Below are 53,415 nucleotides of genomic sequence, written 5' to 3'. Positions count from 1 at the left end.
AGAAAAAGGCAGCGGCAGACACGGCGCACTGACGATTGCGCGCTGACACCGGCGGCCGCCCGGGCCTACGGTTTTCAGGGTTTAGCCAAACGTTATCGAAGTTTTCAAGACAGAGCCATGGGGACAGTTCGCCCCGCACCGGAAATAAATGAAACTCTTTCCAATCCATAACGCCCTGTGCTTCGAATCACCAAGTGGACGCACCCAACGATGGACCGTCCACCCTTGTATCAGGAGGATTCTCATGCAAAAGAAATATGCTTTGCTGATTGCGCCGGTGCTCGCGCTGGCCGCATTGTCCATGTCCGGAGGGGCCGCCATGGCCGCCGACGGAGACACCACCACTTTCGAGGCGAATTTGGGGGCCATCAACGGCAGCAACGCCACGGGTTCCGTGTGGATTTCGCTCAGCGGTGACCAGGCCAAAGTGACCGAGAACGTCAGTGGCTTGGCCGCCACCTTCGACGGCAAACCCTACCCGCACGTGCAGCACATACACATCGAGGGTGCAGGCGTTTGCCCGACCCCCGCAGCCGACACCAATGGTGACGGTGTCATCAGCACCACTGAGGGCGGCCCGTCCTACGGCAAGATCGGCACCACCCTTTCCACCAGCGGTGACACAAGTGACAAGGCCGCGCTGGATTTGGCTGTTGCAGGGATGGGGGCCAGCTACTCGTATGAGCGGACCTTCACCATGAACGCGGCGACAGTTGCCTCGTTGAAGGCCGGAAAGGCCGTTGTTGTTGTCCATGGTTTGGATCCGGCAACATTGTCCGCCGCAGGCCAGGCGGCCAAGAGCGAATTGGTCCCGTCCTTGCCGTTGGCTGCAACGTCACCGGCCCTGTGCGGGACGTTGGCACTCTCCCAAATGGCTGCCATGCCAGGTGGCGCCCCCGGAACCGGCGTGACAACACAAGTGGCATCGAGCAACGCCTCGACCTCACCGGAGGTTGCCTGGTTTGCCGGCGGCGGAGCGCTGGTGCTCGCAGCCGGTGCAGTCCTGGCCGTCAACCGTCAAAAGACAGTCACAGCAAAGTAGCGGCGGTCGATTCCCCATGGTAGCCACCAGCAGCCGTCGCGGACGCCTCATGGCGTCCGCGACGGCGGCGGTGCTCCTGACATCCCTCACCTTTGGTGTTGCCGGATGCGGGTCGGCAACCGCCCCCAGTACCCCCAGCACGACGCCGGGCGCCCAGTCTGCGGGCAGCACTCAAGCTGCGCCTTCCGCACCAGCAAAAGCTGCGCCGTCGTCCGTTCCGGCACCCTCCCAGAGTGCTCCTCCGCCAGTCCAAGGCGAAATTCTTCCGGCATCGGCACCCGTGTCCTTGTCCGTCCCCGACATTGGCCTCACCACGAACTTGATCACCCTGGGCAGGGATAACAAGGGTGAAGCCGAGGTGCCTCCCGGCGAAGCGGGCTCCCCCGCCGGCTGGTACAAGTTCTCCCCAACCCCCGGAGAACTGGGCCCGTCGGTCATTTTGGGCCATGTAAACACCACCACCATTGCCGAAGGAGTGTTCTTTCGACTTCATGAGCTCAAGAAGGGCGAACAGTTTTCAGTCACCCGGGCCGATGGAACAGTAGCCAACTTTGCTGTGGACAGAAGCGAAGTTTTCAAAAAGAACGCATTTCCCACACTGGCCGTATATGGCAACACTCAACGCGCCGAGATTCGCCTCATCACCTGTGGCGGCTATGAACCGAGCACGGGTGAATTCACCGAAAATACCGTGGTCTATGGGCACCTTGTGTCCAGCCACGCCGGCTAGCGACCCGCAATGGCGCCCCAAAGCCCTGGATTGGACCACGATGAATAAGATTTTCAGCCTCACCGGAGCCCTGGCGGTCGCCGCCACACTCACGTTGTCCGGGTGCGGCATCGGGCCAGAAACCGGACCCCCTTCCAGCGCAGGATCCGTACCCTCGACGGCGTCGGGCATGGCGATGCCCGACGCCGGGTCCATGGAGTTGATGATTCACATTAAAGGCGGAAAATTCATCGATCCCAAGCCCTTGTCTGCCGGGGCCACAGTTACTGTCATGAACATGGAAGGCGCTGCCCAGACGGTCGTCTCGGATGATTCCACCAGCTTCAATGTCAGTATTCCCGCCGGCGGCATCGCGAACTTTGTGGCACCCAAAAAGCCAGGCAGCTATCCATTCCATAGCGAAACAGCGGACATGCATGGTGTTTTGACAGTGCTTTCAACACAGCCTTCACAGGCGGCCACCATGGTGTGTGCCGACGAAGCCAAAAAAAACGTCAAAGAGATCCTGGCTCTTCCCGACCTTCCCCGGACCACTGATAATTGGGACGGGACTACGTTTTCATGCACGTACCCGCTCAGCATTGGCGACTTCAGAATGACCGTGACGGAGGCGGGCAGCGAAGCCGACGCGGCGGCCCTGGCGAAGCAACTCGCCGTCACCCTCCAGGCCCACCCCATTGAGGGACTGTCCAACCTGGGCCTGCCAGGGTATGAATCTGGTGACGGTACCGTCATTTTCGTCAAGGACAACATGATGCTCCATGTTGATGCCACGGCATTCCCTGCCACCGTCGGACCCCACAAGGTCACCGCCAGCAACTTCGCCTACGAAGTGGCCACCACGATTTTAGGCTGCTGGACAGAGCACCATGGTTGATTCGCAGGGGTCCCTGGTCCCTGACCTGCCGGACATCGGCGCCGGTGAAACGGGCAGGATCCGCACCATCACCACCATCACCACCATCAAGGAGGAAGCCTAAACCTCGGTCCAGGCTAAGGCGCCCAGTCGTCGTCGTATTTTCCCTGGAAGCGTTCGCGCAGGTACTCCCCCACGACCGCTCCACCGAGATCCTCTGCGTCGGGGGCGACGACGCGACCTCCGATGCGCCTGGCGATGCCGTTGACGAAGCGCTCAAGCCCGGGGTCATCGCCCAGGCGGAAGAACGTCACCTGCGTGCCCGTCCGGCCAAGTCGGTCAAGTTCGGCGACAGTGAGGCGGATGGTTTCGGTATCTGGCGGCCAGGAGAACGACGACTCGCCGTCGGCCATCAGGTGCGCGGTTGGTTCGCCGTCGGTCACGATGAGCAGGATGTGCGCCATGGAAGGGTGTTGGCGAAAGAATCTGCCGGCTAGCAGCAGGCCATGGTGGAGGTTGGTGCCCTGTTCGTGCAGCGACGGCAACGCCGTGAGTTCGCCGATGTCCATGGTCTGCGCATAACGGCCGAACGTGACGAGTGCCAGCTGGTCGCCGCGAAAGCGGGTGGAGACCAGGTGGTGCAGGGCCAGGGCCGTGCGTTTCATCGGGACCCAGCGCCCCTCGGAGGCCATGGAGAAGGACACATCGACGAGGAGGGCGACAGCGGCCTGCGTGCGGGCCTCCGTTTCGGTGACCTCAATGTCCGCCACGGTCAGGTGCAGGCCGCTGCCGGGATCACCGCCGTCGGCCATGGTGCGGTGGATGGCGTTCGTCAGTGTCCGGGTGACGTCCCACGGCTCGGCGTCGCCAAACTGCCAGTCACGGCTGGAACCTGTCTGCTCACCGGCCGCGCCTGCGACGCGCGTGTCCCTGCCGCCCTGCCGGCCAGAGAGTTGTTTGGCGGCGTCCCTCAGCAGCGACTTGCCGAGCCGCCGCACAGCCTGTGGCGACAATCGGAGTTCCCCGTCGGAAGTGCGCCGCAGGTAGCCGCCGTCGTGCATGGCACGCTCAATTTCTGCCAAGGTACGCGCGGAGGCGGCAGCTTTCTCGCCGAGTTGGCGTGCCAGGGCGGCCAGATCCACATCGTCAAGATGCGCACCGTTGTGCAATTGGGAGAGTTGTTCGGCCAGCTCGTCGAGTTCACCGAGGTCCTGTAGGACGCCCGTGCCGTCACCAAGCCCAAGGCCCTCCTGGCCTCCGAATTTCTCCGAGCCCCTCCAGTCCTCAGCCGGACGAAGGGCCTGCAGGCTTGCGTCCAGCTGGTTGAGCTGGTCCATGAGTTCCGGCGAGCCGAAGGCCTGCGCGGACAGGCGCATCAGTTCCTCGCGCTGTTCCGCGGACATCGACTGGAACATCCGCTGGGCGGCGGCGGCGCGCCGGGCAAGGACGTCGATGAGTTCCTCCACCGATTCGGGGTTTTCGGGGAAGTATTGACCGTGCCGGGCCATGAACTGCGCAAAGTCCGCCTCGGTGTCCTCCCCGCGCCTGTGGTGCTCGAGCAGTTCGTTCAGGTCACGGAGCATTTCACCCACTGCGGCGCGGTCCTCCTCGGTTGCCCCTTCAAGCGCCTCCTTCATCCCCGCGAACCGCTGGTCAAGGACCTCGCGACCGAGCAGGTCCTTGATCCGTTCGTAGGCCTCCTTCGCCGTGCTTGATTGCCAGTCATAGGAGGCCAGCTCGTTGACGGCCGCCGCCGTGGAGGCGGGCAGGTTGTCCATCTGCATTTCCCTGAGCGCGCGCTCGTCGTTGTCCATCGTGGCGTCGCGGGCGAGCTGCTTGCGCTCCTCAAGGACTGCCGTGTCCAACAGCTTCTTCACTTCCTGGAGCGTCCCGTCGAGCCGGTGGCGCCCCAGCAGCTCACGACGGCGCTGCTGGACGCGGCCAGCCAGATCGTCAAGACCCAGCCGTTTGCCGCTGCCCCGGCGCAGGAACTCTTGCAGGGCCCGGCGGGGCGAGTAGCCGCCCATGACATCTTCGGCGATCGCGTCAAGCGCCTCGGCAAGATCGACCGGCGGGGCGAGGGGATCCGGTCCCCCGGCGTACCTGCCATAGCGCGAAGACCTGTTGTTGACACCCATGATGCCGCCTCTAGCCGTACATGATTTCCCCGGCGTCGGACTCCTTGGAGATCCGGCGGGCCAGGAAGAGGCCCTCGAGGGCAAGTTCGATGGCCGAGGCCCGTTGCCCATCGTTGCGTGCGTCAAGGCGGGCGCCGATTTTCTCGTAGAGATCGCTCCCGTCCAGTGCGGGGAGGTTCCGCAGAAATTCCTGGGCCGTGACCTCATCCCCGGTGGACACCGTCACGTGGCCGTCAAGCGCGGCCACGAGCGGGGCGAAATCCAGGCCGCGGTAGTGCACCCGCACGGCGTCGGCCATGGCCATGCGCAGCAGGTGGTCAAGGACTGCCTGCTCACGCCCCTCCTCCCCCGATTCGAATTCAAGCTTGCCGGAGAGCACCTCCATGGCCGCCGCCAGATCGACAACGCGGGCGACGGCGTCTGCCTCACCCCGCACAGTGGAGCGGCGCAGCGCGGCCGCGGCGACGGTTTCGGCGCCGGCGATGGCGAATCGGGCCGAAACCCCTGAGCCCTGGTTGATGGAGGGGGACTCCCGCAGCGACCTCGTGTAACGGGCAAGGATTTCGACGATGACGGGCGGGACATCGGCGGCAAGACGCCCTTCCTGCGCGATGATGGCGACCTCGTCGTCGAGTTCCAGGGGGTAGTGTGTACGGATCTCGGCGCCGAAACGGTCCTTCAGCGGCGTGATGATCCGGCCGCGGTTAGTGTAATCCTCGGGGTTTGCCGAGGCGACGACGAGCACGTCAAGGGGCAGCCTGAGCACGTAGCCGCGGATCTGGATGTCGCGCTCCTCCATGACATTGAGCATGGACACCTGGATCCGCTCGGCCAGGTCAGGCAGTTCGTTGATGGCCACGATGCCGCGGTTTGAGCGCGGGACCAGGCCGTAATGGATGGTTTCGGGGTCCCCAAGCCGGCGCCCCTCGGCAACCCGCATCGGGTCGACGTCGCCAATCAAGTCCGCGACGGAGGTGTCGGGTGTTGCGAGCTTCTCCACATAGCGTTCGGCACGGTGCCGCCAAACAACGGGCAGGCCGTCGGCTTCGGCCAGCACCCGCGCCCTTGACCTGTCGGTGATGGGTTCGTAGGGGTGTTCGTTCAGTTCGGACCCCTCGATTGCCGGCGTCCACTCGTCAAGCAGCCCGGCCAGGGTGCGCAGGAGTCGGGTCTTGCCCTGTCCCTGCTCACCCAGCAGCACAATGTCGTGGCCAGCAATCAAGGCACGTTCGAGTTGCGGAAGGACGGTCCGCCCGAAGCCGTAGATCCCGGGCCAAGGGTTACGGCCCGCCGCCAGCGCGGCGAGCAGGTTCTCGCGGATCTCCCGGCGCAAGTCTTTGTAGACATGGCCGCTGGCACGCAATTCACCAAGGGTTGGGATTTTGGGTCGATCGCTCACCCCTCAACCGTAAACCCGCAGACTGCCCGAATCCAGAGAGATCATCGTCCCCAACCCCTACCCGACGCCGCATAGTCGCGAATTTTCCTTACAGATCCTTCACCGGCCCCGTAGTGCTGAACTGATATTCCGGCCGCGTGTGGGCAGAAATATTGACCGTTGACATACTAAGGCCAGCCGCCGCATGCTGTGGGTGTGTATATCAGGCCAGAGCAATGGGGTTCCTTTTCCTCCGCCGTCGCGGATGTTCTGTTTCATCCCGTGAGATTGCGAGATTCTCTGTTGCGGCCCCTGAGGCGGAAAGAACGGAGATAGTTATGACCGACTCACAGAAGAAGACGCCGGATAGTGTTCAGCTGCCTGGCAGCGAACGGGCCCGGGCCCGGGCCGCCGAGGGAACTGGCGAACCCGCAGACGCCGATCAGATCATTGAGGTGACACTGATCTTGCGCCGACAGGAGCCAATTCCGGCGGAGTCGCTGGTTCGGCCTATGGCGCACGAGGACTTCGCCGCTCGGCACGGGGCGTCCTCGTCGGATTTGGACTTGGTGACGGGCACCTTGACCGATCTAGGTGCCCGGATCATCGAGTCGGATGCCGCGTCGCGGCGGGTCCGGATCTCGGGGACCGTTGATCTGCTGAGCAGGCTATTTGGGACATCCCTTGAAAACGTGACGAGTCGGGCCCCCGACGGTAATGCGACAGTCCACCGTCAACGTACCGGTTTCCTGACCGTGCCCGCTGCCCTGGACGGGGTGGTCACCGCCGTGCTGGGTCTGGATGACCGTCCCCAGGCCCGCGCGCAGTTCAAACCGGCAGCGGCCGCCCCGGTCAGCTACACGCCTCCTGAACTCGGAAAGGTCTACGGATTCCCCCCACAGACTGACGGAAGCGGGCACATTATCTCCATCCTTGAGCTCGGCGGCGGATACATAGACGCAGATCTGGCCACGTATTTTCAAGGGCTGGGCATTCCTGCTCCCTCGGTCTCAGCGGTGGGAGTGGACGGCGGCACCAACCAGCCGATCAATGATCCGAACAGCGCCGACGGAGAAGTGATGCTGGACATCGAAGTTGCGGGTGCGCTGGCGCCGAAAGCGGAAATCATCGTCTATTTCGCACCCAACACCGACGCCGGCTTCGTCGATGCCCTCAGCGCTGCCGCGCACGCCAGCCCCGCCCCGACGGCCATCAGCATCAGCTGGGGCCAGAGCGAAGACGATTGGACCCAACAGGCACTCACCGCCTTCGACCAGGCCCTGGCCGACGCCGCGGCTCTCGGGGTAACGGTCACAGCCGCCGCGGGCGACAACGGCAGCCCCGACGGCGCCACCGACGGTAAGGATCATGCGGACTTCCCGGCCTCCAGCCCCCATGCGCTGGCCTGTGGAGGGACCCGCCTCGAAGCCGATCCGGCAACCGGGACGATCACCTCAGAGACCGTCTGGAACGAGAACCCCCACTCAGCCACCGGCGGTGGCTACAGCGATAAGTTCCCGGTCCCACCGTGGCAGTCTGGCGTCGTCTCCGCCGGGAAGAACGGAAAGAAGCATCCCAAGAAGCGCGGGCGGGGCGTCCCCGATGTCAGCGGTGTCGCCGATCCACAGACCGGTTACAAGGTCCGCGTCGACGGGCAGGACCTCGTCTTCGGGGGGACCAGCGCGGTCGCCCCGCTCTGGGCCGCCCTGACGGTGAGGCTGGCACAGGCCGCGGGGCACCGTTTCGGCCTCCTGCAGCCGGCCCTTTACAACACCACAGGACCGGGAAAACCGGCGGCCGGCTTCCGCGACATCACGAACGGGAACAACGGGACTTTCCGAGCATCTGCGGGCTGGGATCCCTGCACAGGACTGGGCAGCCCCGACGGCACCGCCCTGCTCAAGCTCATCCGAGGCAGCGGCTGACACCCGAGGCCATCGGAAGCTACCTCCACGGCTCGTGGACAGGAATCCCTGAGACGCACAACTCCGAGCGAGATTACCCTGTGGCCGTCCTCGCCGGCGGCAGTCTACGACCCGGATTCGACAGCTAGTGGAAGCCGGTCGGGACCACCTATGAACACTGGTCAGGTTGCATCACCCGTCCACGGGAAAAGTCCTGCCTGGGCGGGCAATTATCCGCGCGAGGCACGGTTCAGGGCGAGGGCTTTGATGCCCGGCTCACTGGCCTTGCCGTGGATGCCCTCTATTCCCCCCCCCTCTTGGGGCGGACCCGCGAAACTGCGGAGCCGGCGGCAGTCGCCACCGGGCCAAGGGCGACGTAAAGCGGGATGCCGAGGAGAGTCCGTTGTCCAATTTCGAGCAAGGGTTGTTCCGGCGGGAACGCGCCCCTGGGTGTCGGTTCACTGCAGCGGTTCGTCGAGTGCGATGGGCGAGAGCACTATTTCACGCTGTATGCGGACAGACCCGAGATGCACCCTGCGCTGGCTCGGATCGCGCTCTTTGACTGCATCGCCCACACCACGGATCGCAAGAGCGGCCACGTAATCTTTGGCACCGGCGGCCTTGTGTGGGGAATCGCCCACGGGACGCGCTTTTCGTCCATCTCCACGCTTAGCATTGCCTTCGGTCCTGGCTCCATGCTGGAAACCGTGATCAGGACCCAATAATAACAGCGCCTGGCCCGCCTTCAGGGGCAGCGGCCGCAAGTTCCGCTGGTGGGGGTGCAGGCTCCAACCACGTCTTGATGATTGTCCACCCGACAGCGGTCAGCGGAACGGCCAGCAAGGCCCCCACCAGCCCGGCGAGGGTGGAACCGGCGGCCAAGGCGAGCAGGATGACAAGGCCGTGGATGCTCAGGACTTTGCCCATCAAGAAGGGCTGGAGCAGGTGGTGCTCGAGTTGGTTGACGCCGATGACGATCACGAGGACAACCGCTGCCGCGACTGGGCCGTTGAAGATCAGGGCAACGAGAACCGCCAAGGAACCGGCAACAGTGGCGCCGATAATGGGGATGAAACCCCCAATGAACACGAACACTCCCAGTGGCACAGCCAGGGGAATCTGCATGATGGCCAAGGCGATGCCCACGATGAGGCCGTCAATGAGCGCGATGAGGGACGTTCCCCTCAGGTATCCGCCCAGTACCACGGTGCTGCGTTCCGCGGCCGTCTCGGCCTTCTTGCCCTGGACCACGGGGAGGAAACCGAACAGGAATCCACGGATTTTTTCTCCGTCCTTGAGAAAGAAGAACAAGATGACGGCCATCAGGACGGCTCCGACCCCAATTTCACCGGCAACACGAAGTCCCACGAGTGCTTCGGTGCCGAAGGCGCTGCTCGTGATGAACTTTTGCGCCGATTCCCGGATGGAGTTGATCTGCGCGTCGGAGACCGGATACGGGCCTTTGTTCAGGAAGTTGTGGAGCTGGTCGATTCCATCGTCGGCCCGGGTGACCAGGTCCTTTGACTGGGAACGGATGAGGAAGACAACGCCCGTGACGACACCGCCGAAAACGGCCAGGATCCCGACAAACGAGGAAAGCACCGCCAGCGCCCGCGGCCAATGTTTACCTGTAAGCCAGTGGACAAGCGGGCTGATCGCCGCGGCGAGGATCAGCGCGATCATCAGGGGGATGATGACGACGGGAATCCTCGTCGCTGCCCAGACGATGACCGAGGCGAAGGCAAGGACGAGCAGTGCCTGCGCCGAGCGGATTGCGGAGCGTCCGAATCCGCCAGCCCAGATCGCTGGCAGATCGCGCATTTTTGATGTGGCACCAGCCTGGTCCGGTGTACTTCCCATGGTTCACTCTCCTTGGCGTTGTGCCTGACTTCGGAGCTTACGCTCATCATCTCAGTTCGTTGAATTCAGGACACCATGCGGGAAGTTTAACGTGTCAACGCCCTCTCGCACAGTGAAACCTGAAGGAATACCGATTGTCGGCGTTTTTGCCCACCTCTCTTGGTTCCTTTGGCCTGCCTTGCGGGGTGAACACGGCCGACGGCGTTGAACCTGCTGCGGAGGGAGCACAACCAGGGGCTGCTCTTGGTTGCCCGGAGCCACCACCCATCGTGCGCGCCTGGAAGTGAAGGATACCGCCCACGGCACGTCAGGTGGACGTTGAATCACACAGGCTCAAGACCCAACACATCATTACCGCCAGCCGATGCTGAGTTGCAGCTGACCTGCGGTGAAGGCATCCCTGCGCGCGGTGGCCTCTTCTCAATTCTCAAAAGTTCCAGCTCCAGCAGGTGGACAACCATGTGGCACGGTGGTACGGCGTCGGGGCGTAGTCAAGGCCGACGTCGAGCGCCGCCGCGGCGTGGAGCGCAAAGTTCGGGTCGCGCAAAAACGCCCGCCCCGCCATGACCACGTCGGCCAGTCCAGTGCCTATGATCTGCTCCGCTTGGTGCGGCTCATCGATCAGACCAACCGTGACAACGGGCACCCCTGCCGCAGCGCGAACAGCCGTGGCAAACGGAACCTGGTAGCCGGGACCGGCAGGAATGGAGGGTGCCGGAACGGTGCCGCGGGAAGAGAGGTCGATCAGGTCGATCCCGTGATCGGCGGCCCAGCGTGCCACAGTTTGTGTCTCCGCAAGGCTCCATCCGCCGACCACCCAGTCAGTTGGGGAAAACCGCACGACAAGGGGTACCGTATCGCCCACCGCAGCACGGACGGCGTCGATGGTTTCCAGAAGATCACGCGCACGGTCTTCCAATGTTCCCCCATAGGCGGCGCTGCGGTTGTTGCTCAGCGGTGAGAGCAATTGGTGGAAGAGGTAGCCGTGGGCGGCATGGAGTTTGATGATGTCAAAGCCGGCGGCAACCGCCCGTCGCGCGGCATCGGCGAACGCCCGGGTGATTTGCGTGATCTCATCAGTTGTAAGTGCTGTGGGGGTTTCTTAGCCGGGAAAGGCAAAGGGCGCTGGGGGCCAAGGTGGCCCAGCCGCCCTCAGCAGCGGGCACCCTGCGAATGGATAAAGTAACGACCCGTGTGAAGGACCCCAGGTGAACCAAGTGCCAGTCGTTGGGCATCCTGTCCTGCGGGTCGGCGGAATATTGGCACATGGGACTCACCGACAGCCGGTTGCGAACAATCACCCCGCGCAGGGTGATCGGTTCAAAGAGCTTGGAAACCATGGGTTGGGACTTCCTTTTTGACTGGAAGTGCTTCGCCGAGCAGTTTTCCGGGCAACGCAACTGTTGCGCAGAACATTCCCAGGTGGCTGCCATTGCGGCCGGACGGGTGCCACCGGCCTTCAAACCTCGGGCCTGCGGAACATGAGGTCAGGTTGGCGGCGGTGAAGATGGCTCCCCCGTCCACCTGACTTGTCGATACAAGAGTATGAAAATACGAATTTACCTAAAATATCCAACTACATCTATCATTCGGGCAAAAGAGTCATTATGGTTGCACAAAGTGCAGCATGGTCGCCGGGAGCACTCGCAAACTGGGGCATTTGCTGGACTTCTGTAGGCGCGTTGGGCACCTGCAGAAACAAGCCAAGGAGGCACTCACATGAGCGAGAACCCATCACCGACCCAGGATTTCAGGACAGTGCCCGTGAGTGACTGGTCCGATCTGGGTCAGCAGCTCTGGTCGTACCTAACGGGTCGCGGAGCCGTGGTGAACTACAGCTTCATGGACATGACGGTGGAGGTCCCGCGCGACATCGGCCCCGATGCCCCGCGTGCCACCTGGAAGTTCAACGGAACGCTGCGGGTGACCACCAGTGACAATGAAAGCGCCCCCGGCTCCGCTCCGAAGCCGTAAGCGTACTGCCATGCGCTTCGACATTGATCTTGAGTTTTCCGCTCATTTGCCGGCAGAGGAGGGCAAAGAGAGCGCAACCGTCAACGGCAGCATCAAGGCGGCCGGTTCGGAGATTCACATCCACACGGACAACGCCGCCCTGTTCAGGCTCGGAGCCCGAAGGAACCTGTCAGCGATCAGGGAACTGGCGGCCTCGTTGGCCAGCAGAGGCATCGTGGTGACTGTCACAGTTCCAGAAGGCACCATAGTCAGTGTGGGGGCGGTGGAAGTCTCCGCGTTCCAACGTCTGATCACCACGTCGCCCCATATCAAACCGGGCAAGTCGAACACATGGGCAACGGTGGTCAAGGCGCAGGCTTCGAGCAACTTCAAGGGACGCCTGATGCCGCCCCCCACCCCGTTCCCGCTCTCCCCGACCTTCCAGCGCATTTATCGGAGAAAACCAACCACCACGCACTATTCGCGTGGCGGTGGGCGGCCCAGGCTCATCTTTGTCCGGGACAGCGAGACCTGGGATGGCAAACCCCCCAGTGAGTACAACCTCACAGAGGAAACCACCGTCATCGGCAGCGGGCCCGAAGTCAACTTCCGGTTGCCGGAGTTGGCCGAAACCCACGGGAGGATCCTCCATAACGGGGAAGATGAGTATGTTTACCAGGCTGGTGATTCCTCAGAGCCGGGCGGGCACGCGCAGATCCTGCGGACCGGGGCACGGTTGTTGCTCGGTCCTTGGCGGGTGGTCTTCTTCCGGGAGGAATATGCAGACCATGGCCGACCGTATGGCGGTAGGTCTGCCGGGGAATTCGCCCGACTCCAGCGTCCGCAGTTTGACCCGCGCACAGGCCAGGTTGAATACGATGCCGTCGTGGGCTTGGGCGACCCGCGCCAACCAAAAAAATAGCACCCCCGCCCATGCAGCCCCTGGAAGCTACAGCTTCCGGGGGCTGATCTTATTGGGCCGAAAGGGCGCCCAGCGACGCCTGCTCATCCCCGATCAGTCCCCCACAACAGAGAGCGCACCCTCAATCACCGTGACGACGGACCCCTTCGGAAGTATCGCTCTGGAGGCGTAAATCTTCGACGGGGTGGCTAATCCGTCCTTGGAACCGGAAATTGAGCGCACTTCTGCCCGGAGCCGGCTCATGTCAGTGGCGGGGTAGGAAGCGTAGCGCAGCGGGCCTACCACCAGGTTGCTGCACGTTCCAGCGAAGGATTGTGCATCGCAGGCCGCGACGGTGCCAGCCTAGGAAAGCAACAACCAGCAAGACCAAATATGCCGGTTGTCCGAGCTGCGGCCCGGGGCCGGTTCACGTTCCGGATTGGTCATTTTATGATCCACTAAATTTGTCTCCAGTTTGGCGGAACAATGATGGTATTTCCACGGCTGGACCCTGGTCCAATGCCTCCCCAGGCCTGGGAACCGGGAACAACTGGACCGATCAGTGGAACGCGGTGGAGGGGAGATCGGCTTCCTCGGCGATTATGGCCTTCACTATCCTCTCCGCCACCACTACTGGATCCAGGCCGCGGCCCAGACGCGGCGGTACACCTGAGATGGGGCGCGTATGGAGGCCTGTCTCCGTGTGGGGAGGGCGTACATCGAGAACGTGAATTTGCTGCCGGCGCAATTCCGATGCCATGGCGGCGCCAAAACTCGTCAAGGCTGATTTCGTGGCCGAGTAAACCGCCATGCCCTTCATTGGCTTCTCTGCAACGATGGCGCTGAGGTGGACCACGGTGGACCCAGGTTTGAGCTGCGGAAGCAGACTCTTGAACAGCTGCACGGGAACAACAAAATTCAGTAACAACATCTTTTCGAAGGCGTCCTCGTCCAATTCCCCCAACGGCCCAAATGCAACCACACCGGCCGCATAGATCACCCCGTCAAGGCCGCCTTCCCGCGCTGTGGCAGCAGCCACAGCAGCAACTGCGCCCGGCAAGGCCAGGTCGGCAGACACCGTGCCAACCACCGAATCTCCCAGTTCGTGCGCCAGGGCGTCCAGCTTCTCCTCCTTGCGCCCGGCAAGTGTCAAGCGTGCACCTTCGAGAGACAGCCGGCGGCAGATGGCAGAGCCAAGGCCGCCGGTGGCGCCAACAACTAACAGGTGGGAATCGCGCAACTGTGTCATGGGCGATGATAACAATTCCGGCACACACCCGCAATGAAAAATACCAGGTTGGCGTCCTGGGGGTTAAACCTTCACGCGTGCACGAATCCTCGCGTGCGCGTCGCGCTGGCGCAGGGTGCGCCCCAGTTCCTGCAGGGCCGCCCGCCGCTCGTCGGGAAGTTTCATCATGGAACCGAGTGCACTCTTGATGTCTGACACCGTTGCTGTGTTCGGGGCCAGTGCTGCGCCGAAGCCGGATGCTTCCAGAGCCGCTGCTCCGGCAAACTGGTCGGTGGAAAACGGCAGGACGACTAGGGGCACACCAAATGTCATGGACTCGGTGACACTGTTGTTGCCGCCGTGGGTCACGGCGGCTGCCGCCGATGCCAGCAACGTGACCTGCGGCAGGAATTCACCCACCAGCCAATGTCCGGGGATTTCCCCGAGTTCGGAAGCCTCAGCAGATCCGTAGGCGATGGCCGCTCGGACCCCGGATTCTCGAAGCGCAGCCACGACCTTCCCGAGGACGTCGTCGCGCACCGAAAGGAAGCTGCCAAAACTGACATAGACAAAGGGTTCATTGTTTGATGCGAGCCACTGCTCCACGTGCGGTTCTACAGATTCGGCCCGCACGGAGGACCCCATGAAGACATGATCAGGTAGTAGCTCCGTGCGTTCAGCTGACATCAGCTCTGCCGGATAGTTGAAGACCAGCAGGTCCCCATGCTCGGCAAATGCATCAGGTGAAGGCGGGAGTTCTGGCGCCAGTTCAGCCAGCGCCAGATTCCACTCTGCCGTGAACGAGGCGCCGACCGATCCGCACAGGCTCTTCAAATCCTCCAGCTCCACCTCCCCAGGGGAGAAGGCCGTGGGCCACGCCGGGGGGAACCCGTAGATTTCCCCGGCAACAGGGAGTGGCAGCGCCGTGGGGTGGCCCAGGACTACGTCGATGTGGTGCACCCCTGCAGCCACCATGGCAAGCCGGGCGCTGAAGGCCAGGTGGTCAACAATGATGGTCTCGGGGTTCAGCTCCGCAATGATGGCTTGAACAGCCCGAGCGGTCGTGACCGGCTCCCACATGAGGTCATTGAGGCGCGCTTCTGCCTGGAAGGCGAGTGTTTCAACCATTCCCCTGCGCGTGGCCGAGAAAAATCCCCGCAAGGCATCATCTTCACCGTCGGGTTGCTCTTCGGCGCGGATCACGCCCGGGTTGGATCCCCGACTCAATTGCAGTGGGACATGTTCAAAGCCAAAAGACTCCACGATTGAGGCCGTGGCCTGCCCGGTGGCGACAACCACCCTTTCGCCGGCTTGCTGCCATGTGGTACCCATGGCGGCAAGGGGGTAGAGGTGTGAAGCGTAGTCCGGACTGATGATCAAAAGTGTCATGGGGAGACAATCAATTCTTCTCGAAGTTCAACATCGTCTTGGTGCACTTGTGAATACACACTTGTCAGGGTGTGGGCCATCGCTTCGATGGTGAAGCGGTCCCTGACAACACTGCGGGCGTAGGCGGCCCTCTCCTGAGTTCCGGCATCGGCCGCCCGCCTCAGAGCATCCTCGATGGCACCGCCCAGCAGCGCGGTGTCCCAGGTGGTTGTGAGGAATCCAGTGTGTCCCTGTTCCACATACGTCGCCGGACCTCCCCCGTTGGGTCCAACCACCACCAGGCCCGAAGCCATCGCCTCAAGCAGTGCAATGCCGAATTCTTCCTTCAGACTGCCGCAAACGTACACGCCGTTGGGAGCAGCCAGGCCAGGCAGTCCGGTGTGCGTGGCAGCGACCCAGCGGGCCACCGTGTCGTTTGGCCGGTGCCCGGGCATCAGCAGGCCGCTGCCGAGTTGTTCCGTCGGGGCCAAGATGCCGTCGATGAGGGCGAGCTGCTCCCTCTCATCAGCGGACGGGTTTTGGAGGTTGCCGCCGATCAACAGCAGATTGGTGCGCTCATGCAGATCGGAGCCCGCCCACGCTTCGACAATGGTGGCCATTCCCTTCACCCGGTGGAACCGTCCCACGCTCGTCAGCAGGGGCAGGCCGCGGCGTTCCTCTGGTAGCTTGCCCAAGAGTTCGCGAAGCTCCAGCACGGCCGCGGTCGCCGGTTCGCCCAAGGCGGCAGACTGCGCCTCAAGCGCTGCCCGGTCGATCACCCCCAGGTCGATTCCCTCAGGAACAATGCTGTGGCGCTCGGGCGCCTTCGCCATATCTATGCCGACCAGGTCAATGATGTCTTGGCGAAGCTGCGGCCGAGGGAAGAACACCGTGTGGGCCGAGTTGGCGGCCAGCCGCTGGACGAGCCGGACGCGGAACCAAAAATGTTCCACCTCATCGACGCTGCCGAAGTTTTCCCGGGTGAGGGTGCCGGCAAGATCCATCGAGTTGATGACTGAGTGGGGGTCCGGTGCCACGGTGAAAACCACCGGTATGTCCAGGGCCCGGGCCACGTCGAACGCAGCCAGGCTTCCCACGTCCGCCATCCGCAGGTGGATGGCCTGGACACTTCCAGCCGCCCGCAGGATCCTGTTGATGCCGCGCCGGGCGGCAACCAGCAGGGGCCAGGCGCTTGCTGAGGGCCTTGGCCCCTGCAACAAAGGAATGTGGCCGTACAGGTGGCCTTTCTCGGCGCTCCCCAGTGTCGCCACGCTCTTTGCCGCTTGATCAACGCTGCCTCGGGACAAGGTCAGGACCCTGTCAACCTGCTTTGGAAGCCCTGAAGCCTGGGCGTCGTCACTCTTTTGCTGGTTGGGGTCTGCCACGAGAGCATCACCGAGACGCACCAGCAAAGTGGCGATTCCGCCATTGTCTCCGCTGCCGGAGTGGCTTAGGGCGGCATCGATGTCGGCATGCAGGAATAGCTGGGCTACCGTCAGACCCTCGCGGTTGCGGGTGATTTCCTGCTCGCTCGGGCAGAAGTCATCCATGCCAAGGTCCACTAGGGAAAGCCGGGCCACCTCGGCAAGCTCACTGCCCCCGTCCGCCAACACTTCCAGAAAGTCGACCACTTTGGGCGTCCCCTTGCGCTGTCCCAACGCTGCGATGGCGGCAATGCGAACCAGGGAATCCTCGGTTTCGTCAAGCGCCAGGCGTAGCAGTGGTTCGGTGGCGCTGGCATGCGGGACCAGTCCCAGCGTCTCCACCAGCCTGTAGCGGCTTCCTGCTTCGATGACACCAAGCAGTGCGCTCTCCAACCCAATGGTGACGAATTCAGGGGCAGTGCCAGCCCATGCTTCCAGCGTTCGCTGGGCCAGCATGGCGGCAAATCCGCCGGCCGCAATCAGGCCAATAAGCCGCGCCATGGATTCCGAGCGTGGAACACGGGACCTGTGCGCCCAGGCTGCGTGTTCACGAATGAAGCCACGCCCACTCGACAAGAGCTCCGCGAGGACGAGGTCCACCTCCTCATCCACTATTTGTGCAAGCGCATGAGTCGCTGCAATGGCCACGATCTGGTCTTTCGAGCCAATGGCGCTGCGGAGAATGCGAATATTTCGCACACCGCCATTGCGGCTGGCTTGGACCGCCAGCTCTTCTGCGAGCCGGAGCGCCTCAACCAGGCGATCGGCGTTCTTCAAAGCGTCGAGACAATTCTGTACCCTCATGCAAATACCTCTTCGGGAGTTAGCTCGCGTCAGCCGGGGCAAATATATAGACAAATCCGATCCTAGCCACCCCGGACCCGCGGCTGCCAAACATGCCCACAATATTTCCTCTGCGCGAAACGACTGCCATTGCCAAAATGCCAAATTCAAGATCGGGATCTCCTGACTGTTGCCACGGCTCCCAGCGGTTGTATTGCCATGAGCGGTGCAAGGAACAAGGTAAATAGTTGAAGCACGATCAAGAGACCGAGCATCAACGTACCGAGAATCCATGAAGGCCGACGCACGAGCCCCAGGAGCTGGCCGATATGGAGGCCTTTCCCGGGATCTGTTCAGCCGGTCCCACTAGAGCCACATGAATACCAAGAGCCTGCATCGTCAATCCTGTCCTTCGCGGCCCCCGCAAGGCCCTGCATTTCTCGCAGGACCCCGGCATTTACGAGCGTCACAGGAAATTGCGTCGGCGGGCGAGTCCGAGGCGGATCTGGAATCCGACTGGTGCAGGGACGACATGGTCAAGATGTCGCCTCGGACCAACGCACGCGCCCCGATGTGCAACGTCAATGGCGGCTTCATCAGGATCATCGCGCGCAAGGGGTCCGAAATGGTTCTTGGCGGTGTGGTCGTCGGTGCGGAGCCTGCGAGCGGACCTTTCTGTTCACCCTTGTCGTGACGCAGAAACTGCACATGGACGACGTCGCCAGCACCTTTACGGTTTACCTGGCACTCTCCGGATTCATCGCTGAGGCCTCCGCCACGTTTACGTCCATACGGAGGGGCCGCATGCGGCTAATTTCCTTGGGGTGTTAGTTCGTGCGGGCTACGCGGCAGCCGGATGCAAAAGCAGGCGCCGTCGTTGTCGGGGGCTGCCGGCTCCACCGTGAGCCGCAGTCCCAGCCGCTGCGCCAATCGGGCGGCGATGGAGAGCCCTAACCCGCTGCCCACCGGTCGCTGGCCGGCATAGCGGCGGAACAGCACCCCCCGTTCGAACGCGACGGCGGCGTCCTGAGCGGTCAGTCCGGGACCGTTATCCCGCACCTCAACCGCGACGACGTCGGGGCGTCCGGTCGGGGATGCCGCCGAATTTTCCAGCCTCGCCTCGATCACCAGGGGTTTTCCTGCCGGCGTCACCCGCAACGCATTGCCCACCAGGGCATCGATGATCTGCCGCAATCTCTGCCCGTCCGTGGTGACGGCAAAGGTGTCACCGTCTGCCAGCAGGCGGAGCTGAAGTGGCACGCGGGCCTGCTCGGCGGCACCGTTCCAGGCTTCCCGCACCTGTTTCAGGACCACCGCAACATCAACGGGTCCAATCTCCAACGCGAAATCCTCCGCTTCCAGGCGCGCCAGTGCCAGAAGTTCACGGACAAACCCGTCCAACCGGTCCGTCTCCGCGGCCAGGACCTGCCCCACGCGGGCCACATCTTCCGGCGGGACCAGCCCGTCCACCATCGCCTCGGCATAGCCCCGCACCGCCGTCAGTGGCGTCCGGATCTCGTGGGAGATGGACAGCAGGAATTCGTGCTGGCGGTCCTCACTGGCCATCAGGGCCTCATCCAAGGTGTTGATGGCCTCGCCCATCTCCCGCACCTCCGTCATGCCGGAAGGCGCCAGCTCCACTGTGCGCTGACCGGCGGCGATCCGCCGCGCGGCAGCCGCAGTCCGCACCAGTGGCTGGGAGAGCCTCCGGGCCAGCAGGGTGCCCGCCAGGACGGCAATCAGCAGCCCGATGGCGAGGGCCAGCAGCGTGCGGGCCAGCAACTGGGCTGATTCTGCATCGACGTCTTGAAGGGAACGGGTCAACACAATGCCACCGCCGTGTTTAAGCGCACGGGCTTCCACCAGCAACTGCCCGCGGCTGGTGGACAAGGTCCGGGATACGTTTTGCCCGGCAAGCACCTGCCCGATCTCCGCCGGCCCCAGGACCTGGCCCGCGATTCCTTTGACGGTTCCGGAAACGGTGATGGTGGAGACCTTGTACGTGTCCGGCCCCAACAGCGCGCGCTCCCGTACGTCAAGTGCTCGCGAGGCTGCGGGTGCCGCAGCATAGGCGTCCGCCTGCCGGGCAAGCTGCTGACGTGCCGAGTCCACGGTGGCGGAACGGATAAGCGGAAAGGCCACCAGACCGGTGACCAGCACTGCCAGGATGGCCACGGCGGCCGTCACCAGCGTTATGCCGCCGGCTACTGAATGGAACCACGTTCTCGGGCTGGCGGGGCGGCCTGGAGGCATGCGGGCTGGGCGTTCAGGGTCCTTATGTTTCATAACTGCCGTCCGTGACCGTCAGGGGCGTGCAGGCTGCGGGCTGTGTAGCCAACGCCACGCAGTGTGTGGATGGGGCTGGCGGGTCCAAGTTTGGACCGGAGAGCGGCGATCTGGACATCGACGGTCCGCCCGGGCGTGTAGCTGGCCTGCCCCCAGACGGCTGAGAGAAGCTGTTCGCGGCTGAAGACGCGGCCGGGGTAGGCCAGCAGATAGGCCAGGACATCGAATTCCCGGGCTGTCAGTTCCACTGGCCGCCCGTCCGCGTCCACGGTGCGATTCTCTGTGTCCAGTGACACGGACCCCACCCGAAGCACCCCGCTGCTCCGGTGTGCCGGACCGCGTCGGAGCACCGTCTTGACCCGGGTGACGAGCTCACGGGGGGAAAACGGCTTGGTCATGTAGTCATCGGCGCCCAACTCCAAGCCCAGGATTTTATCCACTTCCTCGTCCCGGGCGGTAACAAAGATGATGGGGGTCCAGTCGTCCTGGGCGCGCAGTCGGCGGCAGAATTCGATCCCGTCCATGCCCGGCAGGCCAACATCGAGCACGATGGCCACCGGCCTCAGGCTGCGTATCATTGCCAGCCCGCTCTCTCCGCTTGCCTCAACATGGACGCCAAAGCCAGCCCGGCGCAGGTACATGCGCTGGACGTCCGCGATCGCGCCGTCGTCCTCCACTATCAAGACCAGGCCGCGGGTCTGCGCCGGCGCCAGGTCAGTGCCTTGTTCCATGGTTCCATTGAACCCCCTACACACTGACGTGGGAGGTGCGCCGCGCATTCTTTACCTGGTCCTTACATTCCCCAAACCTGGGATGCATGTCCGTCCGCCAAAATAGGATCACCAACCACCGGGAACACACGGCGGACCCCAGACCCGCAAGGAGCAATCATGAACATCGACCACACCACCCCACCCCCAGCTACGGCGCCCAGCAGGCGGTGGCGTAAGCGAGCGGTGGCAGCAACCACCGGTGTCGTGCTCATTGGATCCGGAATTTTCGGCGCGACTGCGGCCTTCGCGGCCGGAACCTCGCCAGCACCGACGGACAGCACGTCCGCGGCAGCCCCCGGCGCGCAGGTCACAGCTGGCGCGCCGGGGTTAAAGACCGCCGCCAAGCATCCCGCCAAGCGGCCGGAGGCGCGTCTGCTACGCCAGGAACTGCGTATCGATATCCAGGCGAAGGCAGGGTTTGGCGACAGAGCCCATGTCGTGGCGTTTACCCTCATCCATCACCCGGCCGCGTTCGCCAAGCTGCCCGAGCAACTAAAGACAGATCTGTCCTCGCTTGAGGCGGCTGGGGCCGGAGCACGCGACGCGGACGCGGCCCTGATCAAGACCACAGCGCTCAGCGGTGGCTACGGCGCGGCAATCCAAAACGAAGCCAAGGCCATCACAGCGAAACTCACCGCAGCCCCGGCAACCACCGCCCCCTAACAGTCCTGTGGCGGCAACTGCCGCGCGGGATCGCCCTGCGCCCGGCCGGGCCGGCAGTGCCGTTCGATCAACGCTCCAACCTGCTGCGACACAGGGTGTGTGTGCCGACCGTCGTGAACGCTGGCATCGTTGCGAGTCGGTGGGTAACATCCCTGACATCTGCGGACCCCAAAGAGGCACACCGGGGCCGAGTAGGAAATGCCGACCGCTGCGGTGCCAGAACATTTGCATGCGGTTGCGCCGTGGTTGATAGGCCGTAGTTGATAGTTCGCGACGGCGCTCTGATCCACGCCGAGATTCGCATCGGCGACTCGGTCATCATGATCAGCAACGAGACTGCTGACGGTGCCCCGGCGCAGGCGACCCTGTCGCTGAACGGTGCAGCCCTTTGTGTGATGGTCACTCATTGGGCAGATGTCGACACCGCATGGTCGCAAGCCATCGCCGCTGGCGCCGAGGTCATGTATGCACGCACCGATCAGTTCCATGGTGAACGTGGCGGCCGATTGCGTGATCCATTCAGTCGGCATGTTCCGAAGTTGGCCGCACAGGTCACAATTGCCCACCGCCAAGCACTTGGGGGCTGAGCGCAAACGGACCCCCAACGGTGTATTGGTTTCCAAGGAGTCGAGGCGCACCGACACTTCGTAGTCGACTCGCAGGTTGACCAGGCTGCTCCTCACACCGCTGGCTCGGTGTTGGCCGACGCGCAAAGTGGTGGCGCCACGAGCAATCCACGCATACATGCCGCCAGAATCAACGAGCTGGTGGGGTTGGAACACGGGGTGGCGAAACGCGATCCGTCCACCCTCTCCGCGCCGTCCACTGCGCCGAGGCATGGGATTTGCCCCTAAAGTGGATGTCGCCGAACCACTGTTAACAGGGCTGGTTCAGGGCGTCAGGGGGCCTTGCAGGACCCGGAGCGCCAGGCTGGCGTCACCTTCGATGGTTGCGGTGTCCGCCAAGTTGGAGCGGCCCCAGAGGCCCAGATACATCTCGTGCACCGGTGCCGTGATCGATGCCGTGATCGGACCTTGGCCGACGGTCCAGCTGTTGCTCCGGGGTACGTGGAAGGCCACAGCCCCTTCCAGTTCTAGCATGCGATTCAGCCTGAACTGACGTGGGACGAACATTGCCAGGACCTCGTCAACTCCATCGAGCATGAAGCCCTCCCCGAGACCGGGGGCGGCCGCTAACCCGGATGCCTGACAGGCGTCAAGCAGGTGAACGGCGTGTTCGTGAGCCTGGCGCCGAAGCCAGAACCCGGCCTTGCGCGGGGGCGGGCCAAAGTTCCAGCACGGCGCCTCAAGATCCAGGTCCGCCATGGCCGCATGGAAGTCATCCACACCTTCAAGGAACCACTCCGCGCCGCCCCCTTCCGGCGGGGTTTGTTCCTCGACGTACCTGCCCTCACGAAGCACATCCACCACCCATCGTTCAATTGAACCGAGGTGTCCCAACAGGTCCTCGAGGCTCCAGCCCGGGCAGGCCGGAACGGGGCTGGCGAGTATCTCGTCCGACTGGCGCGCAAACGCCTTGAGCTGGTCGAGGCTGACGGCCAGCGAGGACAAGTGGAAATCGGGAGGCATGACTTGAGCATAGCGGGCAACGCCGGCTGGCCCAGGCGTCTGTCCCTGCAAACGGACCGGCCGCGTCAGCTGTCTGCAGGCCCCGGAGGGGTTGTCGAACCCCAGGAAATTCCTAACCACATTCCTTGCCGGCCGTCCTTTCCAACATGCGGATGGCTAGGTTCTTCCTGCGCCATGCGGCGGCGGCGATGATGATTACCGCTGCACTGAGGACGGTTTGCGCCGTGAGATAGCTGTCAAGCTGGTCTGCGGAAAGATACATGATGGTGAAGGCGATGGGGATGGCGAAGTATTCGAACCGGCCGCTGAGAACTATCAACGGCACCAGCAAAAGTGCATACCAGGGAAAGCCGGGGCTGACGATCAGCAAGGTGGCACCGACCATGATCAGCTGCCCGTCCCAGGGGCGCTGCGGATCCACCGTGCGCCAGACGTAAACGGCAGTTATGAGCAACAGAACAGCACCGACTGGTGTTGCCCATGCATCCGGAACCACCATGCGCACCAGGGCGAAACGGCCGCTCGTTCCGGGGCCGTACCCTTCCTCCGTGAGGTATCCGGGGAGATAGCCGATCACGGCCTCGCCGCTGATGAGCACGTAGGGCAGGTAGAGGAGGGCAAATGTCAGCGATGAGGTGAGGGTAAAGCGCAGGGGGCGGTGAAAGAGCATTCCGGGCGCCATGATGACGGGGACAAGCTTGGCCGCGACGGCCGCGCCAAACGCCACGCCGGAGGACAGGACGTTGCCCCTCATGAGAAGCAGCAGGGCGGCAGTGGCGAGCATGGCCCCAAGGATGTCAACGTGAGCGTTGTTGACGGCCTCAAAAAGGACCAGCGGGGACCACGCCCACCAGGCGGCCAGATGAAGTGGGCGGGAATTGCGATGCAGGAACCACAGGAGTCCCGCCGTCAGCAGGAGGCTGACGGCGAGTCCTGCCAGTTGAAAGGCGATGAACCCGACCCCTGCGGCCGGCAACAGCCTGACAGCCAGGAAGTAGATTTCGGCGAGCGCCGGATAAATGGTCGGCACCTGTGGCCGGTTGATGACGGTGCACAGGCTCCCACTTCCGGGAAGGGCCGGCGATTTCGCGATACCTTCCGCGGAGACATCGGCGGGATAAAACCCCCTCGGGCAGGTGCCGCCCGGCGTCCTGTCCTGAAAAAGCCAGGCGGGCCGCAGGGCTTTCACGGCCGGATCGGCCGGGACGTAGCGGTATGGGGATAAGCCGGCCTTCTGGACGATTCCGTCCCAGGCGTAGCGGGCCGAGTCTGAGCTGGTGGACGGCGGCCCGGACATGGCGGAAAATCCCAGGAGCAGCGCGCCGCAAACAACGACGGCGGCCACCAACTGCACCGGCACGTGGCGCAATGCAAGAACAGCGGCAAGAAACAGCGTCCAGGCCAGCAATGTTCCTGCAAGCTGAACCCAACGGTGCGCGACGGACCCAGCCACCAGGTACCAGACCACAGTTGCCAGCACCCCCACCAGCACGACGGTAAGAATTGTCCACAGGGCGCCATGGCCGGCCGCTGCAGAGGATTTACTTGGTACGTCCACACCCTTGATCCTGCCCCGGAAACGCTCTCACGGGGAGCCGTGGGCTCCCACCGTTCGGGTTTCGTAAGGTTTGAAACCACCGCCGCCAGGTCTGCCTCCCCTGTACGTGGGAAACGGCTCACGGTCGTCATCGGGCGCTGGTTGGCTGCCGAATTTCTGATCTGCTTCGCCACGGGGATTGCGGCCATCCACCTGTTGCTGGGCAAGCTGTGGTCGGTTTACCCGCTCGTGCTTCAATGGCCACCGTTCAAGTCGGTGCTGCAGGTGTTCGAACGGGCGTCAATCGCGACTTTCGTGTCTGCTTCGCTGATGGAACTTGCCACAGGCCTGCTCAACACCTCCAAGTGGTACGCGCGGACGATTCCCTTCCGCCAAACTCACTACTGGTTGGCCTGGGTGATCATTGGCTCGCTGGCCCTGCACATTGCCGTGAAGCTTCCGATCAATGCCCGTCATTGGAGCCGGAAAGTCCCGGAAGTCGAAGAAAAGGCGCCGCAGGGGCTGGAAGCCGGGCAACGGACAGGATTCCGCCGGAGCGCCTTCCTTGCGACGATCACTGCCAGCAAGGCCCTGGTTGCAGACCGCACACTTCCTTCCAGTGTCATGTGTTGCTGGCTGGAGCCAATCGGCGTCGTGGTGCGGCGTTCGGATGAAGGACCTGCAGGCCGAAGTCGGGCCCCGGCAGATTCCATCCTTCAGGTCACCAGCATGGAGAAGAGCGGAAACTACCGCCTGATGACCATGCCGGCAGCGTCCATCCGCGATGCCCGACCCTCCTTGCCTTGGAGCACAAGGGAGCGCCGCCGGGTCTAGATCACTGCTATCCAGCCCGGGGCATGGCGGCGTCGACGGCCTCCATGACTGGTGTCGAGCGTCATGCGCGGCGTGTCAACCGGCAGATCAGCCGTAACTGACAAGCCCCAGGTTCCACCGATCCCCCAGCTTCCTTCGATCTGGCTTGGGGCACGGCCTCACCGCTGACATCGACCCCTCCATGCCCTCAGCTCCAGGCCGGCTGCAGCAACCAGCATCCGGCCGGTACCACATCCTACGTCCAGAACAGCACCCCCGCGTGCCAGCAGGAGCGACACCTCGGCAGGTGTGGCGGATACCAAGGACAAGGTTCCCCACCCCTGCCGGAGGGCCGTGGCATAGGGCTGGTGGGCCCCTTGGCCGAACAAGCGCTGACTGGACCGCTCCCCGTGGGCCGCCGCCGGCTTTGCCAGGATGCTCATGCCGGCTCCCTCCCCTCAACCAGTGCCTGGACTGCCTCGGCGAACGGTGTCCCAATGCACTCCTGGGCCACGCGGAGGGCGGCAGGGAACGTGTCAACATCAATTAGGCACCCCAGGTCGCCCACCACATGACCTACGGAATGCAGCCGTGAGAGTTGGTCACGCCCGGTATGCGAGGTGGACATGGGCACGCCACGAATCAGCCTGCCGTCCGGGCGGTGCAGGGCAATGGCCCAGTAGCCGCCGTCGTCCGCCAGCCCCAGCCAGGATTGGCAAGCAGGTTGTTTCATGCCCCAGTCGGCAAGTAGCGGAGCCAACAGTTCGGGCGTGAACTGGGGGGTGTCCATGCCCAGGATCAACAGTGGGCCGTCGACGCCGTCGCAAATGGCACCGAGACGATCATCAAGACCACCCACGCCTTGGGGTACGACGCAAAAGCCCGCGCTGTCGCCGGCCAGCGGCACCCCATCCATCACCAGGAGCCTGCGGCTGGCGGGCACCTTGCGTACATTGCGCAGGGTCTGGCTCAGGCTTATTTGTGCCAGACCGGCAGCCTCCTGCGATGTCAACGTCGGAGTCAGCCTCGTTTTGACCTTGCCTGGAATGCATTCCTTGGCGATGACGGCAATGGTGAACTCTCCCGGGAGCCCGCTCATGACCTGAGCCGTCTGGCGAGCTGGAGCTGCGCGGACATGTCGACGGCCGCGCTCAGTGTTCCCCTCAAGGTGCCTGTCACCTTCGATTGTCCGGTCCTGGGCAGATACGCGATGGGGCGTTCGGTGATCCTCCATCCGGCATGGTGGGCCTTCAGGACCATTTCCAACGGGTAGCCGCTGCGCCTGTCCACAAGTTCAAGATTCAGGAGCATCTGCCGGCGGGCGACGCGCATGGGCCCCAGGTCGCTGAGCGGCACCCCTGTCATCCGGCGCAGCCGTGATGCAAGAATCAGGTTGGCAATCCGTGCATGGACGGGCCATGACCCGCGCTGGGGCTGCCTGGCGCCTAAAACCAAATCAGCCAGGTTGCCCAGAACCGGTGCGGCGAGTGCAATCAATTGGCCAGGATTCATCGACCCGTCGCAGTCACAAAAGGCCACCAAATCAGCTTCTGCAGCCTCAAGGCCGGCCTGCGCGGCGGCACCAAATCCGCGTCTTGACTCCCTGACCACGGTGGCGCCCAGATGCTCAGCGAGCTCTCCGGATCCGTCGGTGGAGCCGTTGTCGACCACGATGGGGCGGAAGCCCGGCGGCATGGCCGCCAAGACAAACGGCAACGCACCCACCTCGTTCAGACAGGGCAGAACAACGTCAACCAGGGGCGCCTGGTCCCTCGTGATCCGGGATGGATTCGATAAATTGTTCACCCTTTGACCATAGAAGTAGGGCCTCGCAGGGGAGGGCCTATTTCCTTACGGAATCGGGACAAAACCAAGCAGAGGCGGCTGGGTCGGCTTCATCGGCCGGCACCGAATCTATGATGAACATGTGACTATCGCAAAGAATCACGACATCCCCGGAGAGCTGGGAGGTCGGCGCATCCTGCTGGTGGAGGATGAGGAGCTGATTGCCAATGTGGTGCGCGGTTACTTGCGACAAGCCGACTTCCTGGTTGACATGGCCTCGGACGGCTTCACGGCCCTTCGCCTTGCCAAGGAGCATTCCCCGGACCTGATCATTTTGGACCGGATGCTGCCAGGATTGGATGGTGTGGAGGTCTGCCGCCGGGTTCGCGAAACCATGTCCATGCCGATCATTCTGCTCACTGCCTTGGGGACCGAGGACGACCGCATCCTGGGGCTTGAGATGGGGGCCGATGACTACGTCACCAAACCATTCTCACCCCGGGAGCTGGTCTTGCGGGTCAAGTCCCTCCTGCGCCGCAGCATCCGCGACTTCACACCCGAACCGGCAATCCAGCTCTCCGGATTTTTCCTTGACCCCGCGGCACGGGCCATCACCGCCCACGGCGCCCCTTTGATCCTCACCATCCGGGAATTCGATCTTCTGGCCTTCTTCCTGCGCCACCCCAACCAGGTCTTTAGCCGGGAGGAGCTGATCCGGGGCGTGTGGGGGTGGGATTTCGGGGACCTGTCCACCGTCACCGTGCACGTGCGCAGGGTGCGGGAAAAGATTGAAGAGAACCCCACCAAACCGCTCCTGCTCAAGACCGTCTGGGGCGTGGGTTACCGTTTTGATGCGGGTCAGGAAGAACCACAAACCGAGGGGATGGCCCGTGTCGACCCATGAACTTCTGAGCATTGTGGGCCTGGCGCTTTTTTGGGCCGTAACAATTGGTGCCGCCACGGTGCTGTTGCAATGGCTGTTGCGCCGCTCCTCCATCGTGCTGCAAATTTGTCTGGTGGTTGTCTCTGCTGTGGGGATGCTTGTTGCAGGGATGGTGGGGGCCTTCAACGCCAAGTTCATTTCGGCCCGCGATCTCGAGGTGATGTGGTACGTCGTGGCTATCGCTTCAGCACTTGCCGTGCTGGTCGCCGTCGTGCTCGGAACGGGTGTTGCGCGCAATACCAGGGCATTGGTCAGTGCAGCCCGGAGCATCGGCCTTGGTCAAACTGTTGCCCCAACACGAAACGTCAGCTCGGAACTCACGGCGCTTGCCCAGGAGTTGAAATCAACCAGCGAAAAACTGGAGGAATCCAGGCTCAGTGTGGAGTCTGTGGAGGCGGCCCGTCGAGAGTTGGTCGCCTGGGTATCCCATGACCTGCGCACCCCCTTGGCCAGCATGCGTGCCATGACCGAGGCGTTGGAAGACGGCATGGTCGATAACGTCTCTGACTACCACCGCAAGATCATCGCCCAATCCGACCGCATGGCCGTCATGGTCAATGACCTGCTGGAGCTGTCCAAGATCCAGGCCGGGGCGCTGGTGGTGACGATGGAAACCTTGGACCTCTACGATCTGGTCAGCGACGCCATCGCCGATCTTGCACCGCTGGCCCAACGGCGCAGCGTGGACGTGAACGGCGACAGGGTGAAATCCACGCTTGCATCGGTAGATAGCGCGTCGCTGGGCCGGGCCGTGCGCAACGTGATCCTTAACGCCCTGATGTACACCAAACCCGGAACCACCATCCATATTGCCCTGGAGGCCGACGCCGACTGGGTGACCGTTGCCGTGGAGGACGCTTGCGGAGGAATTGAGGATCAGGATCTTCCGAAGATGTTCACCACCGGTTGGCGCAGTGCGACAGGCCGGAGCAGGGACGCCTTTAGCGGCGCAGGCGTTGGCCTGAGCATGGTGGCAGGGATCGCCCATGCCCATCATGGCAACGTGGAGGTGGAAAACGCCGGGGACGGATGCCGGGTCACCTTGCGGATCCCTACCACCTCCGCTGTCGCCTAGTCGCCCCTCAAAGGCGCCGCCATGAATTCGGCCATCCCCGCCTCAAAGCCCCGACGGGGCTCCCATCCGAGTTCGGCCTTGATGAGAGCCGAGGACGCCGTGACATGGCGGACGTCCCCCAGACGGTATTCGCCCGTCACCGCCGGCTCCGGCCCGCCATTGATGGCGCTCATCGTCCGGGCCACTTCCCCCACCGTGTGCACTTCTCCGGCACCAACGTTGTAGGCCCGAAACGGATGGTGAAAGCCGGCGCACAGCGCCTGGGCCGAGGCGATGTTGGCCTCGGCAACATCTGCCACATGGACAAAACTGCGCCGCTGTTTGCCATCTTCAAACACCCGGGGCGCCTCACCGCGGGACAGTGCCGAGCGGAAGAAGCTCGCCACCCCGGCATACGGGGTGTCCTTGGGCATCCCGGGACCATAGACGTTGTGGTAGCGAAGCGCGATGGCCTGTCCACCTGTGGTGTTCGCCCAGACTGAAGCAAGATTTTCCTGGGCCACCTTTGAGGCTGCGTAGACGTTTCGCGGGTCCAGGAGTGCCTCCTCGGACACCAGGGCCGGCACCAGCAAGTCTCCGGTCACCGGCGAACGCGGGTCGAAGATGCCCGCCTGAAGGTCTTCCCGGCGCCGGGGTCCGGGCCTCACAGGATCGCCGTTTTGCTCATGGTAGGCACCTTCGCCGTAGACCACCATCGAGGACGCCAGCACGAGCCGACCGATCCCTGCCCTGACCATCCCGGCAAGGAGGACCGCCGTCGCCAGATCATTGTTGCGGACATAGCCGGGGGCATCGGAAAAATCCACACCCAGCCCCACCTTGGCGCTTTGGTGGAGCACGACGGCGACACCCTCAAGTGCCTGGGCGACGACGTCGGGGTCGCAGACATCTCCCGCTAATAGCTCGACTCCTGGTTCGACGGTAGGACGACGTGGATGGATGTCCTTGGCAAGTGAGTCCACGACACGGACGTCCCAGCCACGGCTCAACGCGGCACTGACAACGTGGGAGCCGATGAAGCCGGCGCCTCCTGTCACCAGCACCTTCATGATCTGACCCGCTGCTGGGCCACGGCCCCCGCTGCGGGGTGGGCGGGAGGGTGTTCAAGGACGCTGCGCACGGCTGCAGAATCCGTAAGTTGCGGGCCAACATAATCGCGGTCGATCATTTCTGTGACGGTTCCAAGGACTGCCAGGATCCTTGACCGGGCGGCTTCGAGGCGGGCCAGCACGATCCCCGCGGTGACCGGGGCGGAGCCGTCGTGGCCAGTATTCGCATCCGTGACATAGGCCAGGTTCGCAAACCCCATGTTCAATTCTGCGGCCAGCACGGGCTCCGGATATGCAGTCATGCTGATCAGGTGCGCGCCGCTGGCCACCAGAATTTCCGACTCCGCCCGCGTTGCGAACCGTGGGCCGTTGATAACGGCGAGGGTTCCATGATCGCTGAATCCCTCACCGAGTTCTTCAAGTGACTTGATGAGAATTCCACGAAGACGCGAACAGTACGGTTCAGCCGCGGGTAAGTGCTGGACTCCTGTCGGCAACGAACCGTCGTAGTAGGTGTCCGCCCGTCCCCACGTCCTGTCAATGAACTGGTCCGGAACGGCAAACGAGTCAGTCCCGTGGCTGGCGACCAGGCCGCCGACTGCAGATGAAGAAACTACAGCCTCGACACCCAGGGACTTCAGGGCCCACATGTTGGCCCGGTAGTTGATCTGCTGCGGGGCCATGCCATGGGTGCGCCCATGGCGGCTCAGGAAGGCAACTTGTTTTCCTTTGAGAAAGGCAAGCGTGACGGGCCCGGACGGGGAGCCGAACGGTGTCGGCACGTCCACTACATCCCGTATTTCCACATCCGGCAGCTCGTAGAGACCCGACCCGCCAAGTATGGCGATCCGGGGCCGGCCGGTAGGCTGAACGTGCAAGGCAGGGGACGATTCATGCTTTTGTGACATGAATCCCATCATTCCAAAACTGCCGGCCGTCAGGCTGCTGAATCTCTTACGAAATGGGAACACTGCTCCGGAACCCCAATCCGAGTAATTGCTCCCAATCCTCATGACGGCACACCACGACCTAGCCATGGCCAAAACGGGTCCGCAAACTATAGCTAACGGTGCCCTGCCTCACCCGTTGTGAGGAGATTGTTTTCTGTGCAGAAAGTCACACTGCAGTCGTGGATCGGAAAACGGTTCCAGCCATCATGGAACTTGGATTTCACGGCAAGGTGCCTGTGTTGCGGCGGCGGCAGCAACCCCAGCTCCGTCCCCAACAGCGCCCCCACCACGCCCGTTTCGCAGGATGGAGCCCAATATCCCCTATGACCTGCCCCACATACCCATGGGTCCGGGCCGCCGCAGCGGTTATGGTTGATGGCGGTGCCCGCCGACGCGTGCCTCATGGCCACAGGTCGAGGGGACAGCCGGCGAGCGCTCACGCATCGCTCAAATTCACCGGTCCGCAGGAAGACTTTCATGACTCTCGCTCGCCCCATGGCCAAAATACTATTTCCGGTCGCGACAGCCTTGGCCGCAGCACTGGCCCTCGCCGGCTGCACACCGTCAGGAACGACGTCGGACACCGGCGCCGATGCCGGGTCACCCGTCACAGGCGGAACCTTGGTCTACGCCTCGGGCGACGCCGAACCCAGCTGCCTTGACCCCCACGTTGGCGGCAACTACCCGCAGGCCCTTGTTGCATCGCAGTACCTGGAGACCCTGTACACGAAGGACGCCAGTGGCAAGCTGATCCCGTGGCTCGCCGAAGGTTCCACCGTGTCCGAGGACGGGCTGACGCGGACAGTGAAGATCCGTGGCGGGATCAGCTTCACCGACGGCACCGCCCTGGACGCCGCTGCCGTCAAGGCTAACTTTGAGCACCTGTTGAACCCCGACACGGCATCTTCGACCGGCTACCTGGCTCTGGGCAAGATCGCGTCGATGAAGGCCGTTGACGCCAGCACACTCGAGCTGAAGCTCAAGACCCCTGACAACTCCCTGCTCGAGTCCTTCTCCATGCCCTGGGTTGCCATCGAGTCCCCCACGGCACTCAAGCGCACCCAGGCGGAAAACTGTGCATCGCCCGTGGGCACCGGCCCGTTCAAGGTCGAGTCCTGGAAGAAGCAGGATGCCGTGAACCTGGTGCGCAACGCCAACTACGTGCTCCCGGTCGCTTCGGCCGGACATGCGGGAACTGCCTACCTTGATGGCATCACCTGGCGGTTCATCCCCGAGGCGGCAACACGCTATGCGGCATTGCAAGCCGGAGAGGTGCAGGTCATTGACAACGCCCAGCCTGACGCCATCGCCGCATCCGCGAAGAACCCCGCCATCAAGCACCTTGACGCGCCGCGCCCCGGAGCCTCCAACCGCATTGAGCTGAACTCCTCCAAGGCCCCCTTCAATGACGCAAAGGTCCGTGAGGCCTTCATCCACTCGGTGAACGTCAACGCCGGCATCGATTCCCTGTTCTTCGGCACCGCCAAGCGTTCATACTCACCCCTGTCCGGCGTCGAGCCTCTGGCGTACTCCGAGGAGTCGCTCTTCTCCTACGATCCGGCGAAGGCAGGCAGGCTGCTGGATGCGGCAGGATGGAGTGAACGTGACGCGCAGGGTTACCGGGTCAAGGATGGCACAAGGCTCTCCTTCACCTTCCCCGTGAGCACCAGCCAGTCAATCCCTGCAGAACAGTCTCTCTTTGAACAGATGCAGGCCACGGCGAAGGCGTCGGGCATCGAGATCAAGATCAACTTACTTGACCTCTCCAGCTGGTATGGCGAACTGTTCAAGAATGACTACAACATGGTCTCAGCCCCGTACACGAAGGTTGGCCCGAGTGTCCTGGCCGTCCTGTTCCACTCAGATTCAACCATCCCTGCACCCTCGGGCTACTTCGCGAACCTTTCACAGGTCAAGGACCCCAGCCTTGATGCGTTGCTCAACAAGGCCGGATCAACCAAGGATGAGGCCGAACGCAAGGATCTCTACACCCAGGCACAGAAGAAGGTGCTCGAGGGCTACTACCTCCTGCCGCTCTACGATCAGCAGAACCACTTCCTGTACTCGGACAAGCTAAAGAACGTCGGAGCCACCACGGCCGTGGCAACCCCCACGTTCTTTGACACCTGGCTGGCCAAGTAGACCCAGCAAAGGAAGCCCCCACCCATGAGCACTGACACAGCAGGACCCACCCGGTCGATTGGCACTTTCATGTCATCGGCCAGGTGGCTGCTGGCCAAGGCCGGTGGGGGCATCTTTGTGCTCTGGGCGGTCGCCACGGCCATCTTCTGTGGCATCCGCATGATTCCGGGGGATCCCGCAGAGGCCATCATGGGAGGCCCCGGATCCCAGGCTTCGGCCGAGGCCCTTGCGGCAGCCCGCGCCCAGTACGGCCTGGACCAGCCTCTCCTCGTCCAGTACTTTGGCCAGCTGTGGCGGCTGGCCACCGGCGACCTGGGCATCTCCTACTCTTTGAAGATCCCCGTAGCCAAGGTGCTTGGCGATCTGATTCCGTCGACCCTCATCCTTGCAGGGCTCGCCCTGCTGGTGGCCTGGGCCATGGCCCTGGTTCTTGCCGTTCTATCCACACGCAGCGGTGGCCTGGGTTCAGCCGTCGGCTCGGGACTGGAAATCATCTCAGCCGCCGTACCGCATTTTTGGTTGGCCAGCGTGCTGATCATGGTCTTTTCCACGTCGTTGGGCTGGCTTCCGCCGGTGAGCACCAACTCCCCGGTGGGGCTGGTCCTGCCGGTCATCACCTTGGCCCTGCCGCTGGCAGGTTTCCTGGGACAGGTCATGCGGGACACCATGGCGGACGCACAGCGTTCAGCCTTTGCCCTGTCCGCCCGGGGCCGCGGCGAATCCGAGACCGGAGTGCTGCTGCGCCATTCCCTGCGGCACGCGGCTCTTCCGGGAATCGCACTCTCCGGGTGGGCCTTCGGTTCGCTGCTCTCCGGTGCCGTGGTGGTTGAGTCCATCTTTGCCCGCCCGGGCTTGGGGCGTTCACTGCTCTCCGCCGTGACATCCCGGGACATTCCCCTGGTCACGGGGGTCGCACTTTTCTCGGCTGCCGCCTACGTGGTGATCATGGCACTCTCGGACCTTGCCGAACGCCTCGCGGACCCACGGATTGGACCCTCATGAGCAGCCGGAATTCAAGACGTTCGACGGCGGACCCGCAGTTCGCGCGGCAGGTACCCAGCCCGTCACGCCCGGGCGCAACCCGGGTGAAGCGGCTGGCTGGCCGCCTCCCCCCGGTGGTGGCCGCCGTCGTGCTTTTGTTCTTTGTCCTGGCAGCCATCGCACCGAACCTCCTGGCCCCAATCGATCCGCTGGCCATCAACCCCGCCGACGCGTTCGCCACTCCCGGCCCCGGGCATCTTCTGGGCACCGATGAATCGGGGCGGGACATTTATGCGCGCATCATTTACGGGGCGCGGCCCTCGCTGCTCATCGGGGCTGCGGCAACGGCGATCGGTCTTGGCCTGGCGCTGGTTCTTGGCACCCTTGCCGGTTTCGGCGGACGGTGGATGGACTTTGGCGTGGGCCGCATTCTTGAGGTGCTGTTTGCCCTGCCGGGGCTGCTGCTGGCCCTGGTGTTCATCGCCCTGGCCGGGCCCGGTGTCTCAACGACCGTCATCGCTGTCGGCCTGACCTCCGCGCCCGGGTACGCCCGGCTGATCCGTGCGCAGATCATCGCCCTGCGCACCTCCCCCATGGTTGAGGCTGCCACGGTGCTCGGACGACGCCGGTCACGGATCCTCGCCGTCCACATCCTGCCCAACGCCCTTGCCCCCCTTGCCGTGCTTGCAACCCTGGGACTCGGGCAGGCCATTCTGTGGGCGGCTTCACTGAGCTTCCTTGGCCTCGGCGCACCGCCGCCCGCACCTGAATGGGGCACCATGCTCTCGTCGGGACGCACGTACCTTGCCCTGGCCTGGTGGATGACCTTCTTCCCCGGGCTTGCCATTGTGCTGGTCGCCGCGGCTTCGACCTTGCTGTCCCGATCGCTGAAGTCCGGAGGCACCCGATGACCACCCCCGAACCCATACTGCGCGTCGAGGATCTTCACGTCTCCTTTGGCCCAACGAGGGTCGTCAGTGGCGTTTCGTTCACCGTTTGCCCCGGGGAATGCCTGGCCCTGGTGGGCGAATCCGGGTCGGGCAAATCGGTGACGGCGAGGTCGCTTCTCGGCTTGGCGGGACGCGGCTCGCTGGTGCAGGCAAAAGCATGTGAGATTGGAGGTAATGACGCCCGAAAACTCTCACAGGGACGCTGGCGCTCCCTGCGCGGGAAGCAGGTGGGGTTCATCCTGCAGGATGCCCTGACATCGTTGGATCCGCTGCGGACCGTCGGCAAGGAAATCGACGACGCGCTGCGCCTGCACTGGAAAGGTTCGGGGGCACAACGCGCGGCCCGCGTGATTGAACTGCTCGAGGCCGTGGGGCTGGATGACCCTGCACGCAGGGCTTCCCAACGCTCGGGGGAACTCTCCGGCGGCATGCGCCAGCGGGCGCTGATCGCCTCGGCCATTGCGATGGACCCGATGCTCATCATCGCCGATGAACCCACCACCGCGTTGGATGCGACGATCGCCGCGTCAGTGATGGACCTTCTGGGTGATCTGCGACGGGCGGGCTCGGGCATGCTCCTGATCAGCCATGACCTTTCGACAGTGGCGAGTGTGGCCGATTCAATCGCCGTCATGCAGGCCGGACGCATCGTGGAACGCGGCCCCAGCGAACAGGTCCTCAACGACCCGCAGCACCCCTACACCCGCGCGCTGTTGGCGGCCGTCCCCGCGGGAAAACCTCGTTTCACACGGCTCTCCCCCGCCGCCGAGGATCCGGAACCCCTGTCGCTTCAGCCCGCCCCGGCAGCGGCGCACGGCGAGCCGGGCGACGTCGTACGGCCGCTGCTCAGCGCACGGGGATTGTCCAAGAGCTTCGCCCTGTCCAAATCAGCCTCCTTTACGGCCGTGCGCTCTGTGGACTTCGAGCTGTTGCCGGGACGAACCCTGGGTGTTGTGGGCGAATCCGGTTCCGGCAAGACCACCACCGCCCGCATGGCCCTGGGACTGCTGACGCCCAACACCGGCACCGTGGAACTTCTCGGTGAACCGTGGAACCCGCTTGGCGAAAAGGCCCGCCGAGCCCGACGCCCGACGGTGGGCGCCATTTACCAGGACCCGCTCTCGTCCTTCGATCCGCGCCATTGCGTCGGCGCGGTGTTGGCCGACGCGCTGAGCCTTGGCGCCACGCGCAATCCACGCAGCCACACTGCCAGAATCGATGAACTGCTGGGGCTGGTGGGATTGGAGCCAGGGATGGCGAAACGCAATCCGTCAACGCTCTCGGGCGGGCAACGCCAGCGGCTGGCCATTGCCCGTGCGCTTGCGCCGAACCCGCGGGTACTAATCTGCGACGAGCCTGTCTCTGCACTTGACGTCTCCATCCAGGCCCAGGTCCTTGACCTCCTTGATGACCTGCAGCAGCAGCTGGGGCTCGGCTACCTGTTCATATCCCACGATCTATCGGTCATCAGGCACATGAGCGACGACGTACTGGTCATGCGCGCGGGGGAAGTCGTGGAGTCCGGGGCGACGGAGTCGGTGTTCACGGATCCACAGCATGAGTACACGCGGACGCTGCTGGCCGCTGCTCCGCCGTCGCTCAGCCTGCCTCGACGCCTGCCCTGGTGACTCAGCGTCATCACCTGATCACAGGGACTGTTCAGGGGACAGCTGTAATAGTTGACTTGTTGTATTCAACGTCCAGAGGAGAGCAAGTCAATGCGAGCAACAACGATTTATGGAGAACGTGACATTCGGGTTGAGGACCGGCCCAAGCCCACCCTTCAAAATCCAACCGATGCGATCCTCAAGGTAGTGGCTGCCTGCGTGTGCGGTTCCGATCTGTGGTTTTACCGCGGGGACAACGCGGTTGAGGAACCTCGTGCCATGGGCCACGAATACGTGGGTGTCATTGAGGAACTCGGTAGCGGGGTAACCGGGCTTGAGGTGGGCCAATTTGTAGTGGGTTCCTTCATCACCTCGGACAACACCTGCGAGATCTGCCTTGCCGGGTTCCAGTCGAAGTGTGTCCACCGCACCGGAGTTGAGACGGCGCAGGCTGAGTATGTGCTGATCCCTAACGCATCGGGAACCCTCGTTGCGACGAGCGAGTATCCCGATGAGGACCGGATTCCTTCATTGTTGACGGCGTCGGATGTCTTGGGCACCGGCTGGTTTGCCGCAGTGGCTGCTGAAGTCGGCCCCGGCAAGACTGTCGCAGTGGTGGGTGATGGTGCGGTTGGCTTGCTGGGAATTCTTGCCGCCAAGGAACTCGGCGCCGAGCGGATCATCGCTTTCAGCCGCAACCCTGAGCGCCAGGCCCTGGCCCGGGAATTTGGGGCCACCGACATTGTTGAGGAGCGCGGGGCCGAGGGCGTCGCTAAGGTAAAGGAGCTCACCAACGGTCTGGGCGCCCATAGCGTCATCGAGGCAGTCGGCACGCAGGAGTCAATGTTGCAGGCAATGCGATCAACGCGGCCAGGTGGTCACATGGGCTTCGTTGGCGTGTCACACGGCGTCGAAATTCCCGGCTACGAGCTCTTCTCCTCAGTGATCCATTTGCTGGGCGGGCCGGCGCCGGTGAGGCGCTTCCTGCCGGATCTGATTGAGCGGATCATGCGCCGCGAGATCAACCCGGGAAGGGTTTTTGACCTTGAATTGACGCTCGAACAAGCTGCCGAAGGATATGCAGCGATGGATGAACGACGCGCTATCAAGGCCCTGTTGCGGCCCTAGTTCGCGCCTCCTCACGGGCTGTCCGGTCTTTGGCGTCATTCCGGGATGGTTTCTCGTTATTCTGTTTTACCTGGTGGGTTGCGGGGAACCACGAAGTCGCCCCAAGCCGGAGGCGAGATCACCACCCAACCCGGACAACAACCCTGGGGCTATGTCGGCGCCTTTACCGATCTGGACGGTCACGTCTGGCAAGTAACAGCGGACTAACCACCGGAGCGACCCAGGGGACCGAAGAATAGCTTTCACCTGCGACGGGTTACGCCGATGGGCGTGTGTGGAAGCGCTGCCGCCTATCGGCAACTTCCACGTGCTGATCCCCGCGTTCAAACCTTTGACCGCTCCCCGAAATTGACTGGCTCCTCGGAGTCGAGAGAGGCAGGGCAGGGCCGGTCCGTCCCTCGTCGGATATATCGGCATGGCAGTTGCAGTCATGCTGCCCAGGCTCCGCGGAGTGGCGCCGTTCGGAATCGGGCCTGCGGGTCCAGCCCCGGCCCATCCAGTATCCGTTGGAGAAAAAGACGTCCGGCTAGACGCCGGGGACTGGACCGCCGTGGTACACGTCCTGACCTGCCGCAACCAGGGCAGCATGCGCTCCGACGGCATGACCATCGACATGGTGGCGACCCGCGCCAAGGCGGGCAAGGCCACCTTGTACAGGCGCTGGCCGGCAAAAGCGGATCTGGTCCTGGACACCGTCGCCTGTTTGAAGAAGGCCGACACCGGGACCCTGTGTGGGGACCTGGTCGCCATGGTCAAGCCGCACTCGATCGGGGACGGCGAACGGACGCTGCAGATCATGGCCGGACTGCGGCTTCCTGATCTCGGTGATCGAGGGCGTCATCCTGCCAGCCGTCGGACTGTCTGGTGGCGTCCTGGGCGGCTTCATTTTGGGAGTAGCTGAACGTCCGGCCAGTGTGGGATGAATAGACGTGAATTGTGGTCCCGGACATCAACTTCGACGGCTCAGAACTCAAGCCCTGCGCCGCCGTGAACAAACGACTCAACCTGCTCCCTGACGGCGAAGCAGAGTTGCTCCGCATCGCCCTCTGGCACCTGGCCAACCCGACTGCGGAGTTCCCCGGAGCAGTGGTCGACCCACAACTGGCCGAAGTGAACAGACCATAGCCTCGACGCGGCAGCAAGCCGCGTCCGATTGGAGGAACGATAAGATTGCCGACATTCCCATCACCACAATCGAAGGCACGAGCACCTCGATGGGCGATTACCCCGACTGGAGGCGCTACAGGGTCTCGGCGGCGACCGCGGATTTACGGAGCTCGGATTCCCAAGCAACCAATTCCTGCAAGAACTCTCCTCAGAATTGAAGAAGGCCAAGGACGACGGCGGCAAAGCGTTTCCGGCCCCAAACCGAACCGGAGGATCCCCTGATCGTCTCTGCCACCGAGGCCAATCTCGCGAACCGATCCTGACCACCGGTTGCCCAACCCTATCCACGGTTCGGCGGCAACACATGCGCAGGGCAGCGCCATAACGTAAGCCCGGACCCCTGCAGGTCCTGCTTTAGTGCTTGTCGCGAACCTTGTTGATTCCGATCACGGCAGCGTTGATGACAGAGCCAATGATGGAACCGGCCAGGCAGGAGAACGCGGTGTTCACGAGCCAGCCCAGAACCGTACCAGCAGAGCCTGTTGCATCGTGGACCAGCATCTCCATGTGGTGCACAAATGCATAGGGTGTGTGCCAGCCCAGTTCATCCAAGCCCACCAGGATCAGGTGTCCTCCCACCCACAGCATGGCGACGACGCCGACCTTGCCCAGGATGGACATGACAATTGGCATGGCCTTGACCATCCCGCGGCCCACTTTCCGGGCGAGGGTTGAACTCTTCTTGGCTAGGTGCAGGCCGATGTCATCCATCTTCACGATCAGGCCAACCGCGCCGTAAACAACCAAAGTCATGAGGAAGGCGATCAGTATGAGAATTAAGGTCCGGTTGAGGAAGGTCTCGTGGGCCACCTCGTTCAAGGAGATGACCATGATCTCTGCTGAGAGCACCAGATCGGTGCGCACGGCAGCCCCAATGATGGCCTTTTCGTCACGCACTCCCTGATTGGCACCCGGGCCATGATGCTTGATCACGCCCATGGCTTCAAGGAGCTTCTCCGCACCTTCGAACACCAGATAAGCGCCACCGACCATCAAGATCGGGGTCAATGCCCAAGGGGCGAACTGTGAGAGAAGCAGGGCCACCGGGAGGATAAACAACAGCTTGTTCCGGATGGAACCGACAGCGATCTTCCAGATGATGGGGAGCTCACGCTTGGGCGAGAGTCCCGCAACGTACTGGGGTGTAACAGCCGCATCGTCCACGACCACACCAAGTGACTTGACGCTGGTCTTGGCCGCACCCAACGCTATGTCATCAAGCGAGGCGGCAGTGACCTTCACGAGGGCCGCAACGTCATCCAGAAGTGCTACGAGGCCACCGGCCATGCCGAAACTCCTTGTTTAGTCATCGTCGCAAGCCATACAGGAGCATTCTTAAGAATGCCACGCGGATTGCATGGAAAGTCCTCAGAAGTTTACAGCCCATCTAGCGGTGCCCTGTCAGCAGCACAACCATCCTGACGATTTCCGCGACGATTTCGTGGGTTGGTTCGCGCAGGGACGGTTGTCTCTGCACGCGCTGTTCGGGTGCCTCTGGGATCCCCCCAATGAGGATCATGCTGCTGGTGCCCTGGGGTGCTGATGGAATGAATCCGTCCACCGCAAACGACGCACAGGCCGTGTCCACAGCTGCCGCAACCAGCGCCTCGACGGCGGGGGACCCAGTTAGCCCCGGATCGATGGCGACATCGGTGATCGCCGCCAACAATTCCTCATTGCGGTCAGAAAGAGCTGGGCCAGTAATTCCTCCGGATCGGCATACAACTCGTTGAAGGAACGGGTGGACACCTTCGCGAGGAGGCACAGCGCCTGCTCGGTTGAGGTGCGCTAACCCTCGGGGCGCGTAGGGATATCGGCTGACATCGAAGCTGCCGCTCCCATCAAAAATGAATATTTGAGTGTAATACTGCTCATATGGCATATCTAGTGAGGCCGGAACATCTCGCTAAGCCTGTAACAAGTTCTCTTCCAGTCAACGAATCCCTGGCTCGGACGTACGTGATCGGCGCAGGTTCTTCCGAGATTGCCGCTGCAAATGCGCTGTGCTTGGCCGGGGTGCCGTTCGACTGGTTTGAGCGCGGCAGCGCCATGGGTGGCAATTGGCTCTTTGACAACCCCAAGGGCTCCTCCGCCTGCTGCTAAACACTGAAAATCGACATCTCAGGAGCGCGCGTGGCGTTTTCCGATTTCCCATGCTGCGGCACTACCCGCCCTATCCGCGGCATGAACAGATTTAGCCTATTTTGAAAAGTGGGCTGCTTGGGATTTTTCGGGCAGCGGATGACATCCTTGCTGGCACGCTCCCTCGGGGCGTAGGTCGTGCTGTGGACACGCTCGTTTTCCAGGGCCGAGAAGAAGGTTTCGCACGTAGCTGTCGTCCCAGCTAGACCCGATTTCCCGTTCGCGTTCCTTCGGACGGCCGGCCAGAAACGTTCAGGCCCTTCCCCGGCATGGCACCGCCGTGGGCTTCCTTGTACCGTGTCAGCCAGTTGCGCAGCGTGGATGAGTCGGTGACTCCTCATTCCGGTAGTATCGACCATTTCAGCGGGTACCACGCTCGGAAATCTCCACAGCAGCCAACCCCTGCTAGGTCTGCCTGTCCCTGTCGGCAGGACGTTTTCAGCATAGAACCGGAAATGGCACCAAAGCCTCATTCACGAGTCATATGGTCAAATACTCGCCAGTCCCTGTTCCCGCCACGTGGCTCGGGAGTAAGCTGGCCGAGAACGACCAAGCGGGAGGTTCACATGTCCGTCATGACCATGAAAAGTATCAGTCATCACGCACAGAACCTTAGAGCGGCTGGGGTGAGGCCTACCCTTGATGACCCCTCATCCTTGTTGGACACGATCATGTCGTGGGGCCGATCGCGTCTAGAGGAAAGCACTGCTCCGCAGGCGGTGGCAGGGATCCTCGACACGGTCGCAGAGAGGACCACACTCCCACGCCGAACCGGGAAGCGGGCAGTGAAGGCCCATAAGCGTGCAGCACGCGAGCTACGCCACCACTCCCCCACCCACCGGAAGAACAAGAAAATGTGGCTGCTCGGCAGGATTATACTAACAGCCACCGCGGGAACCATTATCCTCGTTCGCACCCGGTACTCCCGGAGGCACCCGGAAACTCTGGGATCCGGCGACAGCACTCCGGCCTCGAAAACGAAGAACAACGGACAAACCTCTCCTCGCCCCCTCACACAGGCCAGGACGGTCAATAACCCGAAACACGAATCTGGAAGAACACCGAACCCAAAGTGCGCAGATTCTCCTCGTAGACTCTGCGATGTCATAGGAAAGGAACGTGCCCCATGGACGAACACCCGATCACGCCCGAGAACACTCCCTTGAACCCCGCCAGTGAACCCGTACCAACCAAGGCCCCTATCAAAGTCACCCGGGCGAGCATGATGTGGGTTGCGACTGCCGCTGGCCTGCTGGTCCTCGTCCTCTTGATAATCTTCATCCTGCAGAATCAGGAATCCGTCACGCTGCACTATTTCGGATTCAACGGAACTGTGGCCATCGGCGTCGGAGTGTTCATTGGGGCCGTCGGTGGCGGCATCATCGTCGCCGTTGCCGGGACGGCCCGAATCATCCAGTTACGCACGCGAGCCCGCCGCCTCCCGCCCATGGACTGAGACCGTGCCGGGCGCTGGTCGAATTAGGCCGGCACCCGACACTGAATTCTTCTGCCGCCCCTCACTCCTACGAAGGTCCGGCGTCCCGAGCCCGGCCGCCCTCGGACGTGTGGACAGGCTGGCGGCCTTGAACTCTCCGAGCATCCGGTGCCACTGATTTGCCTTTCTCGCTCCAAGTCAGGCGTGAGATTCAGCGCTAGCTACGATAACCGGAAAGTTCCCCTGAATTTATGTGGCCGTGGAGTTACTCGTCTGTTTCGCTAGGCCAGCTCACATGAATCCACCTCTGCCCTTCGCCGTCCCATGATTCTGAGTGTCCCAGCAGGGCAATGTCTGCAAAGGATGCATTGATCCCGTGGGCTTGGAGGATTTCGTGGAGCGCTTTAGTGGCCGCACGGGCCGCTTCGTCAGCACCGTCAGGTCCCTCAGAAGTGACCTGATGACTTGCCGTATACATTTGACTCATGCTGCCATTGTTCTCCATGGATCCGCCCGAGGGAAGGTCCGGCGGCGGTGATCCATCGACGCCGGCGACGACGTCACCCTCATTGTGGTGGGGCGGTTTTGCCGTTCAGGTCTCTCCCCTCGATGATAAGTTTTCCTTGATCTTTGCAATGGCAAATCCCCACGCCTGGCCAACCGAGGTCTTGGGTGGTACGGATATTTCATTTGGGTTGGTCAGTACATCCAAAAGCACAGGTCCGTCGTGGACCATCGCTTCCTTGACAGCGGTATCCAACCCATCTATTTTTTCGACCCTGATGCCGTGCAGTCCACAGGCCAGCCCCACCTCGGCCAAATTAGGGTTGTGCAGTATGGTGCCGAATTCCGGGAGGCCACCCTGCTCCTGCTCCAGTTTCACCATCCCCAAACGTCCATTATTAAACACCACCAGTTTCACGGGCAGATTATAGGCCACGGCGGTCAACAGGTCTCCCATCAGCATGGTGAGGCCGCCGTCACCGCAGAAAGCCACCACTGGACGAGTCCTATCCAGTGCCGAGGCACCAAGGGCCTGCGGCATGGCGTTGGCCATGGAGCCAAGATTGTAGGAGCCCAGCAGCCGGCGGTTCCCGCGCATTTTCACGTAGCGGGCCAGCCATACCGTGGACATCCCGGTGTCGGAGGTAAAGATCGCATTGTCGGGCGCGTGCAAGTCCACGGCAGCTGCCACAGCTTCGGGGCGGATCATCGCGTCTGGATTGTCCGCGAGGGTGCGAACTCTTCCTATCAGGGTGGCGTCATAGCCCGGATCTGCCAGTTTCAGTTGCCGTTGGGCCCACGCGTGGTATTTTCCGGCTGCGGAGTCGAGGTGGACCTGGTCGTTCTTCGCCTCTAGCAGGGGCATCAGGGAAGCGAGACTGAGTTTGCTGTCCCCGACGACGCCAAGGGTAACGGCGGTTCGACGGCCGATGACCTCGCCGTTGGAATCGATCTGGACGACGGTTTTTCCTGTGGGGTATGAGTCCCGGTAGGGAAAGTCGGTGCCGATCATCAGTAGCGTGTCGCAGCTATCCAAGGCGTGTTGGGCTGCAGGGTTTCCGATCAGCCCGGACTGGCCCACCTGATATACATTGCCTTCTTCCAGAACTTCCTTGGCTTTCAGGGTCAGTACCATGGGTGCGGCCAATTTCTTGGCCGCTGCCAATAGTTCATCTTTCGCTCCACGTGCACCCATGCCGACCAACATGGTCACGTTGTCCGTATCGTTCAGGAGCCGTGCGGCTGCGCGAATCGCTTCAGGGTGGGGCGCGGAGGGCCGTTCAACATCGACGAAATTCGCTACCGAGTCATTGGGCATGGCGGCACCGCCGATGTCCCCGGGGATAGTCAACACAGCGACTCCGCGACGAGCCATGGCCGTGTTGACGGCCTGCTCCAGAAGGTACGGCATCTGCGCGGGGCTTGTCACTGTGTGTGTGAAGACCGCGACATCGCTGAAAACCCGGTCATTGTTGACCTCCTGGAAGAAGTCGCTGCCGATCTCCTCACTGGGCACTTGTCCGCAGATGGCTAGTACCGGCGTCCGCGATTTCTTGGCATCGTACAGCCCGTTCAACAGGTGGATCGAGCCTGGCCCCACGGTTCCCATGCACACCCCCAGGGTGCCGGTCAGCTGGGATTGGGCGCCAGCGGCGAAAGCCGCAACTTCCTCATGCCTGACGCCAATCCATTCCATCCGCTCCTCGGTGCGTATGGCGTCGGTCAATGGGTTCAGTGCATCACCAACAACGCCCCAGACGGTTTTGACGCCCATGTCTGCCAGGGCTTTGACGATCATGGCTGCCACGTTGCTCATTGCAGCGCCCTTCCGTTGCGGCCGGGTTGCGCGGCAAAGGAATCGGGGTTCGCGGTGGCCCAGTCTTCGGCCCAGGCCTCGGGTACCTGCGCCAGCAGCTCCCCGGGGGCCATCCATTCGTAGAGTTCGGCATAGGATTTCGTGTTCGTGTGCCCGATCCGGCGCCGCAACATCCGCGGTGTCAGCTGCTCAGGCCCGGCGGCGCCGATGGACGCCATCATGCGCAGGGCCTCGCTTACCGTGGCCTCTTGGAACCGTTGAACCCTGATGCTCTTGTTTTCCACATCCAGTGCTCTGGCGCGGCGAGGGTCCTGGGTGGCAACCCCGACCGGGCAGTGGTTTGTATGGCAGCGCTGAGATTGGATGCAGCCAGTAGCCATCATCATGGCCCGGGCCGCATTGGTGTAGTCGGCTCCCTGGATGATCCGCTTGACGATGTCCGTGCCCGTGGCCACTTTGCCTGAGGCGCCCACCCGGATTCGGTCACGAAGCCCGGTTCCCACCAGTGCGTTATGCACCAGCATGAGGCCTTCGGTGAGCGGGGTGCCCATATGATCCTCATATTCCATGGGGGCCGCCCCGGTGCCGCCCTCGGAACCATCCACAATGATGAAATCCGGGGTGACCCCTTCGGCCAGCATGGCCTTGCAGATAGCCAGTACATCCGTGCGTGAACCCACGCACAGCTTGAACCCCACTGGTTTGCCCTGGGCAAGTTCCCGCATGGTGGCCATGAACCGGATGAGCTCGCGCGGCGTACCGAAGACCTTGTGGGCAGCTGGGCTGACGCATTTCACCCCCTCCGGCACATTGCGCGCCTTGGCGATCTCCGCGGTAACCTTACTAGCCGGAAGGACCCCACCAATACCCGGTTTCGCACCCTGACTAAGCTTCAGCGAAAGGCACTTCACCGAGGGGTGCGCGGCCTTCTCGGCGAACATTGTCGGATCAAACTCTCCATCCTTGGTACGTGCCCCGAAATAGCCGCTGCCGATCTCCCACACCAGGTCACCTCCATGGCGCAAGTGGTATTCGGTCAGGCCGCCTTCCCCTGTGTCATGGGCGAAACCGCCCAGCGCCGCACCCTTGTTCAACGCCAGAATGGCGTTCGAGGACAGGGCACCGAAACTCATGGCGGAGACGTTTAGCAAGGCCATCTCGTAGGGCTGGGTGCAATCGGGGCCGCCAATGCGCATCCTGGGCGGGTCCTTGGGTGGTTCCAGCGGCGCCGTTGAATGAACCAAGTATTCGTAGCCAACCTCGTTCACGTCGCGTTCCGTGCCGAAGGCCTGTTCCTGGTTGGTACCCTTGGCACGCTCGTAAATGAGGGAGCGGGTGTCACGATCGAATGGACGGCCGTCATAGTTCCGCTCAATGAAGTATTGCTGGAGCTCAGGGCGGATATATTCCAGCGCGAAGCGTAGGTGCCCAATCACCGGGTAGTTGCGCAAGATGGAGTGCCGTTTTTGTGTGACATCCGCAATGGCCAGGACTAGGAGCGCAGCAAAAATCGCGACCGACACCCACCAGCCCGGGCCCGTCAGCACCACCAGCAGCACCGAAACAGCTGTCACGAGGAACAATATGGAAACCACAAATATCCTGAGCATGACCTCAGCTTAAACCCGGGGTACATCAGAATGGGAGCCCCCAGAGGGCCTGAATCTCCGAGCCATAGTGCCACACACCATTGATCGGGCGACCCTGAGGATGCCGGCATCTGATCCTGCTCCAGCCGCCCGGCAGTTGCCACGGCTTTGGCAGAGTTGATAGCAACTCAATTTCCGGCACCAGGTTGCCGTGACTCATCCTTTCCAATCTGTGAGAGCGGAACAACCAACACCGGGCACTTAGCAGGGCAGGCGATACGTTTGCCTACAGCAGGGCCCTCCCGGCACTCCCGCGCCAACCTGCACTGCACGTGCACCTTGGTCCCCCGCCCATGTCCATAGCTTTCCCGATTTCGGCGCTTCATCGGGGTCCACGTGGAATCTCACAGTCTCGGTATAGAACAGCTTGCTCCGTTCGACGTCGGCAACTGGTAGGGGGATCAGCTCAAGTTTCATGTCCACGATTTCCTACTTTCCCTTGGCTGTTTCCGACGGTTCCAGGGAACAGGCCCGGTATGCCGCCATCTTGTCGAGGGATTGGTGCATGCCGACGTACGAAAATACCGACATCAGGCTCCGCGTCCACCCCTTTTCAGTGATCGTGAGTTCCGTCAGGCCGTTGACGTCCCTGAATTCAACGATGGTGTACACATTTTGCGAGAATCCTTCCGGCAACGCATCGTCCGGCAGCAACCTGCCTTCCTCATCGGTCAGGTTTGGGTGAACTCCATGCGTTGCATCGGTGCGATCTTGGAGTACGTACCGCCTGTGTGGCTTACCAGCCGCCCTGGTCCGTTGGAGCCTGCATGCGAAAGAGGAAGGAGCCACCCTCCCGAAGATCACTGCGGACCGACGGCGAGGTAGGTCCACAATGTCCACTGCGTCTCAACGGGTGAGTTGAGGATGCGCATTATGATAAGGGCTCGTGTCGCACAATTGGCCATCCTCCAGTCCTTTGTCACGTCGTTGAATGAGTGCTTCCATCGCGTCAAGCCGCGCATTCCAAAGGCGCGTTGGCGCGATGCTTCACAGCCTCGCCGAAGTCGTTCAACTCGGAGCGAACTTCGGTGTCGTCTCCGCCGGGCCCGGGAGCCTCGAGTGCGTCTATAACCGGGAGAAGTTCAGCGATGGCAGCAAGCGCGAACCCAACGGCTTCAGCCGGCGAATCTAACACGTGCACGTACATCCCGTGCGGTGGACAGCCGGAGTCCGACTTCCGTGCTTCCATACTGTTTGAGCAGACCGACGTCGTTATAGTTGCGGACGGTCTGCCGGCAAGCCGATGTGCATCGTGGCCACCACCTCTTCGTCCGTCATCTCATTCGCCGTCCAGTCACCTTTCGACCGAAGCCTCACGTTAGAATAATGTTGCAGGCTCGACCTAAGGTCACCGACCTGCTCTTCACGCCACGCCTCCGTCTTCCATGACGGGGCTGGACCGTGCCCAGCGTGGCGCACAGCAATGATCCCGCCGCTCTCCTAAGAGAGCCCTGCACCTGGAGCCGCTCCTTGACCCGTGCCGAACACCCACGCTTGATCCGCAATCCGGTCACGGTCCTGAGCGCTCTACGCTCGCCACGGCAGCTTTCCCGCGAAGTACTCGCCGGCATGGTCACCACCCTCGCCCTGGTCCCGGAAGTAATTTCGTTCTCAATCGTCGCGGGAGTCGATCCGATGGTCAGCCTGGTCGCCTCCATTGTCCTGGCCATGACGATGTCGATCCTTGGCGGGCGTCCGGGGGTGATCACCGCCGCAGCCGGATCCGTCGCCCTCGTCATCGCCCCTCTCGTCCATGACCACGGTGTCCAGTATGTTTTGCCTACAGTGATCCTTGCTGGCGTGATTCAAATCGTCTTCGGTCTTGCCGGACTTGCCCGTCTGATGCGATTTATCCCCCGGTCAGTGATGATCGGGTTCGTCAATGCCTTGGGGGTGCTCATTTTCATGGCCCAGGTGCCCCACGTGCTGAAGGTCCCCTGGCTGGCCTACGTCCTTTTTGCTCTGACACTGGGGATTATTTTCATCCTTCCGCGCTTCACCAAGGTCATCCCGTCACCGTTGGTTGCGATCGTCGTCGTCACTGCGATCGTCATCATCGCCCACCTCGTCGTTCCAAACGTCGCCGATGAGGGCCCTCTCACGGGGAAACTGCCCGGGATCACCCCTTTCCTGGTCCCCTTGAACCTGGCCACCCTGCAGCTGATTCTGCCGACGGCGCTGAGCGTGGCTTTCGTCGGTCTCATGGAAACACTTCTCACCGCGAAACTCGTCGACGAAATCACCGACACGCCCTCGCACAAGGGCCGCGAGTCCTGGGCCTTGGGCTTATCGAACATCTTCGCCGGGTTCTACGGCGGAATGGCCGGCTGCGCGATGATTGGGCAGACCGTCCTTAACGTCAAGACCGGCCAGGCACGCACCCGCATTTCCACATTCGTGGCCGGGGTGTTCCTTTTGGTCCTGGTGACCGGGCTCAGCTCGATCATGGGACAAATTCCCATGGTCGCCCTCGCCGCGGTCATGATGGTCGTCGCAGTCACCACCGTCGACTGGCACAGCGTGAAACCCTCCACCCTGAAGCGGATGCCCATCCCTGAAACCATCGTCATGAGTGTCACCGTCGCCGTGGTGGTCGTCACCGGCAACCTCGCCTATGGAGTCATAGTCGGCGTCGTCCTGGCGATGGCGCTCTTCGCGCGCCGGGTCGCCCACGTAATCAGTGTCAAAAGGACCCCGGCCGACGACGGCGCGAGCGTCCAGTACGAGGTGCTCGGGCCGCTGTTCTTCGGGAGCAGCAATGACCTCGTGGACCAGTTCTCCTACGCCGATGACCCTGCCGCCGTGACAATCGACCTCAGTCGTGCCCAGATCTGGGACGCCTCGAGCGTTGCAGCCCTGGACTCCATCGAGACGAAATACCGTCACCATGGCGCCACAGTGACGATTACTGGTCTCGACGAACGCAGCACCAGATTCCACCGTCGCCTCACCGGCCAGTTCGGCACCTGACCCGTCGGCAATCCTTTTCAAAGCGCAAGATATCCGACGGCCACAGGTCGCATTTACAGCCATTACAGCCAAGGTTCCGCAACTCTGTTTGCCTCGTTGGAACGCCCTGTCACGATTTGATTCATGGGTAGGATGCGGGCATTGGGTTGCCGAATCTCAGCTGCGAGGTGGGGCCCCTCGAAGGCCGGTCCCCTTCACGACCTAGTGGGTATCAGGGTTGAGCCGCAGGAGATAGTCATCAGATCTCCCATCAGCGACAGCTTCTTGGGGCCCGGACGAACGGGGCGGCCGACGTCAACCGTGCCGGCGGCATACATGATGGCGTCGGCCCTGCAATGATTGCGGCCAACCGGGGTTCGGACTTGCCTACCCAAGACGCAATAAGCCAGCACCAGAAGGATGGTCTCAACGTACCTCCCCCCGAGGCCCCAAACACCCACCAGATGTTGATGAGCCTAGTGCCAAGCCTGATACCGGGCATTCAGCCGGGGAGCATCCGACCCCGAGACCAGTTTGATATCCACACTTAGGTGCTGTAAGCGTCGGAAATGAAACGTTGCTGGTCCTGTCGTCCCGGAAGTCAGGTCGGCTGGGCCGCGGAAGATGAACCAGACCCAAGCCGTCCCGCGTACGGGATGGATGCTCAGCGACAACTCTGGCCGGTTGGACATCACAAGGATTTCGGGGGCAAATTCGGTCGGTCCAAGCGAAAACATGGCTATATACAGGCCCAGATTGCGGACAAAGCTGCTGCCGAGGCCAAACACGGTGTCTCGTACCGTCGAATGCACTCCATCGGCACCGACCACGAGATCGATGCGGCGCGCGGCCTTGCGCTCGACGGAGACATCGACTCCGCCGTAGTCCGGTCGCAATGAGCTGACCGAATCCCCGAATATGAACTCGGCGTCGCCTCTGGCAGCCACGCAACGGATCGCTGGCAGATCTGCCCGGGGCGCCGGCAGCAACATCGTTCAAGCGAGGGCAGATACTTGCTTGTCGGGCCACATCGGTAGTCTGTCCGTGCACGTCCACTGGACTGCCAGTGAATTGAAATCTCCCGGCGCGCTCAACCACCACAGGTTTGAACCCTTGACGGGCCAGCCAGTAAGCCATGGCAGGTCCGGCGACGCCTTGCCCCGCAGATCAGAACTCTGCCGCGTCCTACGCATGACAGCCTAGTGTCACTGACCCAATCCGCATGCCCGCATCCATCCCGCCGTCCGAAATTCGACCCACAACCCACGGGCCCACCAGGTGTCCAACGGATCCGGAACATCGCTGTTGCCCGCCGGAACAGATCTCGCGGTACACCCAATTTCCACGGCCCGTCAGGTCCCTTCCACCACACGTCACAGCGACAGACCCCAGCCCCCGGGATTCGGAGGAAGACGACAAAGGCATCGGTCGGGGTTGCCTTCAGAGACGAACAGCTCGAGCGGCGCCAGAGGCCCAGGTACCGCAGGCTTTCTTCTTAGTCATACCTGCGGCGTTGCGCAGGGCTCGTGCCACGAGTCCGGAGCGCCTGTGATCCTCGATTGCTCAACCAACAACTGTTAGCTGCAACTTTAAACTGACCATAGACGGCATTTTGAATTGACCGTTCGCGGCAGTGGTTTTGACCAGTGGCTGCAAGTGATTTGACCAGTATTCCGCCGTGGCTTCCGCGGTGTGGGTGTGCTGGGATTCCCTTGTCCATCCCTCGTGTCTATGCGGGGAAAGCCCCCTCCTTCGGGGTGAAATGACGATGCCAATCGTTTCGATTTCACCCATTTTTGAAGGAAGGGGCTTGTTATGAAGTCTCCAGGAGAGTTCATGGAAATTTTAGCTGCTTTTGATCTAACCCAGTCCTATCGTGGCGCCGCTGAGGTCTGCGGTGTTTCCCACAACACTGTCCGTTCGTATGTGAAAGCCAGGGACTCCGGCGCCCAGGCACCGATCGCTCGTCAGCGTGGAAGGATCACAGACCCGTACCTGCCGACCATGAAGTCCCTGGTCGAGCAGTCCAAAGGAAAAATCCGTGGTGATGTGCTCCATGGCAAGCTCGTCGATAAGGGTTATACCGGTTCGATCCGCACCACCCGCTATGTGTTGGCCGGGTTGAAGAGTGAGTACCGGGCCCAGAACGCCCGTGTTCACCGCCCTTGGACTGTTGGTCCAGGGCTGTGGTTGCAGTGGGACTACGGAGACGGCCCTGTTGTTGACGGGGTGAAGACGGTGTTGTTCGTGGCCTGGCTGGCGTATTCACGCTTTAGGATCGTCATCGCGTTGAAGGATAAGACGATGCCGAACGTGTTCGCCGCCCTGGATCGCTCCTTTCGTCTGATCGGCGGGGTCCCCACTTATGTACTAACCGACAATGAAAAAACCGTCACGATAGAGCATGTCGCCGGGGTTCCGGTCCGCAACCCACAGATCGTTGCGTTCGCGAGGCACTACTCCACGGCCGTGCAGACCTGTATGCCGGCGGATCCGGCCTCCAAGGGCGGGGTGGAAAACGCTGTCAAGATCGCCAAGGCCGACCTCGTTCCCAAAGACACGAACCTGCGTCTTGAATACGCCTCTTTTGCCGAGTTGGAAGAAGCCTGCGAGGCGTTTATGGAGGATGTAAATTCCTCAGTGCACCGTGCCACATTGGAGATCCCCAAGGACATGCTCCGCTTGATCGAGGCGCCCAAGCTGCACCCGGTCCCGGCAGTGCCGGTGACAGCGAGTTTCGGCCAGGTACGGCAAGTCCCACCGAACACGCCCATGGTCGTTTTCGAGCACTCCCGCTACTCCGTGCCACACACCTTGATGGGGCAAAAGGTGTGGGTGCGCGGCACCGACACTCACGTGATCATCGTTCATGTCGGCAAAGCTGGCCCGGTGGAAGTAGCCCGCCACCCCCTGACCCGTCCGGGTGTTCCAGCGATCATTGACGCGCACTTCCCACCAGCTTCCGCCGGCGCCCTGGAACGCGTCATTCGCCCTAAAACCACGGCCGAGCAGGACTTCCTGGCCCTCGGTGCCGGGGCGGCACTCTGGCTCAAGGAAGCCGCCGCGGCAGGAACGAACAAGATCCGCCACAAAATGGAACGCGCCACCGCACTGGCCTCCATGCTGGGCAAGGACGCCGTGGATCAAGGACTCGGTGCTGCTGCCGTGCACCACCGCTTCACCCACGAAGACCTGGTCTCCATCATCACCAACACCGCCACCGGGGAGCTGGCCGGGCCAGGCAATGACACCCGGCACACCGTGACCGACCAGGGCCAATGGCTTTCCCAAGGCACCAGCGGCTGGGCCAACTTCGGCACCACCAACACCAACACCACCAGTAGCGACGCTGGCAGCAGCGATACCACCGATCCTGAAGGAGTCACCCCGTGAGCACCACCCTCGCCCCTGCACCGTTGACCGACGCGGCGGTGGAAGAAGTAATCACACTGATGCGCACCACCCGCATGCCCCACGCCCGCGCCGTCGTCGCCGAGGTCCTGGCCACAGCGAAAGCCCAGCGCTGGGACCCCACCGAAGTCATCCGCGTCCTGCTCGAGGCTGAAGCGACCGGGCGCAACCGTTCCATGCTCGCGACCCGGCGAAAGCGTGCAGGATTCCCTACTGGGAAAACCTTCGATGTCTGGGACGAGTCCCTCTCCACTCTGCCCGTGGCCACGACCTCGTTCCTGCGCACCCTGGAATGGGTGCGGCGGAGAGAGAACCTGATCGCGTGCGGGCCCTCCGGGACCGGCAAGACCCTGCTACTGGAATCCTTGGGTCAGCAAGCCATCGATGAAGGCATGAGTGTGTCTTGGCTCAGCCTGGAAGACCTCGGCGCGCTCGTGCGCCGGCACCGCATCGATGACAGCGTCAACAAAGCCATCACCCGCGTCACCAGCGTCGATCTGATCTGT

49 protein-coding genes and 1 pseudogene are annotated in these 53,415 nt (G+C 62.5%); 26 read left to right on the top strand and 24 right to left on the bottom strand.

The features are described from left to right. The first annotated feature begins 244 nt into the window (after positions 1 to 244). From AAGW05_RS16580 to AAGW05_RS16570, 3 genes are read left to right on the top strand one after another with little or no spacing between them, the layout of a single operon-like run. The gene (locus AAGW05_RS16580) at positions 245 to 1,042 is read left to right on the top strand and encodes a hypothetical protein (protein ID WP_411805665.1); all 798 of its coding nucleotides are present in this window, start codon (positions 245 to 247) and stop codon (positions 1,040 to 1,042) included. Positions 1,043 to 1,058: 16 nt separating this feature from the next. Further along, positions 1,059 to 1,772: a class F sortase gene (locus AAGW05_RS16575; protein WP_411805664.1), complete on the top strand. Its 714-nt coding sequence runs from the start codon at positions 1,059 to 1,061 to the stop codon at positions 1,770 to 1,772. A 40-nt stretch (positions 1,773 to 1,812) separates the two neighbouring features. Beyond that, positions 1,813 to 2,649, top strand: coding sequence for a hypothetical protein (locus tag AAGW05_RS16570; protein ID WP_411805663.1), 837 nt, complete (start codon positions 1,813 to 1,815; stop codon positions 2,647 to 2,649). Between the two features lie 116 nt (positions 2,650 to 2,765). On the opposite strand, the gene AAGW05_RS16565 is transcribed toward AAGW05_RS16570, so the two are convergent. Then, entirely contained in the window at positions 2,766 to 4,766 is a 2,001-nt protein-coding gene (locus tag AAGW05_RS16565; RefSeq protein ID WP_411805662.1) for a vWA domain-containing protein, read from the bottom strand. A 10-nt stretch (positions 4,767 to 4,776) separates the two neighbouring features. Further along, positions 4,777 to 6,165 (bottom strand): sigma 54-interacting transcriptional regulator, encoded by a 1,389-nt coding sequence (locus AAGW05_RS16560; RefSeq protein ID WP_411805661.1) that lies wholly within the window; start codon positions 6,163 to 6,165, stop codon positions 4,777 to 4,779. Between the two features lie 317 nt (positions 6,166 to 6,482). On the opposite strand from AAGW05_RS16560, the gene AAGW05_RS16555 reads away from it, so the two are divergent. Further along, positions 6,483 to 8,069 carry a protease pro-enzyme activation domain-containing protein gene (locus AAGW05_RS16555; protein WP_411805660.1) on the top strand — a complete coding sequence of 529 codons (1,587 nt, stop codon included), beginning with the start codon at positions 6,483 to 6,485 and terminating at the stop codon, positions 8,067 to 8,069. 506 nt (positions 8,070 to 8,575) lie between these two features. Next, the gene (locus AAGW05_RS16550) at positions 8,576 to 8,773 is read left to right on the top strand and encodes a hypothetical protein (RefSeq protein ID WP_411805659.1); all 198 of its coding nucleotides are present in this window, start codon (positions 8,576 to 8,578) and stop codon (positions 8,771 to 8,773) included. Here the strand turns inward: AAGW05_RS16550 and AAGW05_RS16545 are convergent. From AAGW05_RS16545 to AAGW05_RS16535, 3 genes are all read right to left on the bottom strand, one after another. After that, positions 8,760 to 9,908 (bottom strand): AI-2E family transporter, encoded by a 1,149-nt coding sequence (locus AAGW05_RS16545; protein WP_411805658.1) that lies wholly within the window; start codon positions 9,906 to 9,908, stop codon positions 8,760 to 8,762. The genes AAGW05_RS16550 and AAGW05_RS16545 overlap by 14 nt on opposite strands. 427 nt (positions 9,909 to 10,335) lie before the next feature. Further along, a complete protein-coding gene (locus AAGW05_RS16540) occupies positions 10,336 to 10,971 on the bottom strand; it encodes a tRNA-dihydrouridine synthase (protein ID WP_411805666.1) in 636 nt (211 codons plus the stop codon). A gap of 13 nt (positions 10,972 to 10,984) precedes the next feature. Beyond that, positions 10,985 to 11,248 carry a hypothetical protein gene (locus AAGW05_RS16535; protein WP_411805657.1) on the bottom strand — a complete coding sequence of 88 codons (264 nt, stop codon included), beginning with the start codon at positions 11,246 to 11,248 and terminating at the stop codon, positions 10,985 to 10,987. Positions 11,249 to 11,627: 379 nt separating this feature from the next. Here AAGW05_RS16535 and AAGW05_RS16530 point away from each other — a divergent pair, with 379 nt between their 5' ends. Together AAGW05_RS16530 and AAGW05_RS16525 are read left to right on the top strand one after the other, a co-directional pair. Further along, complete coding sequence (locus tag AAGW05_RS16530) at positions 11,628 to 11,882, top strand: hypothetical protein (RefSeq protein WP_411805656.1); 255 nt, start codon at positions 11,628 to 11,630, stop codon at positions 11,880 to 11,882. Positions 11,883 to 11,892: 10 nt separating this feature from the next. Further along, a complete protein-coding gene (locus AAGW05_RS16525) occupies positions 11,893 to 12,783 on the top strand; it encodes an FHA domain-containing protein (RefSeq protein WP_411805655.1) in 891 nt (296 codons plus the stop codon). A 93-nt stretch (positions 12,784 to 12,876) separates the two neighbouring features. Here the strand turns inward: AAGW05_RS16525 and AAGW05_RS16520 are convergent, their stop codons facing one another. The 4 genes from AAGW05_RS16520 to AAGW05_RS16505 all read right to left on the bottom strand — a co-directional run bounded on the left by AAGW05_RS16520 (position 12,877) and on the right by AAGW05_RS16505 (position 17,586). After that, entirely contained in the window at positions 12,877 to 13,068 is a 192-nt protein-coding gene (locus AAGW05_RS16520) for an alpha/beta hydrolase (RefSeq protein ID WP_411805654.1), read from the bottom strand. Positions 13,069 to 13,321: 253 nt separating this feature from the next. Then, entirely contained in the window at positions 13,322 to 14,011 is a 690-nt protein-coding gene (locus tag AAGW05_RS16515) for an SDR family NAD(P)-dependent oxidoreductase (RefSeq protein WP_411805653.1), read from the bottom strand. Positions 14,012 to 14,074: 63 nt separating this feature from the next. Further along, positions 14,075 to 15,379 (bottom strand): nucleotide disphospho-sugar-binding domain-containing protein, encoded by a 1,305-nt coding sequence (locus AAGW05_RS16510; protein ID WP_411805652.1) that lies wholly within the window; start codon positions 15,377 to 15,379, stop codon positions 14,075 to 14,077. Then, positions 15,376 to 17,586, bottom strand: coding sequence for a glycosyltransferase (locus AAGW05_RS16505; protein WP_411805651.1), 2,211 nt, complete (start codon positions 17,584 to 17,586; stop codon positions 15,376 to 15,378). The genes AAGW05_RS16510 and AAGW05_RS16505 overlap by 4 nt, the downstream gene beginning before the upstream one ends. Before the next feature lie 355 nt (positions 17,587 to 17,941). Here AAGW05_RS16505 and AAGW05_RS16500 point away from each other — a divergent pair, with 355 nt between their 5' ends. Next, a complete protein-coding gene (locus AAGW05_RS16500; protein WP_411805650.1) occupies positions 17,942 to 18,259 on the top strand; it encodes a hypothetical protein in 318 nt (105 codons plus the stop codon). A 116-nt stretch (positions 18,260 to 18,375) separates the two neighbouring features. On the opposite strand, the gene AAGW05_RS16495 is transcribed toward AAGW05_RS16500, so the two are convergent. Together AAGW05_RS16495 and AAGW05_RS16490 are read right to left on the bottom strand one after the other, a co-directional pair. Further along, on the bottom strand, positions 18,376 to 19,851 hold the full coding sequence (locus tag AAGW05_RS16495; protein WP_411805649.1) for a sensor histidine kinase: 1,476 nt from the start codon (positions 19,849 to 19,851) through the stop codon (positions 18,376 to 18,378). After that, entirely contained in the window at positions 19,848 to 20,582 is a 735-nt protein-coding gene (locus tag AAGW05_RS16490; protein ID WP_411805648.1) for a response regulator transcription factor, read from the bottom strand. Before AAGW05_RS16490 ends, AAGW05_RS16495 begins: the two co-directional genes overlap by 4 nt. 159 nt (positions 20,583 to 20,741) lie before the next feature. Between AAGW05_RS16490 and AAGW05_RS16485 the strand changes: the two genes are divergently transcribed. Next, complete coding sequence (locus AAGW05_RS16485; protein ID WP_411805647.1) at positions 20,742 to 21,287, top strand: hypothetical protein; 546 nt, start codon at positions 20,742 to 20,744, stop codon at positions 21,285 to 21,287. Positions 21,288 to 21,547: 260 nt separating this feature from the next. Continuing rightward, positions 21,548 to 21,874, top strand: coding sequence for a VOC family protein (locus AAGW05_RS16480; RefSeq protein WP_411805646.1), 327 nt, complete (start codon positions 21,548 to 21,550; stop codon positions 21,872 to 21,874). Positions 21,875 to 22,177: 303 nt separating this feature from the next. Here the strand turns inward: AAGW05_RS16480 and AAGW05_RS16475 are convergent, their stop codons facing one another. Both AAGW05_RS16475 and AAGW05_RS16470 read right to left on the bottom strand, forming a co-directional pair. After that, positions 22,178 to 22,876, bottom strand: a complete 699-nt coding sequence (locus AAGW05_RS16475) for a maleylpyruvate isomerase family mycothiol-dependent enzyme (protein WP_411805645.1) — start codon at positions 22,874 to 22,876, stop codon at positions 22,178 to 22,180. 112 nt (positions 22,877 to 22,988) lie between these two features. Further along, a complete protein-coding gene (locus AAGW05_RS16470; protein ID WP_411805644.1) occupies positions 22,989 to 24,434 on the bottom strand; it encodes a glycosyltransferase 87 family protein in 1,446 nt (481 codons plus the stop codon). Between the two features lie 141 nt (positions 24,435 to 24,575). On the opposite strand from AAGW05_RS16470, the gene AAGW05_RS16465 reads away from it, so the two are divergent. After that, the gene (locus AAGW05_RS16465) at positions 24,576 to 25,247 is read left to right on the top strand and encodes a hypothetical protein (RefSeq protein ID WP_411805643.1); all 672 of its coding nucleotides are present in this window, start codon (positions 24,576 to 24,578) and stop codon (positions 25,245 to 25,247) included. 418 nt (positions 25,248 to 25,665) lie between these two features. Here the strand turns inward: AAGW05_RS16465 and AAGW05_RS16460 are convergent, their stop codons facing one another. Together AAGW05_RS16460 and AAGW05_RS16455 are read right to left on the bottom strand one after the other, a co-directional pair. Continuing rightward, a complete protein-coding gene (locus AAGW05_RS16460; protein ID WP_411805642.1) occupies positions 25,666 to 26,325 on the bottom strand; it encodes a DUF2064 domain-containing protein in 660 nt (219 codons plus the stop codon). After that, on the bottom strand, positions 26,322 to 27,032 hold the full coding sequence (locus tag AAGW05_RS16455) for a glycosyltransferase family 2 protein (RefSeq protein WP_411805641.1): 711 nt from the start codon (positions 27,030 to 27,032) through the stop codon (positions 26,322 to 26,324). The genes AAGW05_RS16460 and AAGW05_RS16455 overlap by 4 nt, the downstream gene beginning before the upstream one ends. A 121-nt stretch (positions 27,033 to 27,153) precedes the next feature. Between AAGW05_RS16455 and AAGW05_RS16450 the strand changes: the two genes are divergently transcribed. After that, entirely contained in the window at positions 27,154 to 27,915 is a 762-nt protein-coding gene (locus AAGW05_RS16450; protein WP_411805640.1) for a response regulator transcription factor, read from the top strand. Beyond that, positions 27,902 to 29,029: a sensor histidine kinase gene (locus AAGW05_RS16445; protein ID WP_411805639.1), complete on the top strand. Its 1,128-nt coding sequence runs from the start codon at positions 27,902 to 27,904 to the stop codon at positions 29,027 to 29,029. The genes AAGW05_RS16450 and AAGW05_RS16445 overlap by 14 nt, the downstream gene beginning before the upstream one ends. Here the strand turns inward: AAGW05_RS16445 and AAGW05_RS16440 are convergent. Together AAGW05_RS16440 and AAGW05_RS16435 are read right to left on the bottom strand one after the other, a co-directional pair. Next, a complete protein-coding gene (locus AAGW05_RS16440) occupies positions 29,026 to 30,078 on the bottom strand; it encodes an NAD-dependent epimerase/dehydratase family protein (RefSeq protein WP_411805638.1) in 1,053 nt (350 codons plus the stop codon). The two genes, AAGW05_RS16445 and AAGW05_RS16440, sit on opposite strands and share 4 nt — an antisense overlap. After that, positions 30,075 to 30,986 carry an MTAP family purine nucleoside phosphorylase gene (locus AAGW05_RS16435; protein ID WP_411805637.1) on the bottom strand — a complete coding sequence of 304 codons (912 nt, stop codon included), beginning with the start codon at positions 30,984 to 30,986 and terminating at the stop codon, positions 30,075 to 30,077. Before AAGW05_RS16435 ends, AAGW05_RS16440 begins: the two co-directional genes overlap by 4 nt. A 519-nt stretch (positions 30,987 to 31,505) precedes the next feature. On the opposite strand from AAGW05_RS16435, the gene AAGW05_RS16430 reads away from it, so the two are divergent. From AAGW05_RS16430 to AAGW05_RS16400, 7 genes are all read left to right on the top strand, one after another. Beyond that, positions 31,506 to 33,170, top strand: coding sequence for an ABC transporter substrate-binding protein (locus AAGW05_RS16430; protein WP_411805636.1), 1,665 nt, complete (start codon positions 31,506 to 31,508; stop codon positions 33,168 to 33,170). A 24-nt stretch (positions 33,171 to 33,194) separates the two neighbouring features. Beyond that, the gene (locus AAGW05_RS16425) at positions 33,195 to 34,172 is read left to right on the top strand and encodes an ABC transporter permease (RefSeq protein ID WP_411805635.1); all 978 of its coding nucleotides are present in this window, start codon (positions 33,195 to 33,197) and stop codon (positions 34,170 to 34,172) included. Further along, positions 34,169 to 35,062, top strand: coding sequence for an ABC transporter permease (locus tag AAGW05_RS16420; RefSeq protein ID WP_411805634.1), 894 nt, complete (start codon positions 34,169 to 34,171; stop codon positions 35,060 to 35,062). Before AAGW05_RS16425 ends, AAGW05_RS16420 begins: the two co-directional genes overlap by 4 nt. Continuing rightward, positions 35,059 to 36,729, top strand: a complete 1,671-nt coding sequence (locus AAGW05_RS16415) for a dipeptide ABC transporter ATP-binding protein (RefSeq protein ID WP_411805633.1) — start codon at positions 35,059 to 35,061, stop codon at positions 36,727 to 36,729. The genes AAGW05_RS16420 and AAGW05_RS16415 overlap by 4 nt, the downstream gene beginning before the upstream one ends. Positions 36,730 to 36,819: 90 nt before the next feature. Beyond that, complete coding sequence (locus tag AAGW05_RS16410) at positions 36,820 to 37,836, top strand: zinc-dependent alcohol dehydrogenase family protein (RefSeq protein ID WP_411805632.1); 1,017 nt, start codon at positions 36,820 to 36,822, stop codon at positions 37,834 to 37,836. A 415-nt stretch (positions 37,837 to 38,251) separates the two neighbouring features. Next, complete coding sequence (locus tag AAGW05_RS16405) at positions 38,252 to 38,737, top strand: TetR family transcriptional regulator (RefSeq protein WP_411805631.1); 486 nt, start codon at positions 38,252 to 38,254, stop codon at positions 38,735 to 38,737. A 35-nt stretch (positions 38,738 to 38,772) separates the two neighbouring features. Continuing rightward, a complete protein-coding gene (locus tag AAGW05_RS16400) occupies positions 38,773 to 38,961 on the top strand; it encodes a hypothetical protein (RefSeq protein WP_411805630.1) in 189 nt (62 codons plus the stop codon). Positions 38,962 to 39,357: 396 nt separating this feature from the next. Here AAGW05_RS16400 and AAGW05_RS16395 read toward each other — a convergent pair whose 3' ends face one another. Together AAGW05_RS16395 and AAGW05_RS16390 are read right to left on the bottom strand one after the other, a co-directional pair. Beyond that, on the bottom strand, positions 39,358 to 40,290 hold the full coding sequence (locus tag AAGW05_RS16395) for a DUF808 domain-containing protein (protein ID WP_411805629.1): 933 nt from the start codon (positions 40,288 to 40,290) through the stop codon (positions 39,358 to 39,360). 100 nt (positions 40,291 to 40,390) lie between these two features. Next, on the bottom strand, positions 40,391 to 40,669 hold the full coding sequence (locus AAGW05_RS16390) for a hypothetical protein (protein WP_411805628.1): 279 nt from the start codon (positions 40,667 to 40,669) through the stop codon (positions 40,391 to 40,393). Between the two features lie 209 nt (positions 40,670 to 40,878). On the opposite strand from AAGW05_RS16390, the gene AAGW05_RS16385 reads away from it, so the two are divergent. Further along, positions 40,879 to 41,106, top strand: coding sequence for a hypothetical protein (locus tag AAGW05_RS16385; protein ID WP_411805627.1), 228 nt, complete (start codon positions 40,879 to 40,881; stop codon positions 41,104 to 41,106). Positions 41,107 to 41,240: 134 nt separating this feature from the next. Here the strand turns inward: AAGW05_RS16385 and AAGW05_RS16380 are convergent. Next, a pseudogene (locus tag AAGW05_RS16380) lies at positions 41,241 to 41,375 on the bottom strand (IS3 family transposase); the annotation flags it as partial. 896 nt (positions 41,376 to 42,271) lie between these two features. On the opposite strand from AAGW05_RS16380, the gene AAGW05_RS16375 reads away from it, so the two are divergent. Then, the gene (locus AAGW05_RS16375) at positions 42,272 to 42,601 is read left to right on the top strand and encodes a lipopolysaccharide assembly LapA domain-containing protein (protein ID WP_411805626.1); all 330 of its coding nucleotides are present in this window, start codon (positions 42,272 to 42,274) and stop codon (positions 42,599 to 42,601) included. Between the two features lie 571 nt (positions 42,602 to 43,172). Here the strand turns inward: AAGW05_RS16375 and AAGW05_RS16370 are convergent. From AAGW05_RS16370 to AAGW05_RS16360, 3 genes are all read right to left on the bottom strand, one after another. Continuing rightward, a complete protein-coding gene (locus AAGW05_RS16370) occupies positions 43,173 to 44,900 on the bottom strand; it encodes a thiamine pyrophosphate-dependent enzyme (protein ID WP_411805625.1) in 1,728 nt (575 codons plus the stop codon). After that, positions 44,897 to 46,510: an FMN-binding glutamate synthase family protein gene (locus AAGW05_RS16365; RefSeq protein ID WP_411805624.1), complete on the bottom strand. Its 1,614-nt coding sequence runs from the start codon at positions 46,508 to 46,510 to the stop codon at positions 44,897 to 44,899. Before AAGW05_RS16365 ends, AAGW05_RS16370 begins: the two co-directional genes overlap by 4 nt. A 468-nt stretch (positions 46,511 to 46,978) precedes the next feature. Next, positions 46,979 to 47,203, bottom strand: a complete 225-nt coding sequence (locus tag AAGW05_RS16360) for a hypothetical protein (RefSeq protein WP_411805623.1) — start codon at positions 47,201 to 47,203, stop codon at positions 46,979 to 46,981. 277 nt (positions 47,204 to 47,480) lie between these two features. On the opposite strand from AAGW05_RS16360, the gene AAGW05_RS16355 reads away from it, so the two are divergent. Together AAGW05_RS16355 and AAGW05_RS16350 are read left to right on the top strand one after the other, a co-directional pair. Next, positions 47,481 to 47,681: a hypothetical protein gene (locus AAGW05_RS16355; protein WP_411805622.1), complete on the top strand. Its 201-nt coding sequence runs from the start codon at positions 47,481 to 47,483 to the stop codon at positions 47,679 to 47,681. A 338-nt stretch (positions 47,682 to 48,019) separates the two neighbouring features. After that, positions 48,020 to 49,519, top strand: coding sequence for a SulP family inorganic anion transporter (locus AAGW05_RS16350; protein ID WP_411805621.1), 1,500 nt, complete (start codon positions 48,020 to 48,022; stop codon positions 49,517 to 49,519). A 455-nt stretch (positions 49,520 to 49,974) separates the two neighbouring features. On the opposite strand, the gene AAGW05_RS16345 is transcribed toward AAGW05_RS16350, so the two are convergent. After that, positions 49,975 to 50,445 carry a hypothetical protein gene (locus tag AAGW05_RS16345; RefSeq protein WP_411805620.1) on the bottom strand — a complete coding sequence of 157 codons (471 nt, stop codon included), beginning with the start codon at positions 50,443 to 50,445 and terminating at the stop codon, positions 49,975 to 49,977. An 868-nt stretch (positions 50,446 to 51,313) separates the two neighbouring features. On the opposite strand from AAGW05_RS16345, the gene istA reads away from it, so the two are divergent. Next, positions 51,314 to 52,891, top strand: a complete 1,578-nt coding sequence (istA, locus tag AAGW05_RS16340) for an IS21 family transposase (protein WP_411805619.1) — start codon at positions 51,314 to 51,316, stop codon at positions 52,889 to 52,891. Beyond that, the coding region (locus AAGW05_RS16335; RefSeq protein WP_411805618.1) for an ATP-binding protein at positions 52,888 to 53,415 on the top strand (528 nt) is incomplete at its 3' end. The genes istA and AAGW05_RS16335, both read left to right, overlap by 4 nt.

This window comes from Arthrobacter sp. LAPM80, from assembly GCF_046736435.1.
Taxonomy (GTDB): domain Bacteria; phylum Actinomycetota; class Actinomycetes; order Actinomycetales; family Micrococcaceae; genus Specibacter.
This window is presented reverse-complemented; position numbering and strand designations above follow the sequence as displayed.

Bases quoted from the DNA above. Each gene is read 5' to 3' on its own strand.
- AAGW05_RS16580 (WP_411805665.1), top strand. From the start codon at position 245: ATGCAAAAGAAATATGCTTTGCTGATTGCGCCGGTGCTCGCGCTGGCC.
- AAGW05_RS16575 (WP_411805664.1), top strand. From the start codon at position 1,059: ATGGTAGCCACCAGCAGCCGTCGCGGACGCCTCATGGCGTCCGCGACG.
- AAGW05_RS16570 (WP_411805663.1), top strand. From the start codon at position 1,813: ATGAATAAGATTTTCAGCCTCACCGGAGCCCTGGCGGTCGCCGCCACA.
- AAGW05_RS16565 (WP_411805662.1), bottom strand. From the start codon at position 4,766: ATGGGTGTCAACAACAGGTCTTCGCGCTATGGCAGGTACGCCGGGGGA.
- AAGW05_RS16555 (WP_411805660.1), top strand. From the start codon at position 6,483: ATGACCGACTCACAGAAGAAGACGCCGGATAGTGTTCAGCTGCCTGGC.
- AAGW05_RS16550 (WP_411805659.1), top strand. From the start codon at position 8,576: ATGCACCCTGCGCTGGCTCGGATCGCGCTCTTTGACTGCATCGCCCAC.
- AAGW05_RS16545 (WP_411805658.1), bottom strand. From the start codon at position 9,908: ATGGGAAGTACACCGGACCAGGCTGGTGCCACATCAAAAATGCGCGAT.
- AAGW05_RS16535 (WP_411805657.1), bottom strand. From the start codon at position 11,248: ATGGTTTCCAAGCTCTTTGAACCGATCACCCTGCGCGGGGTGATTGTT.
- AAGW05_RS16530 (WP_411805656.1), top strand. From the start codon at position 11,628: ATGAGCGAGAACCCATCACCGACCCAGGATTTCAGGACAGTGCCCGTG.
- AAGW05_RS16525 (WP_411805655.1), top strand. From the start codon at position 11,893: ATGCGCTTCGACATTGATCTTGAGTTTTCCGCTCATTTGCCGGCAGAG.
- AAGW05_RS16515 (WP_411805653.1), bottom strand. From the start codon at position 14,011: ATGACACAGTTGCGCGATTCCCACCTGTTAGTTGTTGGCGCCACCGGC.
- AAGW05_RS16510 (WP_411805652.1), bottom strand. From the start codon at position 15,379: ATGACACTTTTGATCATCAGTCCGGACTACGCTTCACACCTCTACCCC.
- AAGW05_RS16505 (WP_411805651.1), bottom strand. From the start codon at position 17,586: ATGAGGGTACAGAATTGTCTCGACGCTTTGAAGAACGCCGATCGCCTG.
- AAGW05_RS16500 (WP_411805650.1), top strand. From the start codon at position 17,942: ATGAATACCAAGAGCCTGCATCGTCAATCCTGTCCTTCGCGGCCCCCG.
- AAGW05_RS16495 (WP_411805649.1), bottom strand. From the start codon at position 19,851: ATGAAACATAAGGACCCTGAACGCCCAGCCCGCATGCCTCCAGGCCGC.
- AAGW05_RS16490 (WP_411805648.1), bottom strand. From the start codon at position 20,582: ATGGAACAAGGCACTGACCTGGCGCCGGCGCAGACCCGCGGCCTGGTC.
- AAGW05_RS16485 (WP_411805647.1), top strand. From the start codon at position 20,742: ATGAACATCGACCACACCACCCCACCCCCAGCTACGGCGCCCAGCAGG.
- AAGW05_RS16475 (WP_411805645.1), bottom strand. From the start codon at position 22,876: ATGCCTCCCGATTTCCACTTGTCCTCGCTGGCCGTCAGCCTCGACCAG.
- AAGW05_RS16460 (WP_411805642.1), bottom strand. From the start codon at position 26,325: ATGAGCGGGCTCCCGGGAGAGTTCACCATTGCCGTCATCGCCAAGGAA.
- AAGW05_RS16440 (WP_411805638.1), bottom strand. From the start codon at position 30,078: ATGAAGGTGCTGGTGACAGGAGGCGCCGGCTTCATCGGCTCCCACGTT.
- AAGW05_RS16435 (WP_411805637.1), bottom strand. From the start codon at position 30,986: ATGTCACAAAAGCATGAATCGTCCCCTGCCTTGCACGTTCAGCCTACC.
- AAGW05_RS16430 (WP_411805636.1), top strand. From the start codon at position 31,506: ATGACTCTCGCTCGCCCCATGGCCAAAATACTATTTCCGGTCGCGACA.
- AAGW05_RS16425 (WP_411805635.1), top strand. From the start codon at position 33,195: ATGAGCACTGACACAGCAGGACCCACCCGGTCGATTGGCACTTTCATG.
- AAGW05_RS16420 (WP_411805634.1), top strand. From the start codon at position 34,169: ATGAGCAGCCGGAATTCAAGACGTTCGACGGCGGACCCGCAGTTCGCG.
- AAGW05_RS16415 (WP_411805633.1), top strand. From the start codon at position 35,059: ATGACCACCCCCGAACCCATACTGCGCGTCGAGGATCTTCACGTCTCC.
- AAGW05_RS16410 (WP_411805632.1), top strand. From the start codon at position 36,820: ATGCGAGCAACAACGATTTATGGAGAACGTGACATTCGGGTTGAGGAC.
- AAGW05_RS16405 (WP_411805631.1), top strand. From the start codon at position 38,252: ATGGCAGTTGCAGTCATGCTGCCCAGGCTCCGCGGAGTGGCGCCGTTC.
- AAGW05_RS16395 (WP_411805629.1), bottom strand. From the start codon at position 40,290: ATGGCCGGTGGCCTCGTAGCACTTCTGGATGACGTTGCGGCCCTCGTG.
- AAGW05_RS16385 (WP_411805627.1), top strand. From the start codon at position 40,879: ATGGCATATCTAGTGAGGCCGGAACATCTCGCTAAGCCTGTAACAAGT.
- AAGW05_RS16375 (WP_411805626.1), top strand. From the start codon at position 42,272: ATGGACGAACACCCGATCACGCCCGAGAACACTCCCTTGAACCCCGCC.
- AAGW05_RS16370 (WP_411805625.1), bottom strand. From the start codon at position 44,900: ATGAGCAACGTGGCAGCCATGATCGTCAAAGCCCTGGCAGACATGGGC.
- AAGW05_RS16365 (WP_411805624.1), bottom strand. From the start codon at position 46,510: ATGCTCAGGATATTTGTGGTTTCCATATTGTTCCTCGTGACAGCTGTT.
- AAGW05_RS16355 (WP_411805622.1), top strand. From the start codon at position 47,481: ATGAGTGCTTCCATCGCGTCAAGCCGCGCATTCCAAAGGCGCGTTGGC.
- istA (WP_411805619.1), top strand. From the start codon at position 51,314: ATGAAGTCTCCAGGAGAGTTCATGGAAATTTTAGCTGCTTTTGATCTA.